The sequence below is a fragment of the Yoonia sp. R2-816 genome (assembly GCF_046762905.1).
In the GTDB taxonomy this organism is placed as follows: Bacteria; Pseudomonadota; Alphaproteobacteria; order Rhodobacterales; family Rhodobacteraceae; genus Yoonia.
Genome location: NZ_JBKQXN010000162.1, coordinates 1 through 56314, shown reverse-complemented (window position 1 = coordinate 56314; position 56314 = coordinate 1). Strand labels below are relative to the sequence as shown.

Annotated in this window: 57 protein-coding genes (1 of these 57 cut by a window edge); 32 read left to right on the top strand and 25 right to left on the bottom strand. The window is 59.2% G+C overall.

Features of this window, described 5'->3' with window-relative positions; all coding sequences use genetic code 11:
* On the top strand, positions 1 to 638 hold the 3' portion of the coding sequence (locus ACFWW2_RS05790) for a DUF1963 domain-containing protein (RefSeq protein ID WP_393926870.1). 346 nt of this gene lie to the left of the window's left edge; only the last 638 of its 984 coding nucleotides appear in the window; the start codon falls outside the window, past its left edge; it ends in the stop codon at positions 636 to 638.
* Positions 639 to 1471: 833 nt separating this feature from the next.
* A complete protein-coding gene (gene rsgA / locus ACFWW2_RS05785) occupies positions 1472 to 2503 on the top strand; it encodes a ribosome small subunit-dependent GTPase A (RefSeq protein ID WP_393926868.1) in 1032 nt (343 codons plus the stop codon).
* Positions 2504 to 2522: 19 nt separating this feature from the next.
* On the opposite strand, the gene ACFWW2_RS05780 is transcribed toward rsgA, so the two are convergent.
* The 3 genes from ACFWW2_RS05780 to ACFWW2_RS05770 form a co-directional block, all read right to left on the bottom strand.
* A complete protein-coding gene (locus ACFWW2_RS05780) occupies positions 2523 to 2837 on the bottom strand; it encodes a DnaJ family domain-containing protein (protein WP_393926866.1) in 315 nt (104 codons plus the stop codon).
* A gap of 143 nt (positions 2838 to 2980) precedes the next feature.
* Entirely contained in the window at positions 2981 to 3103 is a 123-nt protein-coding gene (locus tag ACFWW2_RS05775; protein WP_393926864.1) for a hypothetical protein, read from the bottom strand.
* Positions 3100 to 3813: a DUF6502 family protein gene (locus ACFWW2_RS05770; protein WP_393926862.1), complete on the bottom strand. Its 714-nt coding sequence runs from the start codon at positions 3811 to 3813 to the stop codon at positions 3100 to 3102. Before ACFWW2_RS05770 ends, ACFWW2_RS05775 begins: the two co-directional genes overlap by 4 nt.
* Positions 3814 to 3892: 79 nt before the next feature.
* Here ACFWW2_RS05770 and ACFWW2_RS05765 point away from each other — a divergent pair, with 79 nt between their 5' ends.
* Entirely contained in the window at positions 3893 to 4621 is a 729-nt protein-coding gene (locus tag ACFWW2_RS05765) for a hypothetical protein (RefSeq protein ID WP_393926860.1), read from the top strand.
* Between the two features lie 18 nt (positions 4622 to 4639).
* Here the strand turns inward: ACFWW2_RS05765 and ACFWW2_RS05760 are convergent, their stop codons facing one another.
* Both ACFWW2_RS05760 and ACFWW2_RS05755 read right to left on the bottom strand, forming a co-directional pair.
* On the bottom strand, positions 4640 to 5131 hold the full coding sequence (locus ACFWW2_RS05760) for a protein-tyrosine phosphatase family protein (RefSeq protein WP_393926858.1): 492 nt from the start codon (positions 5129 to 5131) through the stop codon (positions 4640 to 4642).
* On the bottom strand, positions 5118 to 6653 hold the full coding sequence (locus ACFWW2_RS05755; RefSeq protein WP_393926856.1) for an ankyrin repeat domain-containing protein: 1536 nt from the start codon (positions 6651 to 6653) through the stop codon (positions 5118 to 5120). Before ACFWW2_RS05755 ends, ACFWW2_RS05760 begins: the two co-directional genes overlap by 14 nt.
* A 185-nt stretch (positions 6654 to 6838) precedes the next feature.
* On the opposite strand from ACFWW2_RS05755, the gene ACFWW2_RS05750 reads away from it, so the two are divergent.
* Both ACFWW2_RS05750 and ACFWW2_RS05745 read left to right on the top strand, forming a co-directional pair.
* Complete coding sequence (locus ACFWW2_RS05750) at positions 6839 to 7201, top strand: YidH family protein (protein WP_393926880.1); 363 nt, start codon at positions 6839 to 6841, stop codon at positions 7199 to 7201.
* 65 nt (positions 7202 to 7266) lie between these two features.
* Complete coding sequence (locus ACFWW2_RS05745) at positions 7267 to 9012, top strand: DNA polymerase III subunit gamma/tau (RefSeq protein ID WP_393926854.1); 1746 nt, start codon at positions 7267 to 7269, stop codon at positions 9010 to 9012.
* 8 nt (positions 9013 to 9020) lie between these two features.
* Here ACFWW2_RS05745 and ACFWW2_RS05740 read toward each other — a convergent pair whose 3' ends face one another.
* Entirely contained in the window at positions 9021 to 9626 is a 606-nt protein-coding gene (locus ACFWW2_RS05740) for a histidine phosphatase family protein (protein ID WP_393926852.1), read from the bottom strand.
* Between the two features lie 130 nt (positions 9627 to 9756).
* Here ACFWW2_RS05740 and ACFWW2_RS05735 point away from each other — a divergent pair, with 130 nt between their 5' ends.
* The 3 genes from ACFWW2_RS05735 (at position 9757) to ACFWW2_RS05725 (ending at position 11754) form a co-directional block, all read left to right on the top strand.
* Positions 9757 to 10101 carry a YbaB/EbfC family nucleoid-associated protein gene (locus ACFWW2_RS05735; protein WP_393926850.1) on the top strand — a complete coding sequence of 115 codons (345 nt, stop codon included), beginning with the start codon at positions 9757 to 9759 and terminating at the stop codon, positions 10099 to 10101.
* 75 nt (positions 10102 to 10176) lie between these two features.
* Entirely contained in the window at positions 10177 to 10770 is a 594-nt protein-coding gene (gene recR / locus ACFWW2_RS05730) for a recombination mediator RecR (RefSeq protein WP_393926849.1), read from the top strand.
* Between the two features lie 378 nt (positions 10771 to 11148).
* Positions 11149 to 11754 (top strand): HAD-IA family hydrolase, encoded by a 606-nt coding sequence (locus tag ACFWW2_RS05725; protein WP_393926847.1) that lies wholly within the window; start codon positions 11149 to 11151, stop codon positions 11752 to 11754.
* On the opposite strand, the gene ACFWW2_RS05720 is transcribed toward ACFWW2_RS05725, so the two are convergent.
* The gene (locus ACFWW2_RS05720; RefSeq protein WP_393926845.1) at positions 11721 to 12473 is read right to left on the bottom strand and encodes an alpha/beta hydrolase; all 753 of its coding nucleotides are present in this window, start codon (positions 12471 to 12473) and stop codon (positions 11721 to 11723) included. The two genes, ACFWW2_RS05725 and ACFWW2_RS05720, sit on opposite strands and share 34 nt — an antisense overlap.
* Before the next feature lie 63 nt (positions 12474 to 12536).
* On the opposite strand from ACFWW2_RS05720, the gene ACFWW2_RS05715 reads away from it, so the two are divergent.
* The 4 genes from ACFWW2_RS05715 (at position 12537) to ACFWW2_RS05700 (ending at position 17565) form a co-directional block, all read left to right on the top strand.
* Positions 12537 to 14015 carry an NAD-dependent succinate-semialdehyde dehydrogenase gene (locus ACFWW2_RS05715; protein ID WP_393926843.1) on the top strand — a complete coding sequence of 493 codons (1479 nt, stop codon included), beginning with the start codon at positions 12537 to 12539 and terminating at the stop codon, positions 14013 to 14015.
* A gap of 168 nt (positions 14016 to 14183) precedes the next feature.
* Positions 14184 to 14729: a GNAT family N-acetyltransferase gene (locus tag ACFWW2_RS05710; RefSeq protein ID WP_393926841.1), complete on the top strand. Its 546-nt coding sequence runs from the start codon at positions 14184 to 14186 to the stop codon at positions 14727 to 14729.
* Positions 14730 to 14917: 188 nt separating this feature from the next.
* A complete protein-coding gene (locus ACFWW2_RS05705) occupies positions 14918 to 15454 on the top strand; it encodes an RNA polymerase sigma factor (protein ID WP_393926840.1) in 537 nt (178 codons plus the stop codon).
* Entirely contained in the window at positions 15451 to 17565 is a 2115-nt protein-coding gene (locus tag ACFWW2_RS05700) for a vWA domain-containing protein (protein WP_393926838.1), read from the top strand. The genes ACFWW2_RS05705 and ACFWW2_RS05700 overlap by 4 nt, the downstream gene beginning before the upstream one ends.
* Before the next feature lie 238 nt (positions 17566 to 17803).
* Here ACFWW2_RS05700 and ACFWW2_RS05695 read toward each other — a convergent pair whose 3' ends face one another.
* The 4 genes from ACFWW2_RS05695 to ACFWW2_RS05680 are packed head-to-tail and all read right to left on the bottom strand — an operon-like array spanning position 17804 to position 21583.
* Positions 17804 to 18598: a heme ABC transporter ATP-binding protein gene (locus ACFWW2_RS05695; protein WP_393926836.1), complete on the bottom strand. Its 795-nt coding sequence runs from the start codon at positions 18596 to 18598 to the stop codon at positions 17804 to 17806.
* A gap of 3 nt (positions 18599 to 18601) precedes the next feature.
* Positions 18602 to 19675, bottom strand: a complete 1074-nt coding sequence (locus tag ACFWW2_RS05690; RefSeq protein WP_393926834.1) for a FecCD family ABC transporter permease — start codon at positions 19673 to 19675, stop codon at positions 18602 to 18604.
* Positions 19662 to 20528 carry a hemin ABC transporter substrate-binding protein gene (locus tag ACFWW2_RS05685; protein ID WP_393926832.1) on the bottom strand — a complete coding sequence of 289 codons (867 nt, stop codon included), beginning with the start codon at positions 20526 to 20528 and terminating at the stop codon, positions 19662 to 19664. Before ACFWW2_RS05685 ends, ACFWW2_RS05690 begins: the two co-directional genes overlap by 14 nt.
* Positions 20525 to 21583 carry a hemin-degrading factor gene (locus ACFWW2_RS05680; protein ID WP_393926830.1) on the bottom strand — a complete coding sequence of 353 codons (1059 nt, stop codon included), beginning with the start codon at positions 21581 to 21583 and terminating at the stop codon, positions 20525 to 20527. Before ACFWW2_RS05680 ends, ACFWW2_RS05685 begins: the two co-directional genes overlap by 4 nt.
* A gap of 371 nt (positions 21584 to 21954) precedes the next feature.
* Here ACFWW2_RS05680 and ACFWW2_RS05675 point away from each other — a divergent pair, with 371 nt between their 5' ends.
* From ACFWW2_RS05675 to ACFWW2_RS05650, 6 genes are read left to right on the top strand one after another with little or no spacing between them, the layout of a single operon-like run.
* Positions 21955 to 24003, top strand: coding sequence for a TonB-dependent receptor domain-containing protein (locus ACFWW2_RS05675; RefSeq protein WP_393926828.1), 2049 nt, complete (start codon positions 21955 to 21957; stop codon positions 24001 to 24003).
* Positions 24003 to 24422, top strand: a complete 420-nt coding sequence (locus ACFWW2_RS05670) for a hypothetical protein (RefSeq protein WP_393926826.1) — start codon at positions 24003 to 24005, stop codon at positions 24420 to 24422. Before ACFWW2_RS05675 ends, ACFWW2_RS05670 begins: the two co-directional genes overlap by 1 nt.
* 12 nt (positions 24423 to 24434) lie before the next feature.
* The gene (locus ACFWW2_RS05665; RefSeq protein ID WP_393926824.1) at positions 24435 to 25082 is read left to right on the top strand and encodes a MotA/TolQ/ExbB proton channel family protein; all 648 of its coding nucleotides are present in this window, start codon (positions 24435 to 24437) and stop codon (positions 25080 to 25082) included.
* Positions 25072 to 25440 carry a biopolymer transporter ExbD gene (locus tag ACFWW2_RS05660; protein ID WP_393926822.1) on the top strand — a complete coding sequence of 123 codons (369 nt, stop codon included), beginning with the start codon at positions 25072 to 25074 and terminating at the stop codon, positions 25438 to 25440. Before ACFWW2_RS05665 ends, ACFWW2_RS05660 begins: the two co-directional genes overlap by 11 nt.
* A complete protein-coding gene (locus ACFWW2_RS05655; RefSeq protein ID WP_393926820.1) occupies positions 25437 to 25814 on the top strand; it encodes an ExbD/TolR family protein in 378 nt (125 codons plus the stop codon). Before ACFWW2_RS05660 ends, ACFWW2_RS05655 begins: the two co-directional genes overlap by 4 nt.
* Positions 25811 to 26611: an energy transducer TonB gene (locus tag ACFWW2_RS05650; RefSeq protein WP_393926819.1), complete on the top strand. Its 801-nt coding sequence runs from the start codon at positions 25811 to 25813 to the stop codon at positions 26609 to 26611. The genes ACFWW2_RS05655 and ACFWW2_RS05650 overlap by 4 nt, the downstream gene beginning before the upstream one ends.
* Before the next feature lie 565 nt (positions 26612 to 27176).
* On the opposite strand, the gene ACFWW2_RS05645 is transcribed toward ACFWW2_RS05650, so the two are convergent.
* The 4 genes from ACFWW2_RS05645 to ACFWW2_RS05630 all read right to left on the bottom strand — a co-directional run bounded on the left by ACFWW2_RS05645 (position 27177) and on the right by ACFWW2_RS05630 (position 29709).
* Entirely contained in the window at positions 27177 to 28187 is a 1011-nt protein-coding gene (locus ACFWW2_RS05645; RefSeq protein WP_393926817.1) for a serine hydrolase domain-containing protein, read from the bottom strand.
* A gap of 70 nt (positions 28188 to 28257) precedes the next feature.
* Positions 28258 to 28941, bottom strand: a complete 684-nt coding sequence (locus ACFWW2_RS05640) for a helix-turn-helix transcriptional regulator (RefSeq protein ID WP_393926816.1) — start codon at positions 28939 to 28941, stop codon at positions 28258 to 28260.
* On the bottom strand, positions 28942 to 29307 hold the full coding sequence (locus ACFWW2_RS05635; protein WP_393926815.1) for a VOC family protein: 366 nt from the start codon (positions 29305 to 29307) through the stop codon (positions 28942 to 28944). It lies immediately after the preceding gene.
* A 57-nt stretch (positions 29308 to 29364) separates the two neighbouring features.
* Complete coding sequence (locus ACFWW2_RS05630) at positions 29365 to 29709, bottom strand: hypothetical protein (protein ID WP_393926814.1); 345 nt, start codon at positions 29707 to 29709, stop codon at positions 29365 to 29367.
* Positions 29710 to 29781: 72 nt separating this feature from the next.
* Between ACFWW2_RS05630 and ACFWW2_RS05625 the strand changes: the two genes are divergently transcribed.
* The gene (locus tag ACFWW2_RS05625) at positions 29782 to 30090 is read left to right on the top strand and encodes a hypothetical protein (RefSeq protein ID WP_393926812.1); all 309 of its coding nucleotides are present in this window, start codon (positions 29782 to 29784) and stop codon (positions 30088 to 30090) included.
* 11 nt (positions 30091 to 30101) lie between these two features.
* Here the strand turns inward: ACFWW2_RS05625 and ACFWW2_RS05620 are convergent, their stop codons facing one another.
* Complete coding sequence (locus ACFWW2_RS05620) at positions 30102 to 30851, bottom strand: hydroxypyruvate isomerase family protein (protein ID WP_393926811.1); 750 nt, start codon at positions 30849 to 30851, stop codon at positions 30102 to 30104.
* A 147-nt stretch (positions 30852 to 30998) separates the two neighbouring features.
* Here ACFWW2_RS05620 and ACFWW2_RS05615 point away from each other — a divergent pair, with 147 nt between their 5' ends.
* Both ACFWW2_RS05615 and ACFWW2_RS05610 read left to right on the top strand, forming a co-directional pair.
* The gene (locus tag ACFWW2_RS05615) at positions 30999 to 31736 is read left to right on the top strand and encodes a sterol desaturase family protein (protein ID WP_393926809.1); all 738 of its coding nucleotides are present in this window, start codon (positions 30999 to 31001) and stop codon (positions 31734 to 31736) included.
* Positions 31737 to 31832: 96 nt separating this feature from the next.
* Positions 31833 to 32294, top strand: a complete 462-nt coding sequence (locus ACFWW2_RS05610) for a YHS domain-containing (seleno)protein (RefSeq protein WP_393926807.1) — start codon at positions 31833 to 31835, stop codon at positions 32292 to 32294.
* 54 nt (positions 32295 to 32348) lie between these two features.
* Here ACFWW2_RS05610 and ACFWW2_RS05605 read toward each other — a convergent pair whose 3' ends face one another.
* From ACFWW2_RS05605 to ACFWW2_RS05595, 3 genes are all read right to left on the bottom strand, one after another.
* Positions 32349 to 32606, bottom strand: a complete 258-nt coding sequence (locus tag ACFWW2_RS05605; RefSeq protein ID WP_393926805.1) for a hypothetical protein — start codon at positions 32604 to 32606, stop codon at positions 32349 to 32351.
* A 190-nt stretch (positions 32607 to 32796) separates the two neighbouring features.
* Entirely contained in the window at positions 32797 to 33717 is a 921-nt protein-coding gene (locus tag ACFWW2_RS05600; protein WP_393926804.1) for a hypothetical protein, read from the bottom strand.
* A 194-nt stretch (positions 33718 to 33911) separates the two neighbouring features.
* The gene (locus ACFWW2_RS05595; protein ID WP_393926802.1) at positions 33912 to 34487 is read right to left on the bottom strand and encodes a DUF1285 domain-containing protein; all 576 of its coding nucleotides are present in this window, start codon (positions 34485 to 34487) and stop codon (positions 33912 to 33914) included.
* A gap of 70 nt (positions 34488 to 34557) precedes the next feature.
* Between ACFWW2_RS05595 and ACFWW2_RS05590 the strand changes: the two genes are divergently transcribed.
* The 5 genes from ACFWW2_RS05590 to ACFWW2_RS05570 all read left to right on the top strand — a co-directional run bounded on the left by ACFWW2_RS05590 (position 34558) and on the right by ACFWW2_RS05570 (position 42773).
* Positions 34558 to 35562, top strand: coding sequence for an AAA family ATPase (locus ACFWW2_RS05590; RefSeq protein ID WP_393926800.1), 1005 nt, complete (start codon positions 34558 to 34560; stop codon positions 35560 to 35562).
* Positions 35559 to 36431, top strand: coding sequence for a DUF58 domain-containing protein (locus ACFWW2_RS05585; RefSeq protein ID WP_393926798.1), 873 nt, complete (start codon positions 35559 to 35561; stop codon positions 36429 to 36431). Before ACFWW2_RS05590 ends, ACFWW2_RS05585 begins: the two co-directional genes overlap by 4 nt.
* On the top strand, positions 36431 to 39190 hold the full coding sequence (locus tag ACFWW2_RS05580) for a DUF4159 domain-containing protein (protein WP_393926796.1): 2760 nt from the start codon (positions 36431 to 36433) through the stop codon (positions 39188 to 39190). Before ACFWW2_RS05585 ends, ACFWW2_RS05580 begins: the two co-directional genes overlap by 1 nt.
* Entirely contained in the window at positions 39187 to 41253 is a 2067-nt protein-coding gene (locus tag ACFWW2_RS05575) for a hypothetical protein (protein ID WP_393926794.1), read from the top strand. The genes ACFWW2_RS05580 and ACFWW2_RS05575 overlap by 4 nt, the downstream gene beginning before the upstream one ends.
* 293 nt (positions 41254 to 41546) lie before the next feature.
* A complete protein-coding gene (locus ACFWW2_RS05570) occupies positions 41547 to 42773 on the top strand; it encodes a C4-dicarboxylate ABC transporter substrate-binding protein (RefSeq protein WP_393926792.1) in 1227 nt (408 codons plus the stop codon).
* A 729-nt stretch (positions 42774 to 43502) separates the two neighbouring features.
* Here ACFWW2_RS05570 and ACFWW2_RS05565 read toward each other — a convergent pair.
* Complete coding sequence (locus tag ACFWW2_RS05565) at positions 43503 to 44159, bottom strand: GntR family transcriptional regulator (protein WP_393926790.1); 657 nt, start codon at positions 44157 to 44159, stop codon at positions 43503 to 43505.
* 156 nt (positions 44160 to 44315) lie between these two features.
* Between ACFWW2_RS05565 and dctP the strand changes: the two genes are divergently transcribed.
* The 5 genes from dctP to ACFWW2_RS05540 are packed head-to-tail and all read left to right on the top strand — an operon-like array spanning position 44316 to position 50057.
* Complete coding sequence (gene dctP / locus ACFWW2_RS05560; protein WP_393926788.1) at positions 44316 to 45305, top strand: TRAP transporter substrate-binding protein DctP; 990 nt, start codon at positions 44316 to 44318, stop codon at positions 45303 to 45305.
* Positions 45306 to 45363: 58 nt separating this feature from the next.
* Positions 45364 to 45945 carry a TRAP transporter small permease gene (locus ACFWW2_RS05555; protein ID WP_393926786.1) on the top strand — a complete coding sequence of 194 codons (582 nt, stop codon included), beginning with the start codon at positions 45364 to 45366 and terminating at the stop codon, positions 45943 to 45945.
* Positions 45945 to 47261, top strand: a complete 1317-nt coding sequence (locus tag ACFWW2_RS05550; RefSeq protein ID WP_393926784.1) for a TRAP transporter large permease — start codon at positions 45945 to 45947, stop codon at positions 47259 to 47261. The genes ACFWW2_RS05555 and ACFWW2_RS05550 overlap by 1 nt, the downstream gene beginning before the upstream one ends.
* Positions 47258 to 48505 carry a malonyl-CoA decarboxylase gene (locus ACFWW2_RS05545; RefSeq protein ID WP_393926878.1) on the top strand — a complete coding sequence of 416 codons (1248 nt, stop codon included), beginning with the start codon at positions 47258 to 47260 and terminating at the stop codon, positions 48503 to 48505. The genes ACFWW2_RS05550 and ACFWW2_RS05545 overlap by 4 nt, the downstream gene beginning before the upstream one ends.
* 16 nt (positions 48506 to 48521) lie before the next feature.
* The gene (locus tag ACFWW2_RS05540; RefSeq protein WP_393926782.1) at positions 48522 to 50057 is read left to right on the top strand and encodes a malonate--CoA ligase; all 1536 of its coding nucleotides are present in this window, start codon (positions 48522 to 48524) and stop codon (positions 50055 to 50057) included.
* Here the strand turns inward: ACFWW2_RS05540 and ACFWW2_RS05535 are convergent.
* The 4 genes from ACFWW2_RS05535 to ACFWW2_RS05520 are packed head-to-tail and all read right to left on the bottom strand — an operon-like array spanning position 50028 to position 54168.
* Entirely contained in the window at positions 50028 to 51215 is a 1188-nt protein-coding gene (locus tag ACFWW2_RS05535; RefSeq protein ID WP_393926780.1) for a CaiB/BaiF CoA transferase family protein, read from the bottom strand. The two genes, ACFWW2_RS05540 and ACFWW2_RS05535, sit on opposite strands and share 30 nt — an antisense overlap.
* Positions 51212 to 52720: a tripartite tricarboxylate transporter permease gene (locus ACFWW2_RS05530; RefSeq protein WP_393926778.1), complete on the bottom strand. Its 1509-nt coding sequence runs from the start codon at positions 52718 to 52720 to the stop codon at positions 51212 to 51214. Before ACFWW2_RS05530 ends, ACFWW2_RS05535 begins: the two co-directional genes overlap by 4 nt.
* Positions 52721 to 52723: 3 nt before the next feature.
* Complete coding sequence (locus tag ACFWW2_RS05525; protein WP_393926776.1) at positions 52724 to 53161, bottom strand: tripartite tricarboxylate transporter TctB family protein; 438 nt, start codon at positions 53159 to 53161, stop codon at positions 52724 to 52726.
* Positions 53162 to 53202: 41 nt separating this feature from the next.
* On the bottom strand, positions 53203 to 54168 hold the full coding sequence (locus tag ACFWW2_RS05520; RefSeq protein WP_393926774.1) for a tripartite tricarboxylate transporter substrate binding protein: 966 nt from the start codon (positions 54166 to 54168) through the stop codon (positions 53203 to 53205).
* Between the two features lie 120 nt (positions 54169 to 54288).
* Between ACFWW2_RS05520 and ACFWW2_RS05515 the strand changes: the two genes are divergently transcribed.
* Entirely contained in the window at positions 54289 to 55191 is a 903-nt protein-coding gene (locus ACFWW2_RS05515) for a LysR family transcriptional regulator (protein WP_393926772.1), read from the top strand.
* 42 nt (positions 55192 to 55233) lie between these two features.
* On the opposite strand, the gene ACFWW2_RS05510 is transcribed toward ACFWW2_RS05515, so the two are convergent.
* The coding region (locus tag ACFWW2_RS05510; protein WP_393926770.1) for a DctP family TRAP transporter solute-binding subunit at positions 55234 to 56314 on the bottom strand (1081 nt) is incomplete at its 5' end.

Genomic DNA, 56314 nt, shown 5'->3' with positions numbered 1-56314 from the left:
GCCAATGTGCACGCGTCATCTACATCCCCGAGGACGTCAGCCGTTGCCGACCGCGAAAGGCGCCGCCGCTTCCAGATTTGGATGAGGAACACCCGCCAGCAGGGACCATAAGGGAAGCGATTCAGTATGAAGATTATCTTTACATGCGAGAAACGTATGGCGTCACCACCGCGACCGGCTTGCATCGGTGGCCAATGAACTTCGTGGTGGTGGATACCTACCCAGAACATGACATCATCAAGATGCAGAACCCATCGCAGGATGTTACAACTTATGAAAGTAAGGAGTTACGTTACAAAACAGATGCGTTAAACGAAAAAGTACTAGATGAATGTTCCTTTTATCAACTGGATCGAGAAAAAGAAAACGGCGACTTGCGATATCTTAAAGTGCCCCATTGGATGTTCGGATCTCCTAGATCGCATCAGTTTCCATCGAAAGAAGCAATAAAAAATGCAGATGCTGACGGTGAATGCCCTCGGCTGACGGAGCAACATATCGTGCTTTTTCGTCTTCTTTCCGATGACCCCAATATTGGTTACTCATATCGAAATTTGAATAATCTTGTATTCTGGATAAATAAACAAGATCTTGCTTTTGGGAATTTTGACAATATTTTGATTGGAGAAGAGTTCTGACGGCGAATAACTACAATTTTCAGAGCACTTTTAATGAAGCCGCGAAGGATCGCATTGAGCCTAGGTCAAAGTATGACGGTAGTAATGGGCGGTATCATCATCTAATTCCCAAAGAGGCATTCCGTGACGCGAAGATAAAAAAGGCTTTTGACGATGCCTATGGAAAACTACGAACAATCGATTTTGACGTTCATGGCTTCCGGAATGGTGTTTACCTGCCGAATGATGCACAAGTTGCTCAAGGATACGATGTGTCTATGCACAAAAGTACCGGCCGAGGCATGCTTAGTGCATACAACACCGTTGCAATTTCGGCACTTGAGGGCATCACCAATATATTCAGGCTTCAATGGAATAAAACAAAAGCAAGCGTAGGGTGGGTGAATTCACCCGCCACCCCATTTCATAATTGCTTCGAACACCCCTTCAAACCCGCCCCCAATCCTTAACACCGCGTTCACACTCACACCGCTCGCCCCGTTAACCCCGCCAAACCCGCGCAAAGGGTCCGACGCTAGTCCGACGTTTTGCCGACGCATCGCCGACCGCCGATTTGGCCAATAACCCTCACGTTAACGGGCTTTGATCCGATTCGCGTCAACAGGGGTGTTGCGCGCCCCTCTCCACATCACCGAACGTTGCGCACACCCCTTGTTGCACCGCCCTCGCAAAGATGGCATTCTGCGCCCAGCAACTTCGAAAAAGGAGGACAAAAATGATTGTGCGATCCATCCTCCCGGCCCGGGTGCGCTGAAGCTATTTCCGTCCCCTCGTCCGGCCCCCGCTGACGCATCCGCGCCAGCAAACGCATTTCCTTTGACGAGGACACTCCATTGAATACCCTCACACGCGACGCCCTTGGCTGGTCGCCCTTCTACATGTCCCAGTTCGAAATCGAAGAGCTGGAAAGCCTCACACCGGCCCGCATCTCCACGGTCCATCGCGACCGGGTTGTGGCCCTTTCCGAAATCGGCCCGCTGGAACTCACCCTCGATCCCGGCATAACCACCGGCGCGGTCGCGGTCGGCGACTGGGTGCTGTGCAACCCGGCCCAACACCGTCTGACCCGCGTGCTGGATCGCAAGACCGAGCTTAGCCGGGGGACCGAATACCACACCGGTGAAAAGCAACTGATCGCCGCCAATATCGACACACTTTTCATCACCACATCCTGCAACAATGATTTCAATCCGGCCCGGTTGGAACGCTATCTCGCCCTCGCCCATGACGCGCTGATCACGCCAGTGATCCTGATCACCAAGGCCGACCAGACCGATGATCCAGAGGTTTACGTCGATCAGGCCCGCAGGCTTGGCCGGGATCTGGAGGTGCTGGCGATCAACGCCAAATCCGACACTGTCAGGGAAACCCTCGCCCCCTGGTGCGGCAAGGGGCAGACAGTCGCTTTCGCCGGGTCCTCCGGCGTTGGCAAAACCACTATAGCCAACGCGCTGACCGGGGAACAGGCGGCCACGCAGGACATCCGCGAGGATGACGCGCGTGGGCGGCACACCACCACGGGGCGCTCCCTGCATCAGATCCCCACCGGCGGCTGGCTGATCGACACGCCGGGCATGCGCGGGCTGGGCGTGGCCGAGGTCGCATACGGGATCGACGCCACATTTCCCGAAATCTCGGAACTGGCCGAACAGTGCAAATTCCGAGATTGCGAACATGACAGCGAACCGGGCTGCGCGGTGCAGGCCGCCATTGCCGCCGGTGATGTGGATCCGGACCGGCTCAGGCGGTTCCAGAAACTCAAACGGGAAAACCAATACGCGACCGAAACCATCGCCCAGGCGCGGGACCGGTATCGCAAATTCGGGAAAATGGTGAAAAACGCCCAGAACAAGAAAAAGCGGTAGGGTGGGGTTTTACCCCACCTCAACCGAACCGCTTGACCGCCTCAATCTCCAGCGCAAGGCGCGTTTGCAGATCCGCAAGGGTCTTCATTTCCGCCTTGCGTGCCTCCTGATCGGTCAAGCCTCGCAGCCGGGTCTTTGACGCCGCGATCTGTTCCTTCAGAACCACCATCGGGGATTTGACATCGGCCTCTTTCGCCATCCGGTCCAGCAGCGCATCCTTCGGATCGCCAAGATGCTCAAACGGCTTGCCCGCCCCCGGCAGATTGTCGAACTGGCCTTGTTTCTCGGCTTCGGCGATCTTCTGATCAATCAATGAAATAAGCGGATGATCCATAGGACCCTCAATCGGATGACACTGCGTTCGTATAAGATAGTGACCCGTCAATTGGTAGCGCGACCGCTCGACAATCGAATTCAAATCGACGTCACAAAGTGCCTGCTAAGTCATCTGTATCAACAAGACATTTGCCGAATATCCTAAACAGCCATCTCTCGTGTAACGGGCGCCCCTGTTCCACCGATCCCGCCATCCTGTTCGGTGGGTGCGGCGCAGGCTGCAAGGCCCAGCAACAGAACAATCAAAACCAGTCGCCGCATCATGCCTCATCCTCTTTGTAGAAATACCCGCCTGCGCGGAACCGCATATGGCCCGGCTCGGTGGCCTGCAATGCGGCTGCGCGGGCGTTGATCTGCTGCAAGACCAACATCTGGGCCTCCCTGTACTCGGCCTCCAGCACGGCCACGGCGTCTGCGGACAGTTGGTTGTAATGCACGGCACGTTCAAAAAACGGGGCCGGGTCCTGCATCACGTTCGCGGTCGCGGCCGTCAGAAAATCGCCCCCATTGCGCGCCAGATAATCAAGTTGCGCGTCTGTTCCGGGCAGCGGCTGATAGGACCGCGCCAGTAGCTCAACCATATCTTCATCTGTGACCGCGACAGTGCCCGCGTCCCGTAGCTGCGCCAGCATCGTGGCAGGATGCACATCGCGGCGAATCTCCTGCGCGAGCGAATCAAAGGATTTGCGCGTTAATGCATCCCCGCCCTGTGCGACCCATTGCGCAACAAGGCGGGACAGGTGATTGACGGGTGGTTGCGCATCATCCGGCTCTGCCCGCAGCCGCGCGATGTCACGGCGTTGCAAGCCTGTCATGACGCTCAGGCGGCTATCAGTGACCTTGCCGTCAATCTGGCCAATCGCGGCGCGGACAAACTGTGCCTTCAGCCGCTCGGCCGCTTCTGCAAACAGGACGCCACGCGCGACGCAAAGGCGTGCAATCGGGGCAAGCAAGGCATCAAGAACGGTTTTCATATGTGCAAATTGCACATTTTAAGTTGACAGCACAAGCAGATTCAAAATATGTGTAATTTGCACATTTTTGGAGAACCCTATGACCCGCCCCCTCATCGCACTTATCCTTCTGGCGCTTGCCGCCTGCGGCCCCAGCATCCAGACAACATCCGGCGCCGATTTCATCGCTGCCACACCGGCCAGCTTTATCGACGAAGACATCGCCAAGGCCGCCGCTGTCGAACCCAACCTGCGCTTCCCCGCCCGCATCGGGATCGCACGGATCGTTAATGGCAGTCTGACCCTGCCGCCGGCAGAGGAAACGGCGCTCTTCACCGATATCGCCGAACGCAACAGCCGCTATGGTGAATTTGTCCCGGTCAGCCCGCTGATCATGGCGATGACCGGCAGTAATGCGACCGGCATCAACCGGCACCAGTCCGGCACAGCTGCGGCCGCAATCCAGCAGATACGGCTGGCCTCCGCCCGCCAACATCTTGATTATGTAATCATTTACGAGATCGGCGCGCGCAGCCGCACTGGCAACACCCCCTTTGCGCTGGCCGACGTCACGCTGGTGGGCGGGATGTTGTTGCCAACCCGGAATATCAGCGTCGCGGGCATCGGTGCCGCGGCCTTTGTTGATGTGCGCAACGGCTATCCCTATGGCACCACGCAGGTCGCCGCCGATCTGTCAGGCTTTGCACGCACCTTTCAAGCCGATAGGCGCAGCAATGAATTGCGCGCGCAAGCCACCCTGAAAGTGGCCGAAGCGCTGGTGCCGGACATCGAAACGATGCTGTCAGAGCTTGCGGCCCGCGCCCGGTAGGATGGGTCAAGACCCATCTTACGCCGTGGCACCGCCGCGTGCCCATGCCAATTGCGGTGCTGTCTCCACCGCGCATGGGCGCACCCGGCGCAGCCTTGCCAGGGCTGCGTCGGGGTCTTCACCTGCCGCAATCATCAGCCGCAGACACATCATTCCCGACCGCCCGCAACCGCCAAAGCAATGGACCAACACCCGCTTGCCATCTGCCAGCACGCCAAGGGCTTGATCCCGTACGGCAGTCCAGTCCAGATCATCGCCGGGAACGCCGAAATCAGGCACCGGCAGATGCAGCCAGCCGATCCCTGCATTCGCCAGATCGCTGCCCAGACTGCCCGCGCCTTTCCGGTCCAACTCCGCCTGTGCCGTCATGGAAATCACTAGCGACGGCCGCCACTCCATCAGCCGCAGCCAGTCGGTATAGTAATGCCGCGTGCGACCCGGCATGGGGGTGATGGCCAGTTCACCGCCCCCCACCGGCAGGCTGTGGATCACAAACTCAAGCAATCCCATGCTCCACAATCTGGCCCGGATGCGCCTCTGCCCAATCAGCCAGAAACGCGGCCACGTCCGGTTCACCGGCCAGATCAATCGCCCGTTTCGGCAAGGCAACGCCATGCTCCAACGCGAGCGTCAGACAGGCAATGTGATCCCGTTCAGCCCGAGCGGGACAGTTTTCCGATCCATGGATGATGGTGCTAAGCAATGTGCCGCCATACCCGTTAATATGGCCCAGATCAGGACCAAGCCGTAGGAAACAGGCCACCATATCTGGCAGGCCCAGCCAACCGGCCATCTGAACAGGCGTCATGCCCTGCGCATCAGGTGCGTCCCACGGTACGCCGACCGCAACCAGCGCCTCTACATGTCGCAAAGGGTTTGGCAGCGACAATATCTCGGTGATGATATTGGTGAAGGCCGGCGGAACCTGTGCGATATCAATCCAGCGACCTGGCACCACTTTTCCTTGCGCACAATCAGCCAGAATTTGCTCGGTCTGCGTAAGGCGCGGCATATTGCCTCGCTTTTGCAAAAGCTCGCACAGGCTGTCATTGCCAAAAACGCAAGCCGCGGCATAGGCGCTGCTGCCCTGCCAGCTCAGCCCCGGATTGGCACCCGCATCCAGCAACAGTTCGACCATATCCGCCCGCGCATGCCGACGCGCCGCCTGAAAAAGTGCAGGCACAACGAAAGGGGCCTCGCCACCCACCTCATCGGGTGTAAATTCATTGGGATCGGCCCCGGCATCCAGCAACATGCGCACCGCCGCCACATCGTGAAAATCCATCGCCCGAAGCAGCGCATTGGTACCTTTCGGATCAGCCCCATGCTCCAGCAGCAGTTTCAGACCTTCTTGGTGACCCAGTTCCGTCGCGTGATAAAGGCTTTCGCCATCATTCGGATCCGCCCCATGATCCAAAAGCCAGCGGCCCAGCGGCATATTCCCGGCATGGCCAATCGCGCCATAAAGCGCCGAAAGCCTATGATCACTGCCGGGTTCATGCGGAAAGCCGTCATTCACATCCGCCCCATGGGCGACAAGCAATTCAACAATCGCCAACATATCCGCCTCCTTCTCGGGCCAGGCCGTCAGCATCTTTGAAAAAGCCAGATGCAGGATCGGGCGACGCGGCCCGATGGCCCGGGTCGCCGCCCCGGGGTCATCAGCCAGAACGCGGCGCACAGCGGCCAGATCGAAAAGTGCCACCTGCAAGCCAAAGGCACCGTCGGCCAGATCCGGCGTATCCCAGATCATCTGCTGGACAACCTGAACCTGCCCATGAAAAATCGCGATCTTCAGGCGTTGCTGCTTGGCCGCACGGTCCATCCCCTGGGTCTCAACCGCGATCTTCATCTGCGGCCAGCTGGGAAAATTCTGTTCGCGGGCAATCACATGCAGAAAATCGGCGTGTTTCAGATCACCCTTGCGGGGATTGACCATATCAACACGGGCAATGGCGGGTTTATCGCCGGATTCGTAAAGTCTATGAAGGGTTTTCGCCTGCCTGCGCAAGGCATCAAGTGGGTCTGTCATTGGCTTCCTCACCATGTCTCCCGCCGGTTCGCTGATCCGGGAAAATGAGAAAGACCATGATCGGTCATCCAAAGGTCGTCATTGGGTGCATCACGCTGTCCGCGAACCTGGGTGCCGCCCAACACGGCCGGCATTTCGTAAACCAGACCCTCGCCTTATGCAAGTATCCGGCTATTGTCATGATCATGAGTGACAGCAACGAACTTGCCGAAACCCGCACCGATTGGGCCGAAGACCGCACCATTCTGGCCAACGAACGCACATTCGCGGGGTGGATGCGGACAGGCATGGCCTGTCTGGGCGTGGCGCTGGGGCTCAAGGCGGTGTTCTCGGGATTCTCGCCCACATGGGTGCCGAAACTGGTGGCCAATGTGTTCGTTATCGTCGCCATCTTTATCTTCTGGTCGGCGCGTAACAAATCCTGTCAGACGCTCCGGCGGATGCAAGACCACGCAACCACCCCGCAACCAACCACCAACATGACACTGATCGCCGTTGTCATGACCGTCGGCGCCGTCGCAACAGGGGCCATTCTCTGGTGGCTCTGATCCCGGTGGACCTTGGCACGGCACGGCCTTAGGCTGCCCCCGATACGAATCCGCCAAAGGCCGTCATGTCCGACCAACCCCGCTATCAAGTGCTCGCCCGGAAATACCGGCCCGAAACCTTTGCCGATCTGGTGGGGCAGGATGCGATGGTGCGCACGCTGAAAAACGCGTTTGAAGCGGATCGGATCGCGCAAGCCTTTATCATGACGGGCATCCGCGGCACCGGCAAAACCACAACCGCCCGCATCATCGCCAAGGGCATGAACTGCATCGGCCCAGACGGCCAAGGCGGCCCAACGACCGATCCATGCGGGCAATGCGAACATTGCGTGGCGATCATGGAAGGCCGCCATGTGGACGTGATGGAAATGGATGCCGCATCCCGCACCGGCGTCGGCGACATCCGCGAGATTATCGACAGCGTGCATTACCGGGCGGCCTCGGCCCGCTACAAAATCTACATCATCGACGAAGTGCACATGCTGTCGAAAAACGCCTTTAACGCCCTGTTGAAGACGCTGGAAGAGCCGCCCGAGCACGTCAAATTCATCTTTGCCACAACCGAAATACGGCAGGTCCCGGTGACGGTCCTGTCCCGCTGCCAGCGCTTTGATTTGCGCCGGATCGAACCGGAGGCGCAGATCGGCCTGTTACGCAAGATCGCGGATGCGGAAGGCGCAGCCATCACCGATGAAGCGCTCGCACTGATCACCCGCGCCGCCGAAGGGTCCGCCCGTGACGCGCAATCGCTGCTGGATCAGGCGATCAGCCACGGGGCCGGCGAAACGACCGCAGAACAGGTGCGCGCCATGCTCGGGCTGGCCGACCGTGGCCGTGTGCTCGACCTGTTCGATATGATCCTGCGGGGTCAGGCGGCCGACGCGCTCACCGAACTCAGCGCGCAATATGCGGACGGCGCCGATCCGATGGCCGTGCTGCGTGATCTGGCCGAGGTCTGTCATTGGGTCAGTGTCGTGAAAATCACACCAGAGGCAGCCGAGGACCCGACAATCAGCCCCGATGAACGCACACGCGGTCAGGCCATGGCGGGTGAGTTGCCAATGCGGGTGCTGTCACGCATGTGGCAGATGCTGCTGAAAGCGCTGGAAGAGGTCGCGATGGCCCCCAATGCCATGATGGCCGCCGAAATGGCCGTGATCCGCCTGACCCATGTGGCCGACCTGCCCAGCCCGGACGAGTTGGTGCGCAAATTGCAGGACGCGACACCGCCACCAACCGCCCCCGCAGCACCGCGCACGGCCCCGTCCGGCAACGGCACCAGCGCAGTCTCTGCCACCCCTGCCCCGACCCATTCCGCGCCAGCCGGTCCAACCGCATCTGGCGCGCAAACAGCCGTGGCTTTGGCGACCGACGCCCTGCATCATTACGCGCGGTTCGAGGATGTGGTCGAACTGATCCGCGCCCACCGCGACGTCAAACTGCTGGTCGAGGTCGAAACCGGGCTGCGACTTGTCAGTTACCAGCCCGGCCGGATCGAGGTGAACCCGACACCTGACGCCGCCCCCGACCTGATCGGGCGGCTGGGATCACGGCTGCAAGCCTGGACCGGCAATCGCTGGGCGATCAGCGTGGCCGACGGCGGCGCCCCCACAATTGCCGAGGTCCGCGACGCCGCCGAAAACGCCATCCGGTCCGAGGCCGAGCAACATCCGCTGGTCCGGGCAGTGATTGCCGCATTCCCCAAGGCCAAGATCACAGAGATCCGGACTGAGGCGGAAAAGGCGCAGGACGCCCTTGAAGACGCCCTGCCCGAAGTGGATGAAGAATGGGACCCGTTCGACGAGGATTGAGGCGCGATTTACATCGCACCTGCCCAGTCATCCGGTCCGATCCGGCCCATCACTTCGAACCCGCCATCGCCATCGGGCGCAATCACATAGGCCACGCCTTGTGGTTCAGGGTAAATCCCGGTGGTCGCCTCAAACGGATCATCGTGGCCGACAATGACAAGATTACCGGTCTTCGGCACTTGTGATATCAGCGGCGTGACCCCATCGCGCATCATGGCAATGTCCGCATCGGTGTAGTCTTCCGCCGGGGCAAAGTTCAGCTTGTCAGTCATCTCGAACCGGCCAAAGGCCAGATCTGCCGTCTGCCAGGCCCTGCAGTACTCTGACGAAATGACATCACCCACAGGAATATCCAGCGCTTCAATCGCTTCGCCGATGGATTTCGCCTGCGCCCAACCCGCCGCACTCAGCACACGCTGCGTGCCGCAATCACCCAATACCGCCTCGACCTGATCGGCATAGTCCCGTTCGGTCTGGGCGTGACGCAGATAGATGACATGGCCGCCCTCTTGCAGCGCGGCGATGAGGTCCTCCTGCGGCATGTCGGCAGCCACCGACGCAGTTGGCAGGGCGAGCCCAAGAGACACCAGAATAGCGGAAGAGAATCGAGACATAAGAGGTCCTTTCAATACCTGAGTGATTCTGTCAGAAATAATAGCCAAGTCTCGCACGATGGCAATGCGGCGCTTGCGGGCGCGCGGCCAAAGGCCTATCTCTGACGCAACTTCATGTAGGAGAGATGCGATGCTCAAAGGACTTGGCGGGCTTGGCGATATGGCCAAGATGATGAAACAGGCGCAGGAAATGCAGGGCAAGATGGCCCAGATGCAGGAAGACCTGGAAAACGTGATGGTCACGGGCGAAAGCGGTGCCGGGCTGGTCAAGGCGACGGCAACGGCCAAGGGTGAATTGAAGGGTCTGGATATCGACCCGTCGATCTTCAACGGCGATGACAAGGAAGTTGTCGAAGATCTGATCCTGGCCGCGATCAAGGACGCCCAGTCCAAGGCCAATGAACGAGCCCAGGAAGAAATGGCGAAAATGACCGAGGGGCTCGGGTTGCCGCCGGGCGTGAAGTTGCCTTTTTGAGTGCAAATGAATTTTCTCGAAAATTCATGTCACAGAACAAATTTCTAGAAATTAGTTCGCCGCCACCGGACCGACATGAGCAACAGCACCGAAGACCTTGAAAACCTGATCGCGCTGATGGCCAAATTGCCTGGCCTTGGTCCACGCTCGGCCCGCCGCGCGGTTCTGCATCTGATCAAGAAACGCAGCCTGCAACTGATCCCGCTGGCCGAGGCGATGCACCGGGTCGGCACAACCGTGCGCGAATGCCTCAATTGCGGCAATGTCTGCACCAGCGATATCTGTGACATCTGCCAGTCGGAAAAGCGGGCTATCGGACAGATCTGCATTGTCGAAGACGTAGCGGATCTTTGGGCAATGGAACGCAGTGGCGTCTTCAAAGGACGCTATCATGTGCTGGGTGGCACGCTATCCGCGCTCGACGCGGTCGGACCGGACGAATTACGCATTCCGAAGCTGATCGACCGGATAACGACCGAACAGATCACCGAGGTCATCCTTGCCCTCGGCGCCACGATCGACGGTCAGACCACGGCGCATTACATCGCCGATCAGTTGCCTGATGTCACCGTCACCTCACTGGCACAGGGTGTGCCTGTTGGTGGCGAACTGGATTATCTGGATGACGGCACGATTACCGCAGCACTCAACGCCCGCAAGGCGCTGTAGGCGGCGTCTGCACTTACCACGCGCCACCGGCGCGAGACACATCTTGCCGCTGACAAGCTGATTTGACCGCAGCGATGTGGTTCATCGGCAGGGCAAATCCGCGATGGCAGAGGCAGTCAGGGCGTTCAGCAAAACGTCCAGTGGACGTTTTGTAGCCCGCAACGCGCCGCGTCGCGAAGCGATTTCGCCAGAATTGCCCATTTCTACGTCAACAGAGCTTGAATTAACCCGTTAGTCCTGCGCTCTGTTTCCTGGAACTGAGCAGTTTTGCCTGAAACCGGTGGTGCGTGGTAAATGCAGACGCCGCCTAGGGTCCGACGTTTTGCCGACGCAAGTCAGACGCTTGTCCGACCGGGCCAAACCGGGCATAGCGGGGCAATGGTTAACACGCGAAAACCGGTATTGCTGATCGACGTGGACGGCGTTGTCGTCACCACCAAACCGCATTGGTCCGCCGATCTGCAGCGGGATTTCGGTTTCGACAAATCGGCGCTGCGTGAACATTTCTTTGCCCCGTTCTGGGCGAATATCGTCACCGGACGCGATGATCTGCTGCCGCGTCTGGCACAAGCGCTCAAGGCCATGAATTCAAACGTAAATGCATCCGATCTGCGCAATTACTGGTTCAGCAATGACGCCACATTGAACCGGGATATGCTGGACTGGATCGCAAAGCGGCGGCAGGACGGGCACCGGGTCATGTTGGCAACCAATCAGGATCACAGCCGCGCGATGTATCTGATGAACAACGTGGGGCTGGAAGCACATTGCAACGGGATCTATCATTCTGCAGCGCTCGGCGTCGCCAAGCCTAACCCGTTGTTCTTCAAACATATATTAGAGCACGAAAACCGCGAAGCCAGCGATTTGATCCTGATCAACGATACATTGCAAAACGTCACCGCCGCGCGCGTCGCAGGCTGGCAAGCGCATCACTTCACCGGTGTCGCTCAGCTGACAACCGTCATGGTCAACGGTGACTGAGGGTCAGCCAACCCCTCCACCACATTGAAATGATGCAACCCCGGCTCAACCACATGCGCCGCATCCCAACGCTTTGCCAATGCTTCTGCCTGTTCTAGAAACACCGGCCGTTCTTCTGCCCCAACCCAGACTGTTGCTGGCAGCTTAGGAACCGGCAAATGCATCGGGCTTTCAGCCCGCGCCTCAGCCTTATCAATCCGTAAATCCTTGTTCATACTGGTTTTCATCAGCGGCGCGATGTCCGCCACGGGCGAGATGGGCACGACATTTTCCACCCTGTCCAGATGCGCCAACCGCGCCACCAACTGCCCGCCCGCCGAATGCCCGGTCAGGCGCACAGGCCCCGGCACACGCGCCGCAATCACATCAATCGCGCGGGCGATCTGCTGGCCGATATCGGTAATCCGCACATTCGGGCACAGATCATATGACGGCATTGCAACGGCCCAGCCATGGGCCAGCGGCCCGGCGGCCAGATGCGACCAATAGGATTTGTCAAAGCGCAGCCAATAGCCCCCATGCACAAAGATCACGACACCCTTGGCCAGCCTGCGCGGGTGAAACAGATCAAACCGTTCGCGTTCGCGCTCACCATAAGGCAGATCAATCTCGCAAGTTGTGCGTTCGCGAAACGTGGCCGCCAGCCCGGCCCATTTGTCAGGATAGGCCTCGGCTCCGTCAATATAGGCCGCGTTGGCATATGCGTCGTCTAATTCCATGATCCCCCCTTTACGTTCCCCCGCCCGATAGGTCAGATAGCGCCAAACCTAGGGGAGGCTACCATGCTTGACGACACCACCAACCTCAAATCCATGCTTTCGCGTCCCGACCTGGTGTGCGAGGCCGCGTTTGTCGCGGGCGACTGGGTGCAGGCAGCCAGCGGCAAGACATTCGATGTCACCAACCCAGCCCGCGGCGACGTGATCGCAAAAATCCCTGATCTGAGCCGCGAGGAAGTGGCCAACGCCATCGACGCCGCCGAAAAGGCGCAAAAACCATGGGCCGCGCTTGCGGCCAAGGAACGGGCCAAAGTACTGCGCAAATGGTACGATCTGATGATGGAAAATCAGGAAGACCTCGCCATCATCATGACCGCCGAACAAGGCAAACCCCTGACTGAATCACGGGGAGAGGTCGCCTATGGCGCCGGTTTCATCGAATGGTTCGGGGAAGAGGCCAAGCGTGTCTACGGCGAAACCATCCCCGGCCACATGGCCGATAAACGGATCACCGTAATCCGCCAGCCCATCGGGGTCGCAGCCGGGATCACGCCTTGGAATTTTCCCAACGCCATGATCGCCCGCAAGGTGGCGCCGGCGCTGGCCGTCGGCTGCGCCTTTGTCATCCGCCCGGCATCGCTGACCCCGCTGTCAGCGCTGGCCATGGCGAAACTCGCCGAGGAAGCGGGGGTGCCCAAGGGGCTGTTCTCCGTCGTTACCTCCACCTCATCGTCGGAAGTGGGTAAGGAATTCTGCGAAAACCCCATCGTGCGCAAATTGACCTTCACCGGCTCGACCGAGGTCGGGCGCATCCTGCTGAAACAGGCCGCCGATCAGGTTATGAAATGCTCGATGGAACTGGGCGGCAACGCCCCTTTCATCGTCTTTGACGACGCTGATCTAGATGCGGCCGTCGAAGGGGCCATCGCCTGCAAATTCCGCAATAACGGGCAGACCTGCGTGTGTGCGAACCGGATCTATGTGCAGGCCGGGGTGTATGATGATTTCGCGGCCCGGCTGAAAAAGGCGGTTGAGGATCTCAAGGTCGGCGATGGTTTGGAAGAGGGCACAAATCTGGGCCCGCTGATCGAACCCGCTGCGGTGGACAAAGTACAGGAACATCTGGACGACGCCATGTCCAAAGGTGGGCAAGTGCTGACTGGTGGCAAGCTGCACGATCTGGGTGGGCAGTTCTTTGAGCCCACGATCGTGACAAACGCAACGCAGGACATGCTGGTCAGCACCGATGAAACCTTCGGGCCCTTCGCCCCGCTCTTCAAATTTGAGGACGAGGACGACGTGATCGCCAAGGCCAACGACACGATCTTCGGCCTCGCCTCCTATTTCTACGCCAAGGATCTGAGCCGGGTGACCAAAGTCGCCGAGGCACTGGAATACGGGATCGTCGGCGTGAACACCGGCATCATCTCAACCGAAGTTGCACCTTTCGGCGGTGTCAAACAGTCGGGTCTGGGCCGCGAAGGATCCAGCCACGGGATCGACGACTATATGGAGATGAAATACATCTGCACCAGCGTTTGAGCCGAAAAGCAGCTCCCTTTCCCAGTGTTTTTGGTGGGTGCCCACAATTGCAAGGCCGCCACCGTCGGTTTTGCGAACAAATCGGACTTTCGCTTCAGTTTGCACCGACGTCCAGTCCCAACACTCCCTGCCCTTGCGGGGGGTGCACAGCCTGATATCGTATCGGCGATGATTGTGGCCTACATCCCACCGAACGAGTTTTTGACGTCGCGCCTGAAGCTTCGGCCGTCTGCAACGTCAGATGCCGAGGCGATTTTCGAGGCCTACGCGACGGATCCCCAGGTGACCCGTTACCTGAGTTGGCACCCACACACTGTACTGCAAGATACACTCGAGTTCCTTGCGTGGTGCGACCGTGCGCGCGCTGTCGGCACTGACTTCGCCTATGTGATCGAGGATCGCGAAGAAGGTTCAATTCTCGGGATGACTGAGGTGCGAGTACAGGAACATGCAGTTGAATACGCGTACGTGCTGCGGAAAGATAGGTGGGGCCAGGGCATCATGACCGAGGCGCTGTCCGCGCTCGCGACCAACGCTCTTGCGCACCCGGCGATTTGGCGCGTCTACGCGCTGTGTGATACCGAGAACCCGGCTTCCGCAAGGGTTATGGTGAAGATTGGCATGGTTCATGAGGGCGTCCGGCGGCGGCATGCCGTCTATCCAAATCTTTCGTCCGAACCGCGCGACGGTCTGGTCTACGCCAAGGTACGATAGGTTTTTCGTTCGTTGTCGGAACGGAAAAAGCGTTTGGCATTGAGAATATCCTACTGGCGGTACCTTTGCCGACATTGGTTACGCCGCGGCATCGGTCAGGATGGACTGCTTGCAGTCATTCACGTCAAAAAAATTCTCGTCTCACCAAGGATTGACCATCCACCCCCGTCCAACCAATTGTGACGCGCATGATGACAAGCGACGAGGACCTGGCAGAGGCGGCCGCCCATGGTGATGGGCAGGCCTTCGCGAGCTTGCTTGATCGCCATTATGACCGGCTCTTTGCCTTCTGCTTCCGGCTGACCGGCGCGCGGGCCGAGGCGGAGGATCTGACGCAGGATATCTGTGCGGCCCTGCCCGCCAAGCTTGCCAGCTATCAGCGGCGGGCCAAGGTCACCACATGGCTCTACCGCGTCGCTGTCAACGCCGCCCATGACCGGCGGCGCAAACGCGCGACATACACGAAAGCAACGACGGGCTGGGGCGACTGGGAAACCAACCGCACCGCCGCGAACCGGGACACGAACGAACAAATCGACTGGCTGACCGCCGCCATGAACCAACTGAACACAGACCTGCGCGACACCCTCGCCCTTGTGCTGGATGACATGACCCACGCCCAGGCCGCCGAGATCCTGGGCGTCAGCGAAGGCACAATCAGCTGGCGGATATCGGAAGCCAAAAAGGCCCTGCGGGCGATCAAGGAAAAGGAGGACGTGGCATGACTGATGACCTAAGCGACCTCAAGGCAATGATGGATAGCGCCACACCCCGGCCCGACGCCACACGGCGGGCGGAAAATCTGGGGCTGGCCCAGAAAAATTTCGAAGACCTCCAAGGATCGCGAACTGCCCCGCGTCCCACTCCTGCAAACGGGCCAAAAGGCCTCTGGACAGGAGTAAAGACCATGCTGAACACATTCACATCCAAAGCGGCACTGACGACGACAACCGCACTCGTCGCCTGCGGCTTTCTGTTTCTGACACCGCAAGGGCAGGATTTTCTGCGCCCCGAAGGCGCTACGCAAAACCTCACCGGCGAGGTCGAGCGCAATGTAACGGAAACCGCGATTCCGACCGACAACGAAACGCGGCGCGATCAATCCTTCACCGATGACAGCACGCGCCAAACACAGGAGTCGCCAGCGCTGGTGCGCGTTGCGCCGCCGCCACCTGCGGTCGCCTTGGAAGATGAAGCTGGCAAAACCGAAAGACTGCGCACAAGCGAGGCGGATATCGCCTTGCAAAGCGTGCCAATGGAAGAAGTTGTTGATGCCTTGGAAGGTGCTGCATTGTCGGAAGAGGCCGCCCCCCAACCCCGCGCGCCCAGCATTGCGGCCGCACCCACGGCGTCCCCTTCGGCGAACCAAAACGCAGGTCCCGCGCGCACAATTGTGGCGCCACCGATCAGCTCCGATGTGGATCTGGTCCAACGCCCTGAACCCAACACCGAAGCCTTCCCAACCGAGGCCCCCAACGACCTCAAAATCACATCCGACGACCCCGTCTCCACCTTCTCCATTGACGTGGACACGGCTGCCTATTCCGTCATCCGCTCCTCCCTTTCGCGCGGTCAACTACCCCCGGCACAGGCCGTCCGGATCGAGGAAATGATCAACTACTTCCCCTACGACTACCCTGCCCCCGACGCGGGCGAGGCACCGTTCCGGCCCACAATCAGCAGCTTCCAGACCCCCTGGAACGCCGACACCCAACTGGTCCACATCGCTCTGCAGGGCGAAATGCCAGCACTCGATGACCGGCCACCGCTGAACCTCGTCTTCCTGATCGACACGTCAGGGTCGATGAACGACCCGGCCAAACTGCCGCTCCTGAAACAGTCCTTCCGGCTGATGCTCGATCAACTCCGCCCCGAAGATGAAGTCGCCATCGTCGAATATGCAGGCAGCGCCGGTCAGGTCCTCGCCCCCACGGCAGCATCCAAGCGCACAACGATCCTACAGGCGATCCAATCACTCGGCGCGGGCGGGTCCACCAATGGGCAAGGCGGGCTGCAACAGGCCTATGCGGTGGCCGATACCATGAAAGAGGACGGTCAGGTCAGCCGCATCATCCTCGCCACCGATGGCGACTTCAACGTCGGCATCAGCAATCCGGACGCGCTGAAAGACTTCATCGCCGACAAACGCGAGACGGGCACATACCTCAGCGTGCTCGGCTTCGGACGCGGCAATCTGGACGACGCAACGATGCAGGCCTTGGCCCAGAACGGCAACGGCACAGCGGCCTATATCGACACCCTGTCAGAGGCGCAGAAGGTGCTGGTGGACCAGTTGACCGGCGCACTCTTTCCCATCGCGGGCGACGTGAAGGTGCAGGTCGAATTCAACCCGGCCCAGGTCGCCGAATACAGGTTGATCGGTTACGAAACACGGGCACTGGCGCGCGAGGACTTCAACAATGACAAGGTCGATGCGGGCGAACTTGGCGCAGGCCATTCGGTGACCGCGATCTACGAAATCACCCCCGTTGGCAGCCCCGCGCAACTCAGCGACCCGCTGCGCTACGCGCCCAACACAGTGGCGGCATCCTCAGACGAGTTGGGCTATGTCAAACTGCGCTACAAGGAACCGGGCGAGGATACCAGCCAACTGATCGAAACGCCGATCATCGGCGAAAGCATCCCGGGGACCGAAGCCAACTTCGCCGCAGCCATCGCCGGTTTCGGGCAACTGCTGCGTGATGACAGCTACCTTGGCGACTGGGGCTATGACGACGCCATCGCACTGGCAAACGCCAACCGGGGCGAAGACGCGTTCGGCTACCGGACCGAAGCCGTGCAACTGATGCGACTGGCACAAAGCCTGTCGCGGTAAACACACGCGCCCACCCTGCAGGACGCAGGGTGGGTGCAAGCTACGATGGGCAAAGAGCGGCATCATCAGCCGAGGTCTGGCATCTGATACCAAATTTGCAGATGTCGAGTGCGAGCCCATACTGTAAGTGCTCCAACCTCGCCGCACGCACTCGCAGCAAGAGAAATTAGTCAACGCTCCGCCTTTCTTGTTGTTATGCTATTGGAGGTTCGACAATTCACAAATTCCGCAAGATATATCAGACTGCGGAGCAACTCAGCCTCGCTACTTGCGGCAGAATAAATGCCTTGGGATGCGTAGGGACAGTATTGGTTCTCAGATCGCATTTATATGCAGCAGAAAGTGTCTGATCGTTAAAGACATCCGCAACCGGCCCACGCGCGATGGCCTGTCCATCCGCAATGATCGTCACCACGTCCGCAACCATTGCTGTCAGGTTCAGGTCGTGCATGACAGCCACAACACCCCCGCCCCGCTGAGCAAAGACAGCCAGGCAATTCATGATCAGCAGTTGATGACCGATATCAAGGCTGGCCACCGGTTCATCAAGTAACAACCATCGCGGGCTGCCGTTTTGCACTGGCTCCCACACCTGGCAAAGGACGCGCGCCAGATGGGCCCGCTGCTGCTCGCCGCCGGACAGCTCCTGGAAAAAACGCTTTTCGTAGCCGTTCAGCCCTACCATGTCCAACGCTCGTTGGGCGATGGTATCATTGTGGCCATGGATGCCAGACATCAGCCCCATGCGCACCACCTCAATCACCGTGAACGGAAATGCAAGCGTTGCTGCCTGGGGCAACACGCCGCGCACCGCGGCCAGTTCCCATGGTTTGTAGGCGCTGGTATCTCGCCCGTTGATTTGTACCTGTCCCGCCCAGGGCACCTCGTCGGTTAGCGCGCGCAGAAGCGTGGTTTTGCCGGAGCCGTTTGGACCGACAATCGCAGTGACGTGACCGGGTTTGGCGGTAAAGTTGACACCTTGCAGGATTGTCTTCTGGGCGATCCGAACCTGAATATCGCTGGCAGTGATCATGGCTCAAAGATCCACCAGACCGCGCCGACGCAACAGGATCCACAGGAATACCGGGGCACCCAAAACGGCGGTTACAATGCCAATCGGCAGTTCAGCCGGGGCGATGATCAGACGGCTGATGATATCGGCCCCCAAAAGCAACGTTGCCCCCAAAAGCGCCGCATTCAGCAACAGCGTTTCATGATCCGGCCCAGTTGCAAGGCGCAACAGGTGCGGCACCACAATGCCGATAAAACCAATGCCACCCGATACGGCCACTGCGGCCCCCGTCGCGACAGCAACGATCAGGATGGATACGGATTTCAGCCGCTGCACGGGGATACCCAGGTGCACGGCTGTCGCTTCTCCCAAGGCCAGCGCATTCAACCCACGCCCCAGAAATAACGATGCGATCACGGCCAGGCCGATCAATGGGCCAGCCACCAGCACCTTGGACCATGTGGCCCCAGCCAGTGATCCCAACCCCCAGAAGGTCAGATCACGCAATTGCTGGTCATCGGCCATGTAAACCAATATCCCTGACACGGCGCCCGCCAATGCCCCAAGGGCGATCCCGGCCAGCAACATCGTTGCCACAGATGTTCGCCCCTGCCGGGTCGAGACGCGGTAAAGGATGATGGTTGATAGCCATCCCCCCATAAAGGCGGCAATCGGCACCAGCGCATTGCCCGCAACATCCTGCGCCCAAAGCGGTAGCAACGCGCCCAGCACAATCGCAAGGATCGCCCCCAGCCCGGCACCGGCCCCCACCCCCACAAGGCCAGGATCAGCCAGCGGATTGCGAAACAATCCTTGCATCATGGCACCCGATACTGCCAATGCCGCGCCCACGGTGATCCCCAGGATCAGCCGTGGCATACGAATATCCCATAGAACGACCCGTTCCATCGCCGTCAGCGGCTCGCCTGCCAACAATTTCGCGATGGCTCCCCAAAGTGAGGTGCCCGTGGGCCCAGTAGCAAGGCTGATGACCGATACGGCCACTAGAAATAGCGCCAACCAGACATGCGCCTGCCGCGCACGGCTGCGCCGGTCCGTTGGTGCCGCGATACCGGGTATACTGTCAGATATTGTCATCCCGGCTTTCGTAAAGTGCTGCTGTCAGATCAAGCACGGCATCGGCGGTCCGTGGCCCGAACCCCAGCAGATAAAGCCCGTTCATGCGCACCACCGATTGTGTTCGGGCTGCCGGTGTCGTGGCGATAGCGGGCATCGCAAAAAGCTCTGCATCGTCAGAGTTATGATCGCCGCTGCGGTCCATCATCAGGATCACATCGGGGGCGGCAGCACTGACGGCTTCGTCACTCAGCGGTTTATACCCTTCGAATTCGGTGATCGCGTTTACGCCGCCAGCCATTTGAATGATACCGTTCGCGGCGGTGTTCCGACCGGATGCCATGATGCGCCCGCCTTGGGTGCTGAGGATGAACAGCACCCGTTTGGGAGCGTCACCAGCCCGTGCCAATGCGGCGGCTTCGGCCATTTGCAGGCGAGCGCGAATATCGTCCGCCAGCGTGGCTGCGGCATCCTCGACATCCAATGCCTCGCCCACTGCGAGGATCTTGGCGACAATCCCTTCGGTGGAATAGGTATCCGGGACCGTCACAAACGGGATATCAGCCGCCTCAAGCACCGCAATGGTTTCGGGCGGGCCTGCCCCATCTTCGGAAATGATCAGGCCGGGCGCAACGGCCAGCACCCCCTCGGGTGACAGCGCGCGCATATAGCCGACATCGGGCAGTGCCTCGACCTCGGCCGGGTAGCTTGATGTTGTATCGCGCGCGATCACGCGGTCGCCTTCGCCAAGCGCATAGATGATTTCGGTGACGGAGCCGCCGATGGACAGCACGTTCCTGTCATTCTCTGCCGTGGCGATTGCAGGTAACAGGGTAAGTGCTGCACAACTGGCGGCTTTGATCCAGATGTTCATCCGACCACTTCCTTTTGCGCAAGGCTGGGCAGCGCGTTGACGACATCCGCCCAGGCCGCGCGATGATCGCGCCCTTCCTTGCCCACCCCGAAGATTTGGAAAATCAGCGCGCCCTGACCATCGAACGCCTCAAGCGACACGGCCATGCCGCGTTTGGTGGGCTTTTCTACCGCCCATATCTCGGCCACGTGATCAGCGCGCAGATGCAGGTTAAAGCGGGAGTCCATCACGTTTTGCCATGGGCCCATGGGCCGTAGTGTCTCAATCGGACCGCTGTGGATCTGGATGCAACCGCGATTGCCGGTGAAAATCATCACCTCAATCCCCTGTCGTGCCACTGCTGTCAGCGCGTCGTTGACAGCATCGGTTGCCAGCGGACGCACGAATGGCGCACCGGCGATGCGGTAGGCGCCAAGGCGGTTCATTTTCAGCTTGCTTGTCAGGCGCATGAACTGATGCGTGTCGGTCATCCGTGCCCATTCCTTGCGCAGGATATCTACATTCGCGGCATCGGCCTTGGGGGTTTCGGGGCGGACCCGCAGGGTTGTCGTAATGGTCTGGCTTTGATCATCCAGCGCGCCGATTTCGCGGTAGTTTTCCCAGACGGCATGGCCTTCCGGGGTGCGAATGAAAATCTTGTGCAGCGTGTCACCTGCCGCATCAAACACCTGCACACTGCGGCGCATTTGTTCATCAGTATGCTTTTCAACCAGAAACGCATGTTTCCAATGCGTCGGAAAGATCCGCAGGTCTATATCGTCAGTCAATACCATGGCGGCATGGCCACCGGGGTGGTAATTGTCATAAACCCCCACCTTTTCATGGACGCAGCTTTCGTTGCGGGTCAGCGCCATAACCTCGCCCAGTTTCGTGGCCAGTCCCATGACGTGATCGGGATGCGGATCAATCCGGGTCGCCAGATCGCCGCAATGGGCGGCAACCAGTGCGGCTTCGCTGATGCCCAGCTTTGCCGCCAGATCGCGTTCGCGGGTTTTGGGGTTTTCAAGGTGTTGAGCGCGGATATCCGCAGGAGAGATCGTGTTACGCTGTGCCATTGTCTGCCTTGCTGTGATGCGACGATAAGGAAGAGAAACGGCTGGGCCGGGAATGCGATTCCGCCTGGCTGCGAGGGGGGTGATGGATAACCTCCACCCTATTCCTGATAGAATTACTAGGAATTGTAGTTCAGATGCAAGGGGGCTGTGCGCATTGTCGACGTCGGCATCCCAAACTCCGCTTTTTTCACGGGTTTTGCACAGAACTGCGTCGCAACAACGCAAGTCCGTCAAGGTACTTGACTCTTTTTGTCAGCATTAATAAGCGGAAAGGCAACGCCAGCTTCCCAGCCAGCATAACCGCTGAAAAGATTGGGAAGTCTATGCGTATCGGAAAATCAAAACGACATATTTTGCTGACATCTGTGGCCGTGATTGGCACCGTCGCGGCACCTGCCATGGCGCAGGAAGATGCCGAAACCTTCACACCGCTTGGGCGTATCGTGCTGGGGGCTGGTGCGGAAAAAGTCGCGATTGACGCACCGCAATCCATTTCGGTCCTTGATGAGGACGATATCGCAACGGTGCAGCCGGGCACCATTGGCGATGTGCTGGAACGCAGCCCCGGTATCTCGACCGTCGGGTCAGAGTCGCGATTTGGCGAAAGCTTGAATATCCGTGGAATCGGTGGTGGGACATCCGCCGATGAACCACGGATTGTGACTTTGATTGATGGGGTCAAAAAATACTACGAATCCTATCGGCAGGGGTCGCTGTTTACCGACCCAGCGTTCTTCAAAACAGTCGAAATCCTGCGTGGGCCTGCATCATCCACCCTTTACGGCGCTGGTGCGCTGGCAGGTGTCGTGTCGCTGGAAACAAAAGACGCCTCGGACTTTCTTGAACCGGGCGACCCCTTTGGTATTGATCAAAAGCTGGAATATCGCAGCAATGGTGACGGCAGGGAATCCGCGACCTTCCTTGCCTTTGCACCTGACGATCAGTTCGATGGCCTGATCGGATTTATCTATGATGACAGTGATTTCATGGAAAGCGGTGACGGCGACCGCATTTTTGGCACGCGCATTACCGAAACAAACGTATTGGTCAAAGGCACGCTTCGCTTTGGCGACGCGGATGAGCATGCAGTTGAAACCGGCTATATCCGCTATCAGGGCGAAGCGGATGATCAGCTATTGGATGTGATCGACAATGTCAGTTTCTTCGGCACCGTTGATCGCGAAGTGATCGACACAACTGCCTTCGTGAACTACCAATACAACCCTTTGGACAATGACCTGATCGATCTTGAGGTTCAGTTGTCCCACGGCAAATCCGAAAACAACGTCACCGATTTTCAGGGCAGTCCCGGCATCGCCGACAGTTTTGACACCGATTACGCCTATGAAGGGCGGGGGCTGCGCATTGAAAACACCGCGCGATTTCAGGGGGCTGCTGTTGAAAACTATCTGACCTTCGGCGTTGATATTAGCCAGCAAGATCGGATCAGCACCCGCGCCTCTGCCGCTAATGCGGCATTTCAGCCAGAAGGCACAACAGACACCATCGGCATTTTTGCCCAAAACGAATTCATCTGGGATCAGCAGCTGACCGTGCTGACCGGCGCCCGCATTGATTTTCAGGAAACGACACCGGGCGATCAGGTCCCCACAGATCAAACGGTTAACGACGAAGGCCAAGCCGCCACGCTTGCACTGCATTACCAGCTGACGGATCAATGGGCGGTTTTCAGTTCTGCCTCTTACACCGAACGTCTGCCAGTCGTGGACGAGCTTTATGACAGCCGCGCGACGGCCGGCGGTGCAGATCAGGTATCGGCAGGAACACTGGAAAACGAGGAAAGCCGCAATATCGAACTGGGCCTTTCCTACAGCCGAAACGATGTGATTGGTACAGGTGATCAACTGTCATTCAAAACGATCGCTTTCCGCAATGACCTTGATAACCTGATCGCCCGCAACAATGCAGGGGCCGCAGGCGAACCGGTCTTTGTCAATATAGACGAGGCATCTATTCAGGGCGTGGAACTCGAAGCCGCCTATGAATCTGAACGGTTCTTTGGTGCGCTTGCCTACACCAATCTGGATGGCGAAAATGAAAATGATCCGGCATCCCTGAACCCCAATCTGGAAGACCGCATTCCCGCCAACACGCTAGTGCTGTCGCTGGGCACACGCATCCCCGCCGTCAATCTGGAATTGGGTTGGACCGGAACCCATTACGAAAGCAAAAGCCGGTCAAGCGCGGGTATGACGGGTGTCACGACAATCGACACCCCTGATGAGGTGATCCACGATATCTATGCGGCATGGACGCCCGACGAAGGTGTGTTCGAGGATCTTACCATACGGCTTGGCGTGACCAATGTTGCCGATACAGATTACCGGACACATCTGCAAAGCGCCGATGTGCGCCGCACGGGTCGCAGCATCAACCTGTCAGTGTCCCGGACGTTTTGATGTTGCCGAGAACAGCCATCATCCTGACGTTGCTTGTCGCGTCTGCGGCGGTACCTGCCGCAGCAGAGGACAGCGCGGTGCGTGTCGAACTCAACACCGCGGAGACAACAGGTACAGCCTGTCGCCTTTCGTTTCTGGTCGAAAATACACATGCCACCGATATCGCGCAGGTGGTATACGAAACCGTCCTGTTCGACGCCGATGGGGCGGTCAATCAACTTACCCTCTTCGACTTTGGCACGCTGCCCGCCAACCGCCCGCGCGTGCGGCAATTCGAGGTGCCGGGTCTGGCCTGTGACGGGCTGTCGCGCATCCTGATCAATGGGGCCAGCACCTGCGACGCAGGTGCGCTTGGCGCAGATATCTGCAGCACAACGCTGAGATTGATCAACCGCACCGCAATCGCCCTGCTTGGCTAAAGGAACAGATCCATGTTTGCACCGCTTCACAGCATCATCGAAGTGGGTGGACCTGTCGTTGCCATCCTGCTGGCAGTCTCGATTCTGGCGCTGACCGTGACACTTTACAAAATCATCCAGTTTCGCGCTGCAGGCGTGGGGCGGCATCACGAGTTGCAGCGTGCCTTAACCCTGTGGGACAGCGGGAAACGCACCTTCGCGGTTGCAGAGCTAGGGCGCAGCAAAACCTATCTTACGCCGGTTATGCAGACCGGTTTCACCGCATCCGACACCGTACCAACCACCCTCGCCGCCAGGCTTGAGGCCGAGACCGAGGCGCAGTTCATGCAACTTGAACGCGGTTTCAGGTTTCTTGACAATGTCGCCCAGATTGCGCCGTTGCTGGGCCTCTTCGGCACTGTCCTTGGTATGATTTCGGCCTTTCAAGCATTGCAAGACGTGGGCAATCAGGTGGACCCATCGCTTCTTGCCGGGGGGATTTGGGTGGCGCTGCTGACGACGGCGGTCGGCCTTGCCGTTGCAATGCCCACCTCGCTGGTCCTGTCATGGTTTGAACAGCGCATGGATGCAGAACGAGTATTTGCCGGGCAAGCGATCCAAAACATTGTTGCCCCGCTGATCTCCGAAATGTCTGAACAGGCCGCAGCGGATGCGGCGTAGAACCGCCAGACGTCGTTTATCGATGACATCACTGATTGATATCATCTTTCTTTTGCTGTTGTTTTTCATGCTGTCGTCGACATTTTCCAAATTCGGGCTTGTACCCCTGCCTCTTGGGACAAGCGGCGCCGTTGCGCCCACAGCCGCGCCGGTTTTTGTCAAAGTGGAGGCGGATACCGTAACGCTCAACGGCGATCCGGTTGCGTTAAAGGATTTGGCAACGGCGCTAACCCAAACCGATCCGGTGACTGCAATTCTGTCACTTGGCCCTGATGTGACCGCACAGCGACTGACCGATGTGCTGACGGCGGTGCGCGTTGTCGCAAATCTTTCGCTGAACGTCTTGGTGCCTGCATGACGCTGGCACGACGCAAATCCAAGCCTGAACCGACGATTACCTTGATCAACATCGTCTTCCTGATGCTGATCTTTTTCTTGATCGCCGGCACATTGGCGCCCCCATTGAAAGATGACCTGCAATTGGTCGAAACACGCGATCTGGATCCAACCCAGCCGCCTAAGGGGTTGGTCATCCATGCAGACGGGCGCATGCAATCGGATGGGGCGGATGTGGTGCAAGTGAGGCAGTTTCTGGCCGCATATGGCGACGGTCCGGTGCATATCATTCCCGACCGGGCGTTGCCTGCAAGGACGTTGTTGCAAATCAGCGCGGACCTGCGTGATGCAGGTGCGGAAACGATCCTGATCGCCACGGAAATGGCGCTGGAATGATCCTGCGATCGCCTATCCTGATGGGGCTTTGTCTGGTTGTAGCCAGCGGCGTGCATCTGTTGGCGCTTGGCAATTGGCAGGCTCGGGAAAGAACAGAAATCGCCGGGGGGGGGCCCGCGACCGAAGCGAAAGTCGGATCATCCTTTGCCGATCTTGCAACGGGGGTGTTGCAGTATGCGCGGCCCATGGCGACACCTGCCATCCAACCGTCGCAGACCACCAATATGGCCGTGCGACCCAACGTAGCTGACCTCGCAGCTGTCATACCGCTGCAGCCGACCGTGGCATCCAACGCGATCAAGCAAATTCCCATCACGCCCACCACAGTAATCACCGCCCGGCCAGAGACCGCGCTGACCCATTCGGTCCGCCCCGTCGCGCGACCACCCGATCTGGCGCAAACCACCCCCGCGCCCCGCACAGGAAACGCGCAACAGGATGCAACCGCTGGAGCAAACATCAGACCGAGCGAAGCCACTGCACCGCAATCGGGATCAAACGCCGCATCCGCAACGCAAGCAGCGACGGGCGCAAATGCGGCGGCCACAAATTACAACGGCATTGTGCTGAACCAGATTGCTCGCGTGCGGCGCCCCCGCTCCAGCGAGCGCGGCATTGCCAGTGTCACATTCACCATTGCGGCCAATGGTAGTCTTGCCAGCATCAGCATCGCCCGCAGCTCTGGCAGCCGCGAAGTTGACCGGCTTGCCCAACAGGTGATCCGTAAGGCCGCGCCATTTCCACCGCCACCATCAGGCGCGAGGACAGGTTGGCAGATCGAAATTGAGGGCGGTTAAGTTTGGTCATCATGAAACGGGATGCAATCGCCTTACAGTAAAAGGACCAATGAAGCTTCGGATATGCGCGTTGAATCGCGGAGCCACCCTTTCGCGATAGTGAACGCTTTCTACGCCGTGAAAGACTTTGACTATACAAATCTGGCTCATCCCGAACTGAAAGCATGTGGTAGACCCGAGCAAAAGCTGGTTCAGGATCAGCCCATTTAAACGAATGTTTTGGCGAATGTGCCGCAATGCCACTGCGGCGATCTGCGCATATGAGTTCTTATCCTTGCAAGCACTAGCCGCACCTGCACAAGTCGGCGCTTCGTCCGCACGACAGACCACCCCAAACCCTTAACAGCGCGTTTACACTTTGACCGCACGGACCGTTAGACCCGTCTCTGCGCCTAACGGGGTCCGACGCAAGTCCGACGTTTTGCCGACGCGATGCCGACGGCCGAAATCGGCCAAAGGCCCAGCATTAACGAATGATTCGCCAGAATACGGCGCGGACCGTGCGGTGCCCCCTCATGCAACACCACCGACCGTTGCGTAGGGTGGGGTTTCACCTCACCGCACGTCAGCCCATCTGTGCCCGCGCCGTCGGGATAATCGCCCCTTCGATCAGCCGCATGATATCACCGAAATACCCGCCACTGCGTGCCGGGCGCAGCGGGTCGGATGTCAGCGCGATTGTCATCTCCAGCCCCGGCACGAGGCAGATGATCTGCCCGCCATAGCCACGCGCCAGCGCGTAAGCCTCGCCCCCGGACTGCCCCAGAAACCAGCCATAGCCATAGCTCAGCCCTGAAAACGGCGAGCGTGTCCGCATCTGCAATGACCGCGCCACCCAATCCCGGCTCAGCACCTGCGCGCCGCCGAAAACGCCGCCCTGCCGGTACATCTCACCAAAGCGGATCATGCCCTCATGGGTCAGCGACATCTCGTTCCCGCCTAAATACCGGCCTTGCGGATCGCGGGTCCAGGCGGGGATGTCGATACCCAGCGGATCGCCCAGACGGCGGCGCGCCAGTGTCAGCAGGCTTTGCCCCGATACGTCTGCAAGAACCGCGCCCAGCACATGAAACGAGCCTGTGGAATACAGCATCCGGCTGCCCGGCGCGGCCACAAAAGGACGGGCTAAGGCATTGGAAACCCAGTTGGAACTGCTCACCCAGCCACCGTAATTGGCCCCCGATGTCCGCTCCAGCCCGGCCTGCATCGTCACCAGATGCGCCATGGTAATGTCCGCCACACGGGCATCGGCCGCGGCAGGGATCAGGCGTGGGGCCACCTGTCCGATACTGGCATCAAGTGACGGGATTTCCCCACGATCCAGCGCCGCCCCTGTCAATGCCGCCACAATGGTTTTGGACACTGATTTGACGGGCACAGCCCGGCCAAATGCGGGGCCGCGAAACACCGTGCGCAGCACATCGCGCCCGGCCTGCCGGATCATCAGCGCATGGCATTGCTCCAGCGCCCGGGCCTGATCGGCGACCGCGGCCCATGGATCGGTCTGCGCCAGCAGCGGCGTTGCACAAATGGCCCCTGCCCCGGCCAGAAACCCACGTCGGTGAAATGAAACCATCAGGCCCTCACATGCTTTGTTGGCCAATGTAGGTGACCTGATCCCATACGCCAGCCACAATTGCGTGGGGTCAGCGGCAATAGGCTTCGGTGTCGATGAAATCCTGCAGGGTTTGGCCTTTCACGGGCCGATACCGGTCCCGCTCGGCCAATTCGACCACCCGGTCCAACCGGAACATCCTGAAATCATTGCGCAATTCGCACCAGCATACGGCCGTCCAGACCTTGCCCCAGAACCAGACCCCCAAAGGTCGCACCGCCCGCTCTGACCGGTTGCCCGCCTCGTCCTCGTAGGTGATCTGTAGACGGATCAGGTTCTCAGACGCGGCCTCGAACTGGTCCACAAACGCGCGCCAACTGCCTCCGTGCCACGGGGTTTCCATCGCATGCACATTGATATGGCCCGCGCGCACGCGTTCGGCCTCCGGCAGAACCGCGTCGATCTTGACCAGCGCCTCTTGCGCGGCTGCAGCCATCTTGGAGCCGCCCCATGTCTGCAAAATCCGGGCACCGGCCACCAGCGCTACCATTTCGTCATGGGTGAACATCAGGGGCGGCAGGTCGTAGCCGTCGCGCATCAGATAGCCCACGCCCGCCTCACCCTCGATGGGCACACCTGATCCGATCAGATGTGCCACATCGCGGTAGATCGTGCGCGGCGTCACCTCCAGCTTTTCGGCCAGTTGTGCCGCCGTGGTCAGCCGACCGCCGCGCAGATATTGCAATATCTGAAACAGGCGGTCGGCACGACGCATCTAGGCGTTCGCCTCGAACAGGCCAATGGAATTGCCGTCCAGATCCTTGACATAGGCAAACCGGCCCGATGGGATCGCGATCGGATCGCTCACCACCTCACCACCGGCTTCCTTGCACCGCTCCATCCCGGCCTCAAGACTGTCGGTCAGGCCCAGATGGATGGTGTTGCCGCCATCCTTCGCAGGTTTGCCGGGGTACAGATGGCCGCCCGCGTCATCCATCGATCCGCCAAGAATAGCCATCGGATTGGGGCCGGAATTGTCGATGGTCATATCGTAGCCAAAGACCTTGTTATAAAACGCCACCGACTTTTCCATGTCGGTCACCGGAATTTCGCCCCAGACGATAATGCTGCGCTTGCTCATCTTTCCATCTCCTTGCTTGGTTGATGGACATCTTTAACCATACCCCTGCTGACAGCGTTATGTCAGCATGTTTTCAGGAGCATTCAGAATATCGGCGGTGACCGTGTCGGCGGGGAAATAAAGCTCGATCCGCAGATCATCGAGCATCAGGTCTTCGGGTGTACCGAATTGCGCAATCGTGGCGATCAGCGACAGGCGCAAAGGCCCCGCGCGATAGATCGTTGGCACAACCGGGCCGGTCGGCTGCTGCGGCGCACCCGGCACAGCCGCCAGATGATCCGCAACCCGGTCAAGTGCTGCGACACCCCCCTGAGCGGCACTTTCGGTGCGTAAGCGCATCGCAGCATAGTGCGCGACGGCTGGCCAGTTTTCGATGACCTCTGGCAGATGGTACGTCAGCATCAAGTCCAGCAGGCTGCCGCCTTAGGCGAGTCCCAATTAAGCAAAGAGACGCTTGACCTGCTCAGTTGGCCTTTGGACGGCGCCCAAGCCTATACGGACCCGACCTTACATTTCCTGTCGGCTCTGTCGGGTGGCTTCCTGTTGGGTTGGGGCGTGCTGATCTGGTGTTTATCCGGGTCGGCGTATGACGCCGCACCAGAGGCGGTGCGTAAGGCAGTGCTGACCAGCATTCTGTCGTGGTTTCTGCTGGACTCGACAGGGTCGATCACATCAGGCAACCCGTCCAACGTGGCGTTCAATATGTTGATCCTGCCGGCCGCTATCGGGCCGCTTTGGTGGCCTGAACAAGAACGCAAAACGGAGGCGCACGGACCGGGATGATTACCGGTCAATCAGCTCATCCAGCTCAGCCCTGCCTTCGTGTCTTCAGCCGGTTTGTATTCGCCGCTGACCCACCCATTATAACCTTCCGCATCAAGTTGGGCGAAGAAGGCAGGATAATCGATCACACCACTGTCGGGCTCTGACCGGTCTGGCATCTGCGCCACCTGCACATGGACCACCAGATCGGCCATCGCCGCCCATGTGCCCATCACATCACCGGTGATCTTGGCCGCATGAAATGCATCAAACTGCAGCCGCAGATTGGGCGCATCAACGGCCTTGATCACATCACGAGCCAGATCGAAATCATTCATGAAATACCCCGGCATGGTCTCGTTATTGATCGGCTCGATGGTCAGGCTCTGGTCCGGTGCCTCTGCCGCGGCCCAGCGCAGATTGTCGATGAAACAGGCCCTGGCCGCATCGCCGGCAGCCTCCCCCGCCATGATATGCAGATGCCGGGCGCCCAGCGTTTTGGCATAGCGCAGCGCCCGTTTGAAATCGCGACGAAACCGGTCCTTTTGTTCAGGCACAGCGGCCCAGCCCGGATCACCCCCGGTATAGTTGGGTGGTGGGCAATTGATCAGCGCCATCTTCAACTCATACCGGCCGAGTTCATTCACGATATCCTGCGCGTTCACGTCATAGGGAAACAGCACTTCAACCGCGTCAAACCCGGCCTCCTTGGCGGCTTCGAACCTTTCGAAAAATGGCAGTTCGGTAAATAGCCACGTCAGATTGGCACAGAATTTCGGCACCCCGATCCCCCTTGTTTTAGGGTAGCCATACCGCGATGGTTGTGCGCTGCCAAGCGGATGTTGCCGGGATAGTTGACGTAGCGTCGCCCTTGCCTGACGCAAACGTCATTTGCATCATTGCATCGGCAGACTCGATGGAGCCTTATCATGATCCCCACCTTGCGCGTCCTGATGCATATGGGCAGCCTGCAAAGGCTTTTCCCGCTTTGGCTCGCGGCCATGGGATGCCTGTTTGCCTTCTTCACACCTTGGCTGCTGCTGGCGATCCTTTACGGCGTCATCATGCAGTTCTTTGTGGAATACGCGATACACCGGTTCCTGTTGCACCGGGAACCACCGACGGAACAGGGCATCTTCAACCAGTTGTACCGCAGCCATATCGGCCATCATGAATTCCCATCGGATGCAGAGTTCTTTACCGGCGATGATCATTGGTATCCGGTGCGGTTCGGCCTGATCTCTGTCGCGATCCACACGCTGATCCTGTGGCCCTTTGTAGGGCTTGCGGCCGCCGCGCTATGGTCGTTTGTGGCGCTCTTTGCCGGCTCGGTCAGCGCCTTTGCGTTCTATGAGTACTGCCACACACTGGCCCATCTGAACATCAAGAAAGGCTGGTTCGGCCAGCGCATCACCCGGTCGCATCTGGCGCATCATTTTCAGGATCATCACGCCACTTTCCATGTCAGCTTTGGCATGGGCTGGATCGACCGGCTGCTCGGCACGCCACACGACCCTGAAACCGCCCGCGCACGCTATGACCGCGACACGATCCTGTCCATGGGCATGGACCCCGAGGATCTGCGCCTGGTCACCGCGCGCAAGGCCTACGGTGTTAAAAAGATGCCACGGAACGTCAAAAGCGCACGCAGGCCCGCGCGTACCTGATGACACATTTATAAACTGTCGGTGACCCGTCTCGCGTTTTGATCCGCCCTGTCTATGTTGGCGTCAAAGCAAAGACGCCAATGACGGAGCCACATCATGCAACTGAACCGCCGCCAAATCCTCACCCTTACGGCCACATTGCCGCTGGTCGCCTTTTCCAGCACCTTTGTGCGGGCCGACAGCACGCCCGCCATCTATGCCGAAGACGGGGTCGCCATCGACGGCACCGATCCGGTCGCCTATTTCACCGAAAACCAGCCGGTCGCCGGCGACCCTGCGATCACGCATGACTGGATGGGCGCGACATGGCGGTTTTCCAGCGAAGAAAACCGCGCGGCCTTTGCCGCCGATCCGGAAAAATACGCCCCACAATATGGCGGCTATTGCGCATGGGCCGTCAGCGAAGGCTACACCGCCTCCACCACGCCAGAGGCGTGGAGGATTGTCGATGACAAGCTTTACCTGAACTATTCGCGCCGCATCCAGCGGCGTTGGGAAGGCGACATTCCCGGGCGCATTGCTTCAGCCGATGCCAACTGGCCCAAGGTTCTGGAATAACGCTCACAAGCGGATCGGGGCGGTTCTACCCCCCGGTTCCGCCCGGTCAGCGCGCTACCCGCTGACCCTGTCTGCGTCAGTCAGGATGTTCAGGCAGTCAGCGCCCTCGCAACTGACATGGATCGCTGGAATATGCAGTTCGCCGGAACTTGTGCGAATGATATAGGCTGCATCCTTGAAGCCCACGAAGTCGCCGCTGATTGTGATGTCGCTGCTGGTCAGCGTCAGCGCGATCTCTCCCGCGTTGGCCGATCCAGCAACTACGATAGCCGACGCAAGCACCGCCACCGTCCGATGAAAACCATTTAACATATTACCACCTTAACATGGTCACCGCGACCATTCTTTACGCGCGTAAAGTATCTGATTGACCCGACGTCGTCAATGATATTTTTTGGCTGTTTTTTCATTCCTCTGACAGAGACCCACGGTCAGTGGAGACCCACAAAAAAGAAAAAGCCCACGCAAATGCGCGGGCTTCTTTGGTCACATTTAGCAGGGATCAGAACGAAAAACCAAGGCCGGCGCCAACCTGCAGGTCGTCGATTGCATCCTGCTCAAGACGGCGGTCAATCCGCTTGCGATCACCAAGCTCATAGGTCAGCGATGCCTGAATGCGGTCAATGTCGCCCGATACTTCGTCGCTGTCGACAATGCCGTAATTCGCATCAACCCACAGGCCATCGACGATCTGGTAACCGCCGCCAATCGCAAAGACCGACCCGTCAGGCAGGTCGTCGCCCAGATTGGTGGCATAGCTGGCTGAAGCACGCAGTTGCGGGGTGAACTCATAATGGCCACGCACGCCAAAGACACCTTCATCATCCTCGGTCGAGTCATTGTAGAAGGCCCGCACCGCAATGGCGCCATCCTCATAATCCGCGCTCAGGTTGAAATCGGACCCATCAAACTCTGACTCGGTGATGACAAATCCGGCAAGGGTAACACCGGGTGTCGCAACGAACTCGCCATATAGCGACGTTGTCACGTTGTCTTCGTCAGCATCGAACTTGGCGACATTCAGACCGACACCAAATTCTGCGGTCTGATATTGGCCGAAAAGCTCGAAACCTTCGGTGTCTTCCGCATCGCCCTCTTCGTCAGCGATCAGAACACCAGCACCTGCCAAAACCTCGGGTGTGAACATGTAACCGGCGGCAATGGCATAGGCTGATGATGATGTATCTGAATCGCCAACACCCCCGGCATCAACATCCGCTGTGATGTTCAAAGCGTCGCCAGTAAACAGAAACTGGCCAGTCTGGTATTCAATCCCGCCCTGCAACAGGCCGAGCTCAGTCTCAACGCTGTCGGCATCAAACTTGGTAAAATCGTAACTCAAACGGGCATAATTGACGCCATCGGCAAATGCCGGGCCAGCGCACAGTGCTGCAATAGCAGTCATAGTAAGTGATCGTCGCATAACATCTCCTTTTTTAATGTATGCGTCCGATATGGTGACCCAAGGGCAGTCCACAATAACTGCTTCGCCGATATTCTTTGGTGATGCGACAATACATCAGTTTCAGGCGGATTGTGCATACCCGCTATGCGTGAAAATCAACGCTTCGATAGCCTGCACCCAGGCAGGATTGCGCCCGTTTACCAGGGTGGCATTCACTCCAATTCACCGGACGGAATAATCGGAAAAAAGACATCCCGCGACCGCAGCCCGAACCATTGCGTCCCGTTATGTTCGGCATGTTCCCCGATCTCGACCAGCCGGTAAAACGACTTGCGGTCGATCAGCGCTTCAAGATTGGCACGCACCAACACGTAGGGTGACGGCTCACCAGTTTCGGGATCGCGTTCGACCCTGATCGGGTGGTCAGGCCCCGCAACCATCCGGTCACCCACGTTCGTTTCAAATTCGAGCCCATCCCCCACCGGGTTGAAATCCACGGCAACAAAGGGGGCGTCATCCACGGTGATCCCCACCTTTTCGACCGGCGTGACAAGGAAATACTTGTCCCCGTCTTTGCGCAGAATCGTTGAAAACAGTTTGACCAGTTCGACCCGGCCAATCGGTGTGCCCAGATAAAACCACGTGCCATCACGGGCGATGCGCATATCCAGATCCCCGCAAAACGGCGGATTCCATAGATGCACCGGCGGCAATCCGCCCTTTTTCGCGGCACGGGCCGATGCAGCGAGGCTTTCTGCCGACGGGGTCACAATCTTTTGTGTGCTCATAACTTTTGCCATTGGGGTTCGCGGGATTATCTGTTGGTATACGACGATATAGTCCAACCGGAGGAATGTCATGGCCAACGACGCCGATCTTGTCGCTTCGATCGAGGCACTGGGCACTAAACTGGGCCAGGCCCGCGAAAGTATTTCGGCACGTTTCATCGGCCAGCAGCGGGTCGTCGATCTGACGCTCAGCGCGCTGATCTGCGGCGGCCATGCGGTACTGATCGGCCTGCCGGGCCTTGGCAAAACCCGCCTTGTCGACACCCTGTCGACCGTGATGGGTCTTGATGGCAGCCGCATCCAGTTCACGCCCGATCTGATGCCTGCCGATATCCTGGGTTCCGAAGTGTTGGAAACCACCAATGATGGTTCCCGCTCTTTCCGGTTCATTGAAGGCCCGATCTTTTGCCAGCTTTTGATGGCGGACGAGATTAACCGCGCGTCCCCCCGGACCCAATCCGCCCTGCTGCAGGCCATGCAGGAAAAGGAAGTCACCATCGCGGGTCAGCATCACCCGCTGGGCGTGCCGTTCCACGTGCTCGCCACGCAAAACCCGATCGAGCAGGAAGGCACCTACCCCCTGCCAGAGGCGCAGTTGGACCGTTTCCTCGTCCAGATCGATGTACCCTACCCTGACAGGGACACCGAAAAGGACATCCTGATCGCCACAACAGGGATCGAGGATGCCCAGTCCACGGCCGTCTTCACCGCCCAAGAACTGTTGGACGCACAAACTCTGCTGCGCCGGATGCCGGTCGGCGAAAACATTGTTGAGATGATCCTTGATCTTGTCCGCGCTTGCCGCCCGGATGACAACGCTCCCGACATCATCCGCCAAAGCGTCAGCTGGGGCCCCGGCCCGCGCGCCGCACAGGCGTTGATGCTGACTGTGCGTGCGCAGGCGCTGCTCGAAGGGCGGCTCGCCCCCTCTGCCGAAGACGTGCGTGCCATGGCTGTGCCGGTCCTTGAACATCGCATGGCGCTGTCTTTCGCGGCCCGCGCCCGTGGCGAAAGCATCCATAACGTCATTAACACCGTCGCCGCCCAGATCACCCATGTTGAGGCGGCTGCGTGACAGAACCCCTCGCCCTCCGTTCCGAGGCCGAAACGCTAGCATCGCCGCTCCCGGCGCTGCTGGCGGAGGCTGAGCATCTGGCGACCGCGGTCCTGCTGGGTGAACATGGCCGCCGCCGGGCCGGTGTGGGCGATACGTTCTGGCAATACCGCCCGGCGCAACCCTATGACGAGGCGCGCAGTATCGACTGGCGCCGGTCGGCCCGGTCGGATTCGAACTTTGTGCAGGACAAGGAATGGCAGATCGCGCAGTCGATCATCCTCTGGGTTGATCAGGCCGCGTCAATGTCGTTTCACTCCGATGACAACCTGCCCACCAAGGGGCAACGCGCCCGCACGCTGGGGATGGCAACGGCGATCCTGCTCATTCGTGGCGGTGAACGTGTTGGCCTGACCGGCCTGCGCCTGCCGCCGCGGAGTGGTGAAGCGCAGCTGATGCAGATGGCGCAGCTTCTCTCGACGCAGGACGACGCCGACTATGGCGCGCCAGAGGCGCAAGGCATGCTGCCCCATTCCCGCGCGCTGTTCATCAGTGATTTCATGGGCGATATGGCCCCGGTCGAGGCCGCATTGCTACGCGCCGCAGACCGTGGCGTGCGCGGCGCGCTCTTGCAGGTGCTCGATCCGCAGGAAGAGGCATTTCCATTCGACGGGCGCACGATCTTCGAAAGCATGTCAGGCACGCTCAGCCACGAAACGCTGAAGGCGGGCGACCTCAAGACCCGCTATCTTGACCGGCTGGCCGAACGTAAAGACAGGCTTGCCCATCTGGCCCGTACCACCGGCTGGCAGTTCAGCACACATCACACCGGCGAAAGCGCTGCAGCCGCCCTGCTCTGGCTCTACGGCGCGTTGGAGCGGCGCGTCTGATGTGGACACTTGGCCCCATCGGTTTCAGTGCCCCATGGTTGCTGCTTGGCCTGATCGCGCTGCCGATCCTGTGGATCCTGCTGCGCGCGGTGCCACCGGCCCCGATCCGGCGACGCTTTCCCGGCGTAGCACTGCTGCTTGGCCTGACCGACGACGAAAACCAGACCGACCGGACCCCCTGGTGGCTTCTTCTGTTGCGGATGCTGGCCGTTGCCGCCGTGATCATCGGATTTGCAGGCCCTGTGCTGAACCCGCAAAACGCCCGCACCGGCACTGGCAATCTGGTCATTGTGATGGATGGCACATGGGCCGGGGCACATAGCTGGCAGGCCAAGATCGACAGGGTCGATACACTATTGACCGAGGCCGCACTGGCCGATCGGCGTGTTGCGGTGGTCAGCCTGACCGACTTGCCTGTCGGCGATCTGCCCTTTGCCGCACCGAATGATTGGCAAAACCGGCTGCCCAACCTGCAGCCCCAGCCTTGGCAGCCTGCCGACCCGGCCGCATGGTTCGCAGACAAATCCGACAGTTTTGAGAGTTACTGGATTTCCGACGGGCTTGATTACGAAGGGCGCGACGATCTGCTGACCACGCTGGAAACCGCTGGTCCCGTCACCGTGTTCCAGACCCCACGCCAGACTATCGGTCTGCGCCCCGCGCGGTTCGAGGATGGGCAAGTCCTCGTCTCGGCCACCCGCACACCCGTCGGCAACTTGATCGAAACGACCGTCACCGCGGTGGGCCTCGACCCCGCTGGCGTCGAACGGCAATTGGCCACGGTCCCCCTGACATTCGAAGGGGGCGAAGCTGTCGCCGAAACCGCGATGGTGTTGCCACCCGAATTGCGCAACCGGATCACCCGGTTCGAGATCAGCGGCACACGCTCTGCCGGGGCGGTCAGCCTGACCGATGATGCGCTCAAACGGCGCGAGGTCGCCCTGATCGCCGGGCGCGAAGACCGCGAGGGGCTGGAGCTGCTGTCACCGCTCTACTACCTGCAAGAAGCACTCGAACCGACCGCCGATATCATCGACGGCGCGCTCGAGGATATCCTGCTCGCCAACCCGGATGTGATTATTCTGGCCGATGTGGCGATCCTGACCGATATTGAAGCGCGAGGCGTTGAAGAGTGGGTCGAAAAAGGCGGGATGCTTCTGCGCTTTGCCGGACCACGGCTTGCCGCCTCCGATCTGGGCCGCAACAGCGAAGACCCGCTGCTGCCTGTCCGCCTGCGATCCGGCGGGCGCAGCGTGGGCGGCGCGATGAGCTGGGGGGAACCGAAATCACTGGCCACGTTTAGCGACGACAGCCCGTTCTTTGGCCTTGCCATACCCGATGATGTCACCGTGACTAGCCAAGTCATGGCGCAGCCGGACCCGACCCTGGCCGACCGGGTCATCGCCCAATTGGCCGACGGCACCCCGCTGGTGACCCGCAAGATCAGCGGCGAAGGACAAATCGTTCTGGTCCATGTGACGGCCAATGCGGAATGGTCTACGCTACCGCTCTCGGGCCTCTTCGTGCAAATGCTGGAACGGCTGGCGGTGTCGACACGGCCCTCCACACCCGACGCGGCAGAGCTGGAAGGGACCACATGGCAACCCAACAAGGTGCTCGACGCCTATGGACGGCTGGATGATGGCAGCACCCTGCCCGGTGTGGCGGGCGAACGGCTTGCCACCGCAACGCCGGGACCCGAACTGCCACCGGGTCTCTATGCCGGTGGCGACCGGCAACTGGCCATCAACGTGATCGGAAAGGATACCATGCTCAACACCGCCCAATGGCCCGCCCGGATCGTTGTCGAAGGTATGGCCGTGACCCGTGAAACCGCGCTGAAAGGCTGGCTATTGGGTGGGGCGGTTCTGCTCCTGCTAATGGATGTGATTGCCTCGCTCGCTGTGGGTGGGCGTTTGCGCGGCCCCCGCGCCGATGTGGCCGCCGCACTGGCGCTGGTTCTGTTCATGACGCCTGATGCGCAGGCGCAAGAGTTGACGGGCGATGATTTCGCGATCCGCGCCACGTCAGAGGTTGTTCTGGGCCATGTGCTAACTGGCGACGGCGAAACCGACGATATCACCGCCGCAGGCCTCTTGGGCATCTCGCAAACCCTGTTCCGGCGCACCTCCATCGAACCTGCGGCCCCTCTTGGCGTGAACCTCGAAACAGACGAACTGGCATTCTTCCCCTTCCTCTATTGGCCCATCACCGCAGATCAGCCCCTGCCCAGCCGCGAGGCCTATGGCAAGCTCAACCGCTATCTGCGCTCCGGCGGAATGATCCTGTTCGACACCCGTGATGCGGACACCGCCCGCTTTGGTTCGGGCTCGCCCGAGGGGCGCAAGCTGCAGGCCATCGCCCGGTCGCTCGATATCCCGCCGCTGGAACCAATCCCGTCAGACCACGTCCTGACGCGAACCTTCTATCTGCTGCAGGATTTCCCCGGCCGTTACGCCAGCCGTGATGTCTGGGTCGAGGCGGCACCACCCGACGCCGAACTGATCGAAGGCATGCCCTTCCGCAATCTCAATGACGGCGTGACCCCGGTGATCATCGGCGGCAATGACTGGGCGCGTGCCTGGGCGGTCACCCCCAGCGGGGCGCGCATGTTCCCCGTCGGGCGCGGTATGGCGGGTGAACGCCAGCGCGAGATTGCCCTGCGGTTCGGGGTGAACGTGATCATGCATGTGCTGACCGGCAACTACAAATCCGATCAGGTCCATGTGCCTGATCTGCTTGACAGGCTGGGTCAATGACCGGCTCGCTGATCCTTGATCCGCTTCTGCCCATGGTCCTGTTCTACGGGGTCGTCGGGCTCGCCGCACTGGCCCTCGGGCTGGCGATCTGGCGGCGGCTGCCCGGCTGGTGGCTGCGCGGCCTCGCCGGTCTGGCGTTGCTCGCAGCCCTCGCCAATCCCGCGATCCAGCAGGAAGACCGCGAGCCGCTGACCGATATCGTCATGCTGGTGGTCGACCAAAGCGCCAGCCAGCGGATCGGCGACCGGCCCACCCAGAACGCCGCCGCCATTGCGAATATTGAAGCTGAACTCGCCCGCCAGCCCAACACGGAGCTGCGCACCGTCACCCTTGGCGACGGTGAAGGCGACGCCGGCACCACCCTGATGACCGCCCTGTCAGAGGCACTGGCCGAAGAACCACAAGGGCGCATCGCCGGGATCATCCTTGTGACCGACGGGCGGCTGCACGACATTGAACGCGCGCCCCGCCTGCCCGCGCCGACGCACACATTGCTGACCGGTCAACCCGACGACTGGGACCGACGGCTTGTGGTCTCTAACGCGCCCGCCTTTGCAATCCTTGGCGAACAGGTCAGCCTGACCTTGCGCGTCGAAGATCAGGGGCAGGCCCCCGCGACCGACTCCGTCCTTCTGTCCATCTCGATCGACGGGGACGAACCGCTGACCTTGCCGGTGCCCATCGGCCAAGACATCGAACTGCCGATCGAACTGCCCCATGGCGGCATGAACGTTCTGCAATTCACCATCCCCGAGGCTGACGGCGAGTTGACCAACCGCAACAACAGCGCTGTCGTCCAGATCAACGGGGTGCGCGACCGGTTGCGGGTGCTGCTCGTCTCCGGCGAACCGCATCCGGGTGAGCGGACATGGCGGAACCTGCTGAAATCGGATTCTGCGGTCGATCTGGTCCATTTCACCATCCTGCGCCCGCCGGAAAAGCAGGACGGTGTACCGGTCAATGAACTCTCGCTTATCGCCTTTCCCACGCGCGAGTTGTTCCTTGAGAAAATCAACGATTTTGACCTGATCATCTTCGACCGCTATCGGCGGCGGGGGATCCTGCCCAGCGAATATCTCGACAATATCCGGCAATATGTCGAACAGGGCGGCGCGGTTCTGATCTCCTCCGGGCCAGAATACGGGGCGGCGGAAAGCATCTATCGCTCACCCCTTGGCACTATCCTGCCCGGCGCGCCCACCGCGCGGGTATTCGAAGAAGGATTCACGCCCCAGATCACCGATATCGGCCAGCGCCACCCGGTGACCGAAGGGCTGGACGCGCTATCACCCAACCCTGATGGTGACGGGCCCGGCTGGGGCCGCTGGTTCCGCCTGATCGACGTGCTGGTCCCCGAGGAAGCGACCACCGTCATGTCCGGCATCGACAACCGCCCACTCCTGATCCTCAACCGGATCGGTGAAGGCCGGGTGTCGCTGATGACCTCCGATCAAAGCTGGCTTTGGGATCGCGGCTATGAAGGCGGCGGGCCGCAACTGGAACTGCTACGGCGGCTGGCGCACTGGATGATGAAAGAACCCGAGCTTGAGGAAGAATCGCTTTGGGTCGAACCCGCAGGCCAGACCATGCGGATCATCCGGCGCACACTTGATCTGGACACGGGCGATGTGACCGTCACCCATCCCGACGGAACCGAAACAGTGCTGTCACTGGAAGAGGTGTCGCCCGGGCGGTTCGAAACCCTGTGGGAGGCCCCGGAAATCGGGCTTTACCGACTGGATGATGGCGAAGAGACCAGCGTCATCGCACTGGGGCCGTCAGCGCCCCGCGAATTCGAACAAACCATCGCCTCAGCGACCCTGCTGGAACCGCTGGTCGAAAGCACCGGCGCAGGGGTCAAGGCGATCTCTGACGGGGATGTCAGCATCCGAACCGTGCGCGAAGGACGGCCCGCATCCGGGCGCGGTTGGATCGGGATCACGCCACGCGGGGCCTACCAGACAGCCGATATCAGCATCACACCACTCCTGCCAGCCTGGGCCTGGCTGCTGCTGGCCTCAATCCTGATCGTGGGTGCGTGGCTGCGCGAAGGGCGGCGGTAAACTCGAACCGCTACTGTGCAATGCATGGTTGCCCAACTTGCGAACACATTAACCATTTTTGGGATACCTCCGAAAAACGCGCCGCACGGTTGGGTTGAACGGGGTCGGACCCACATCGCGCGCATACCGTCAGCCTAAAATCGGCTCCTTCTGGTCTGAATTCCGACTAAGTTACGCCTAATTCCCAACTATAAGCTGTTATTGTTTAGAATTCATGGACGATCCGACGGACCAAGCTCACCTGCACTCGCAGACAGAATGTTCAGCGGTATAAATAGGTAAAGGGAATACCAATGATTTTGAAGCATGGGCATAACACAAGCTCCGCAATCTTCGCACTTTTGGCCAGTGCAGCACTATTGGTGCCGCTGCAGGCAAGCGCCGACGAGGTCACGCTGAAGTCCACCGATGGTGGATCGATGGTCCTGACCGGAGAGCTTATCGCATTCGACAATAACGTATATACGATCAACACAGACCTCGGCGGGATCAACGTCAAAGCCGACTTTGTCGAATGTTTCGGTGATGCCTGCCCTCAGATCATCGATGCGTCAGTAACTGCCGTGCAGGACGGCCCCATTGTGTGGGATGTCTCGCTTTGGGGCAAACGGCGCGCCTTCACCGAGCATGTGGAAAAACTGGCAGAGGAAGTGGCCGAAAAGACGGACGGTCAGTTCACCCTCAACATTTCCTATGGCGGGCTGGCGCCAAGCCGGGAAAACCTTGATGGCATTGCGGCCGGCACATTCGAAATGGCACAATTCTGCGCCGGCTATCATCCGGACAAGAACCCGTCCATCACCGTTCTCGAACTCCCATTCCTCGGCGTGTCGTCGATGGATCTGGAACGCGCCGTCTCCCAAGCGATCTATGATCACCCGGCCGTCAAAGAGGACCTCGCACGGTGGAATGCGACCCTCTTGATGCCAACACCTCAGCCACAATACAACATCGCGGGGGTCGGCACGCCACCCACGAGCCTTGCTGCGTTTCGGGGGATGACAGTCCGCGCCACCGGCGGCACCGGTGCGGCGATCAATGCTCTCGGGGCATCAACCGTGAACTTGCCCGCCCCGCAGGTCAAAGATGCATTGTCAGCTGGCGAAATCAACGCGGTGGCCTTCGCACCCCATGCGCATATGTCGTTCGAAACGATCAACAACGCGCTTTGGTGGACAACCAATCTCAACCCTGGCACGGCCAATTGTCCTGTTGTGGTCAACACGGGCGCGCTCAATGCGCTGCCAACCGACAGCCGCGTGGCACTCCTATCTTCGGTGGATGATGCGCTGGATCACTTCATTTCCAATTACGAGGACTCCACGTTGTCCGCCTGGGAAACCGCGCTTGAAGAGCGCCAGATCATCCAGCTGACAATCGACGACAGCATCCTGAATGCGATCAACGCCGAAGTCGCCGCACCAACGGCAAACGCTTGGATCGCGCAAAACCAAGCCTTGGGCCTTCCCGCACAAGAGCTTTACGATTTGGCCACCAGCACGATCAATGGCGGCCGATAAGCGACGTCAATAAGATGCAAAGCGGGGGCAGGCTGCAACACGCAGCCTGCCCCCGCAACGCGTCATAGCGGCGGGGTATTTATAGCGAAATCCTGATAAACGTGGCGCCGACAGAGAATCTGCCTTCCAGATTTCACGACCGCCGCTCCAAGATGACGTTGAAACAGCCGAGATAACCTCAAACAACGCCGGGCCCAGCAGGCATCCACGGATCATTCAATGGCTCCTGTGCTGCGAGCCACCGGTCCAAAGGACCGCCTAACAGAAAATCAGACCACCGAAGAACGAAAGATGCCACAGCGCATCCGAAGTCGGGAAGAGCCCATTTGAACCGATGTTGCGCGGTCTACAAATGGCCACTTGGCCGCTAGATTGCTTCTGACCTGGCAATATGATTTTCGGTGAGAACCTTTACTGCGCGTTTGATCATTTGCGCACAACTTGCCTCCACAATCCGTCCTACGATTTGCTCGCGCGACGCGTCTTTTGACTCCGTGCCTCACAAGATCGTTCCACGCCTACGGATGGGTCAGTCTAGTTCGGAGATCATGCGCTCATCAGAACGGCGCGAAACACTCCAGATGCGCCTTTGTGTGACTGCCTGCGGCGCAGCGCCAGCCTTTACAAGCGATCGTGCCTGGACCGGCCGCGTTCAGTCGATTGCCTTTCAAAATCCGTAGATCTCGCAGCCGTGACACATCCAGCCTGCTTTCCGTATTTTCGCACGCGTTATTCAGCAGCAATCTTGAGGGTTGCGATCAGGTGATGAAATTTCTCGCCCTGCACGGCAACATGCTGGCGAGTGACTTTTGCCGCCATTTCCGGATCACCATTGGCAAGTGCTTCGAGAATGCTTTCGTGTTCGGACATGGATTGCCGCAGCCGCCCCCGCAACCGCAGTTGTAGCCGCCGAAAGGGTTTCAGCCGCCGATGCAGTCGTTTTGCTTCGGCCTCAAGAAAACTGTTGCCGGACTGCGCGTAGATGATGTGATGAAAGCGTTCATTCTCGCGGTAGTAGCTGTCGGCGTCCTGATCCTGCATCGCCTTCATGCATTTTTCGTTGGCATCGTTCAGGTCGCCCAGTGCTGCATCGGTCATGCGCATTGCGGCAAAACGGGCGCTTGCGGCTTCGAGTTCCGCCATGACTTCGAACATTTCGATCAGTTCGATGGCGCCGGGCTGGCGCACAAAGGCCCCGCGTCGCGGGATCTGTTCGACAAGCCCCGCCTGTGTGAGCCGTTGCAGCGCCTCGCGGATCGGTGTGCGCGAGACCGAAAACCGCTGCGCCAGTTGCACCTCATCAAGACGGTCGTTGTTGGCGAATCTGCCATCCAGAATCATATCTTCCAGTTCGTCGGCGATGGTGTCTGCATGCCGGTTTGCCATTGTCCGTGCTCCCTCGCGGCCATGACGGTTTGCTGTTTGACTCTATAAATAATACAGGTTTTAACATCTTGTATACAAAAAACTTGACTATGCATTACGTCGGGTGAATTAATATCCCATCGGTGCTTGATGAGTGCCACCAAGGGAGGAACTACCATGAAGACCGCTTTTAAAGCGACAATTGCGGCTGTCGCCATGATGGCCGTGTCCGAAACATCATTGCAGGCACAGGAATTGCGCCTGTCCCATCAATGGTCTGATAACGACGTGCGCCACAAGGTCGCCCAGATCGTCGCAGACGAGGTTGCGACGGCCGACGTCGGGCTTGAAATCCGCATTTTCCCGACGCAATCCCTGTTCAAAGCACGCGAGCAGTACACGCCGCTGTCGCGCGGTCAGCTTGATATGACGGTGCTGCCATTGTCCTATGCGGGCGGTCTGCAGCCTGCTTATAACCTGACGCTAATGCCTGGTCTGGTGAAGAACCACGACCACGCCGCACGCCTGAACGAAAGCCCGTTCATGGAAGCCATCGAGGAAAAGATGGCCGAAGATGATGTGATGGTGCTTGTCCATGGCTATCTTGCCGGGGGCTTTGCTGGCAAAGAGACCTGCATCACCTCGCCTGACGATATGGCGGGCCTGCAGACCCGTGCCGCCGGGCGCGCGTTTGAGCAGATGCTTGCCGGGGCGGGTGCATCCATCGCGTCCATGGCATCGTCCGAGATCTACAACGCCATGCAGACCGGCGTTCTGGATGCGGCGAATACCTCATCCTCGTCTTTCGTCAGCTACCGGATTTATGAGCAGGTGTCCTGCTATACGCCAGCGGGCGATTACGCGCTGTGGTTTATGTATCAGCCCCTGTTGATCAACAAATCAACGTTTGACGGTCTGACCGAAGAACAGCAACAGGCGCTGTTGGACGGAGCTGCCAAGGCTGAAGAGTTCTATCTTGAAGAGGCCAAGAAGGAAGATGCGGCCAGCCGCGAGGTATTTGCGCAAGCGGGTGTTGAGATCGCTGAGATGTCTGAAGAAGACTTCAACGCCTGGCGCGCATTGGCGCAAGAGACATCCTACAAGGCGTTCATTGAGGACACACCGGGTGGTCAGGAATTGCTTGATCTGGCCCTTTCGGTCGAGTGATCCAACCAAGGGCGGCGATTGTGCCGCCCTGTTTTCTACATAAAATCAGGAGGCTGCGGTGGCAGGCAACCCAGGCATCACTGTGGCGCAGACTGGTGGGAACCCTTTCCTGCGGTTTGTGGCGGCGATATCGACCTTGGCGGGATGGACATCCGCGGCGATGATCGTCGCCGCTGTCGCCATCACCTGCCAGATGATTTTCATCCGCTTTGTCTTGAACGGATCGACCATCTGGCAGACCGAAGCGGTGATCTACCTTGTCATCGCGGCTACGCTTTTGGGGCTACCTTACGTGCAGCGTCTGCGCGGGCATGTGAATGTCGATCTTGTCCCAATTTGGCTGGCGCCGAAGGCGCGGTTTGGTCTGTTCATCATCACGATGTCCATGTCGATCATGATCGTCGGCGTGATGCTCTATTACGGCTATGAATACTGGCACTTTGCGTGGGAACGAAACTGGCGCTCCGACACAGTATGGGGCGTGCGCCTGTGGATACCCTACATGTCATTGCCGGTAGGCTTTGCCCTTTTGATGCTCCAGCTGATTGCCGATCTGGTTGCGGTGGTGCTGCGTATTGAAGATCCATTCGGGCTTGCCGAAATTGACGGGCTGGAAGCCCGCGCTTCGGGAGACCTCTGATGGATCCGCTGCTATTAGGCGCACTGGTTGCGGTATTTACAATTCTTGTTCTGTTTTCAGGCATCTCGGTAGCGCTCGGGCTGCTTGTCGTGTCAGCCGGTTTTCTGATCGTTTTCGACGGCATGCGGTCGCTGGAACTGATGCCCGAAATCCTGTTTGGCAAGCTGAACAACTTTGCCCTGCTTTCGATCCCGATGTTCATCATTATGGGGGCGTCGATCGCATCGACGCGCGCAGGCGCGGATCTTTACGAGGCGTTGGAACGATGGCTAACCCGCGTGCCGGGAGGGCTTGTGATTTCCAACCTTGGCGCCTGCGCGCTTTTCTCGGCCATGTCGGGGTCAAGCCCTGCAACCTGTGCCGCCATCGGCAAGATGGGTATCCCCGAAATGCGCAAGCGCGGCTATCCGGATGGTGTCGCCGCAGGCTCTATCGCGGCGGGTGGCACGTTGGGTATTCTGATCCCGCCATCGGTCACCATGATCGTCTACGGCATTGCGACTGAAACCTCGATCGGGCGGTTGTTTCTTGCCGGTGTCTTTCCTGGCCTGATGCTGGTCGGTCTGTTCATGGCGTGGTCGCTTTATTCGACATGGCGGTCAGGCAACATGCAGGTGCTGTCGTCGATCAGCTATTCCTGGCGCGAGAAGTTCGAGATCCTGCCGCGTGTTCTGCCATTCCTGGCCATCATTATCGGGGTGCTTTACGCGATGTATGGCGGTATCGCGACACCGTCCGAGACCGCGGCGGTCGGTGCCCTGCTTTGCCTTGTCATCGCGATGGTGATCTACAAGCTGTGGAACCCGGCTGACCTGTGGGTGGTCTTGCGCGACAGTACCAAGGAATCGGTGATGATCCTGTTCATCATCGCAGCAGCTGGCGTTTTCAGTTACATGCTGTCGTCCCTTTTCATCACGCAATCCATCGCCGCATGGATCGGCACGCTGGATGTGAACCCCTGGGTGCTGATGGGGGCGGTGAACATCTTTTTGCTGATCGCCGGGTTCTTTCTGCCGCCGGTGGCGGTGATCCTGATGGCGGCACCGATCCTGCTGCCGATTATCACCACCGCAGGGTTTGACCCGATCTGGTTTGCCGTGATCCTCACGATCAACATGGAAATCGGGCTGATCTCGCCCCCTGTTGGGCTGAACCTGTATGTCATCAACGGCATCGCACCCGACATCAAGCTGAAGACCATCCTGATGGGGTCGCTGCCCTATGTCGCCTGCATGGTTGTGGCGATCATCCTGCTGTGCATCTTTCCCGGTATCGCCACATGGCTTCCGAACGCGGTGATGGGGACAGCCGTATGACACTGCTGGCTGATCTTCTTTCGACCGTTTTTGAACGGCGCCAGCGGCTGGGCCGGGCCGGGCATCGCGATGATCGACCGATCGAGGTGTTGACAGCCGACCTGATCGGCGCGGCGGGCGAGGTTTCCGGAACGACCGTCGCGCAAAATCTTCTGAACCGTTATGCCGAAATGGATGATGCCGCTAAGCTGGCGTTTTTTCACCACCTTGCGCGGGATATGAACATCGATGCGGCGCGGGTCCGTCAGGCGTTGGATGCCTATGAAACGGCGCAGACCAAACCCACCTATCGCACCTTCATGCAGGCCGCAGAGCCGCCGCGACAAGAGTTGATCCGCCGGCTCAATCAGGTGCCGGGGGCCACCGGCGCGCTGGTGTCGATGCGCGCCGATCTTTTGCGCCTTGGCCGCGACATCGACACGCTGCAGGCGCTCGACATCGACTTTCGCCATCTTTTCGCAAGCTGGTTCAACCGTGGCTTTCTGGTGCTGCGGCGCATCAACTGGGAAAGCCCGGCACAGATCCTGGACAAGATCATCGCCTATGAAGCGGTCCATCAGATCGACAGTTGGGACGATCTGCGCAGGCGCGTCGAACCATCCGACCGACGCTGCTTTGCCTTTTTCCACCCAGCCATGCCGGACGAGCCGCTGATCTTTGTCGAGGTTGCGCTGACCCCAGGCGTGCCGGGGTCAGTGCAGGCTGTGCTGGCCGAAAACCGTGAGATGATCGCGGCCGAGACCGCAGATACGGCCGTGTTCTATTCGATCTCGAACTGTCAGGCGGGGTTGGCGAGCATTTCGTTCGGCAACTCGCTGATCAAACAGGTCGCTGCCGACCTTGCCTTGGAAATGCCGGGGCTGAAGACATTCGTGACATTATCGCCCATTCCGGGCCTGGCTGATTGGCTGGCTGAAACCGATGATGCGGTCACGCCGGAGGAGGACGACCGCATTCGCAGCCTTGCCGCGCATTATCTGCTGGATGTCAAACGACGCGATGGTCTGCCGCGCGACCCGGTGGCCCGCTTCCACCTAGGAAACGGCGCGCTGATCCATCAGGTCAGCGCAAATGCCGATCTGTCGGAAAAGGGGCTCGCCCAATCGCGTGGCGCCATGGTCAATTACCTTTACGACCTCGCAAAGGTGTCGCAGAACCACGAACGCTTTGCGGTCGATCACCAGATCGCCGCCTCGGCAGAGGTGCGTGCGCTGGCGGCCACGGCACGCAAGGCCGCAGCCTGATGAAACGACACGCGATATGACAAATCCACTCTACGACGCACTTTTCGGCGTCCATGCAGGCAAGGCGACGCCGTTTCTTCATTTGGCGGATGGCCAGATTGTCACTCATGATGGATTTCTGAGGCTGGCGGCGCGGATCGCGCATGTCCTGACCAAGGCAGGCCTGCAACCCGGTGACCGCCTTGCCGCACAGGTCGCGAAATCGCCAGATGCGCTGGCGCTTTACGCCGCCTGCGCGCAGGCCGGGATTGTGTTCCTGCCGCTCAATACCGCCTACACCGTCGATGAACTGACCTATTTCATCGAAAACAGCGCCGCGCGTACGGTCATCTGTGACAGCGCAGGGGCGGATGAGCTTCGACCCGTCGCCGACAGACTTGGTGCGCAGCTGCTGACACTGAACGGCGATGGCACTGGCAGCCTGATGGATGGGGCCAAAGGGCAGTCTGAGACATACCCGACCGTGGCGCGCGCTGCGGATGATCTGGCCGCGTTTCTTTACACATCCGGGACAACCGGCCGATCAAAAGGCGCGATGCTGACCCAAGCCAACCTACTCTCGAACGCGCGCACCCTGGCAGAGCACTGGCGTTTCGACGCTGACGACATTTTGCTGCATGCACTGCCGATCTTTCACACCCATGGGCTTTTCGTGGCGACGAACGTGACCCTGATCGCGGGCGGCGCGATGATCTTTCTGCCAAACTTCGATATCGACCTGATGATCGAAAAGCTACCACTGGCGACGGTGATGATGGGCGTGCCGACCTTTTATACCCGCCTTCTGGATGACGACCGGTTCACCGGTAATCTTGTGCGCGACATGCGGTTGTTCATTTCCGGCTCTGCCCCGCTTTTGGCCGAAACGCATATCCAGTTCGAGGCGCGCACAGGCCACCGTATTCTTGAACGGTATGGCATGACCGAAACCAATATGAACACGTCCAACCCCTATGATGGCGAACGCCGGGCGGGCACAGTCGGTTTTCCGCTGCCGGGTGTAGACCTGAAAGTGTGTGATCCCAAGACCGGCGCCGAGTTGCCGCAAGGCGAGGTTGGTGTGATCGAGGTGCGCGGGCCGAACGTGTTCAAAGGCTACTGGCAGATGCCGGAAAAGACCGCGGAAGAGCTGCGACCAAATGGTTTTTTCATCACGGGCGACCTGGGGCAGATCGATGGAGATGGCTATGTCCATATTGTGGGACGTGACAAGGACCTGATCATCTCGGGTGGCTACAACATCTACCCCAAGGAAATCGAACTGGTGCTTGATGCGCAGCCAGGCGTGTTAGAAAGCGCCGTGATCGGTGTCCCTCATGCGGATTTCGGCGAAACGGTTCTGGGTCTTCTGGTGCCGGAACCGGGTGCAACCCCTGATACAGATGCTATCGCTGACGCCGTGCGCGACACGCTCGCCCGCTTCAAGCATCCGCGCAAACTGTTGGTGATTGATGAACTGCCCCGCAACACGATGGGAAAGGTCCAGAAGAACGCGCTGCGCAACCGCTATTGCGATCTGTTCTCAGACAACCGTTCCAGCGTCACGCAGTGATTTCACCTCGTCTTCGCAATATCCCAAGGCACGCAGCACCTTTGTCGTATCACCCGCCAATGTTGGCGGTGCGTTGGCGGCGTCAGGCGATGCATCCCCTTCCATCGTGAATGGCAGACCGACATGTCCGGCTGTACCACGGGATGCAAATGCGCGAGCGGTTTCAGGCGCGAGGTCCAACGCTTCTGGCAGCGTGCGCAGCCGCGCTGCTGGTACGTCCGCAGCAATGAAGATCCTTTCCCATTCTTCTGCTGTGCGATGTGCAAGCACATCCGCCAAGGCATCTACGAGTGTGCCCCGATTTCTGTCCCGCGCCACGGGGTTTGCAAAATCAGGATTGTCGAGCCAATCCCCGCGTCCAACCGCATTGGCCAGCCGTCTAAACTGCGAGTCCTCGTTTACACCCAAACTGATATGCCCGGACAGGCAGGCAAAGATGCCGGAAGAAGGCGAGCGGCTATTTGCGGTGTTTCCACGGGGTTCGGGCGGTCGGCCCGTCATTCTGTAGTCAGTGATCGTCGAACTCATCAGGCTGAATGCCGTTTCGAGCATTGAGACATCGACAAACCCGCCTTCACCGGTCGCCTGTCTATTCATCAAAGCAGAGGTCACACCAAGCGCACCGGCAAGTCCAGTTGCGTAGTCGATAATCGGCGCGCCGGTCCGAACCGGCCCTGTTTCAGCTGTTCCTGTCAACGCCATCAACCCGCTGATCGCTTGAATATTCACGTCATAAGCCGGTACGTCCGCCATCGCGTTGCCACGGCCATATCCGGTCATTGCGCAATGGATCAGCCGCGGATTGATGGCCCGTATATGGGCTTCTGTCAGGTCAAGTCGGGCCAGCGTGGAGGGTCTGTGGTTTTCAACCAGCACATCCGCTGATGTCAGCAACCGGTGAAAGACTTCACGCCCTTCATTGACCTCCAGATCAAGCGCAATGGATTGCTTGCCCGCGCCTTGCGTCTGATATGCTGTACTCATCCCCTCAGCAGCCAGCGCCGCGTCGGTCCCGCCCCGGTGGCGCATCGCGTCACCCTTCAGGCTTTCGACCTTGATCACCTCGGCCCCCAGAAGGCCCAGATAATATGAACAGGCCGGCCCGGCCAATACATGCGTCCAGTCAATCACCCGGATGCCGTCCAAAGGTGCCGTCATCTCGCTTCCTCCAACGTGACGGCGCGCGACTGGCGGTTCAGGCTCCGGACCCGGACCGCCAGTGCCGTCAGCCCGACCAAGAGGAAGAGCAGCGCGATTGGTCGTGTAATGAATATCATCATACCGTTGTCCGACAACAGGAGGGCTTGCCGAAATGCCTCCTCTGCGCCGCCTGCCAAAACGAATGAAATGACGAATGCCGCCGGGTTGAAGTCGAGTTTGCGCATAAGCCACCCCAAAAACCCGGCAGCCACCATGACATAGACATCAAACAGGTTCCCGCGCGAGGTGTAGGCCGCGACAAAGGATGTCAGAAAGATTACCGGATACAGCACCTTCGTTGGAATCCGCGTGATGAACCGCCCCACGAATGCTGCACCATAAAAGCCAATCAGCCCATACATCGCAATGCCGATCAGCCCACAGGCAAAAAGCGCATAGACTAGTTCGCGGGATGTCAGAAACAGGGTTGGACCAATCTGGATGCCATGGATCAGGAATACCCCAATCAGGATCGCGCCAATGGTGGACCCGGGAATTCCCAGCGTCAGAAGCGGCGCCATGGACGGGCCGCTGACAGCATTGTTGGCCGCCTCTGGTGCGGCCACACCTTCCAACGCACCCTTTCCCCAATCGTCCGGGTTCTTGGCGCGACGCTTGCCTTCACCATAGGCCACAAAGGCCGCAATGGCCGACCCAAGGCCGGGCAGCATCCCGATAAAGGACCCGATAAAGGATGACCGGATCACATGCGGCAGGCAGGGTCTGTACTCCGCCCAGGTCAGCCGGTTTCGCACCGCATCGTTGCCATCAGGGACCATCTCGGTTGTCTTGCCGCGTTCCTCGATCTGGGCAAAAACCTCGCCCAATACAAAGATTCCGATCATCAGGGGGACCAGACTGATCCCGTTGGTCAGATCAAAGCTGCCGAAGGTGAAACGCTCGGTCGAACTGATCGGATCAAGGCCGATCATGGCGACCAGCACACCTAAAGCTGCTGACGCCAGCCCGCGGGTGACGGATTTCCCAATCACGGATCCAATGACGATAAAGGCCGCGAAATAGACGGCAAACAGCTCTGGTGGTCCGAGTTTCAGCGCGATTGCTGCGATCCATGCGACCCCGACGATAAGCAGTATCTCACCAATGAAGTCGCCAATCACCGATGATATCGTCGCCACTTTCATAGCCTTTCCTGCCTTGCCTTGGCGGGCGAGCGGATAGCCATCCAACTGCGTGGCTGCCGATGCCGCCGTGCCAGGAGTATTGAACAGGATCGCGGCAATCGAACCGCCATAACGCCCGGATTTGCCGATGACATAAAGGAACGCCAACGCAGGAAGCGGTTCCATATAAAACGTCAGGGGCAAAAGCATCGCAATCGCGGCCGAAGCCGTCAGCCCCGGAATAGCGCCGACAATCATGCCAACGATGGCTGCCAGAAACACCCACCCCAGCAATACCGGATCGCTCAGAACACTGGCGAGAGCGGGAAAGATTTCCATCGTTTAATACCAACCAAATACATCAAGCAGGTCAAACCAGCGACCAAAGGGTGGAAAGACCCCCAACAATTCAAAAAAGATCAGGTGATAGGCTGCGGGGCATAACACGGCTGCAGCCAGCAGGCCGATCACATTGCGCACGCCGAAGACCCATAGTGCCAGTGGTGCCGCCAACGCAGTGCTGATCAGATAGCCAAACTGGGCCATGACCCAGACATAGGCGACCGCCAAAGCCAACAGTGCAAAAATGGCTGGCAGATGCTGTCGATCCAGCGCAAGTGCTGGTCTACCGCGTGCACCCCACAGTTCTGCAAGGCCAAGTGCCACCAGCGACAACGATCCCGCCAATGGAAAAATGCGCGCACCCCAGCGCCCGTATTGGTCCAAGGCGATGTTCATACTCGTGAATGTGGCGCCAACCCCCAGAAGGATCAGCGCCACGGCCACGGTCCGCGAGGCGGGAGTAGGCCCTGCGGACAAGTCTAGCCCTGCTCTTTCAACGCATCGATCACCGGTTGGGTGTCGACCTGCATTTGCCGCAACCGGGCTTCTGTTTCCGCGCCGCTCAGGAACGCAGGCACATTGCCGCGTTCCAGCATCATATCGGCAAATTGCTGAGTTTCCGTGATCTCTTTCAACGCGGCTTCCATGCCGGAGATCATCTCTGGATCCGTGCCGTTCGGTGCAAAAAACACGATGGGTGAGGATACGGCGACATAGTCAAAGCCAAGCTCTGGCAATGTAGGGACATCGTCGCGGACCGGGTCACGCTCTGGCGCAGCAAGAGCGAGAACGCGGAGTTCGTTTTCAAAACCTGCCGCCTGCTGAATGCCGACAAAGGCAAAATCCACCTGTTCGCCGATAACAGCGGCACGGGTTGGGCCACCCCCTTTGAACGGAACATCCTGTGCTTGCAGGCCGTTGCGGTTCAGAAAGCTTTGCCCGGCCACATGGTGGAAACCACCACGTCCATTATGTGCCCATCGCAGGCTGCCGGGGTTGGCATTTGCTGCATCCACCAAGTCCTGAACAGACTGGAACGGGCTATTGGCGGGTACGATGACAGCCGGGGTCAGATTACCGATCTGGGCGATAATCTCAAAGCTGTCAAACGGGTCCACATCGGTGTCACGCAGCATCGAGGTCAGCAGGAATGACCCGGCAGACGTGACCATCACTGTGTTCCCGTCCGGCCGTGCGGCGGCAGCTTCGGTCGCGCCGGTGATGCCGGACGATCCGGGCTTGTTCACGATGACCAGCGGGACCGGCAGGATACCATCGGCAGATGCGGCAGCCGCGCGCGCCAGCGCATCGGTGCCACCGCCGGCAGAATACGGCAAGATCGCATTGATCGGGCGGCGCGGGGCCCATTCCGCCAAGGCTGGCGCGGCGATAGCGCCCACCGCTGCGGCAGAGACACCTGTTTTGATGAATTCGCGACGTTTCATGTTTTCCTCCCAGTAACACCGGGTGCATCTGAGCGCACCTTTGAAATATCACTGGACCTTAAACGGGACCATAGAATAGAAAAAACGCAATTATCAGATTTATAAATCGGATTTTTCGAAGTGAACCTCAAAAGCCTGAAGGTCTTCGCCCTTGTCATGGAGGAAGGCACGCTTGCCCGTGCGGCGGACCGGATGCACCTGAGCCAGTCTGCTGCCAGCCGGTTACTGCAGATCCTTGAAGACGAATTTGGCGTCAGCCTGTTCCGACGTGACAAAAAACGATTGGTGCCAACACCAACCGGCGAACGGTTCTACCCCGAAGCACTGCGCATTCTGGCACAGGTCGACCAGATACCCGATTTCTTTGCACAAATTCAAAGCGATGCGCCGGAACCATTGCGCCTGATCTGCCATACACGGATTGTGAACGGATTGGTTCTGCCTGCCATTGCACGTTTTGCCGAACTGGAACCGGACACGGCGATAAAGCTGGAAATATATCCCAGGCGTGATCTGGGCCGCCGCATCATGAATGATCGCTATGATTTGGGAATTTCGGCGCTCCCGCTCCCGGTTGAGGGGATCAAACCCAATCTTTTGGGCACAACCGACCTATGCGTGGCACTTTCACGGGATCACCCGCTCGCCGATCGCGATGAGCTGCACCCCATTGATCTTGCGGATGTCCCCTACATCGCGCTGGACGATTCAACCGTGATCCGGCGCATTGTGGATCAGGCGATGGATCGGGCCGGTGTGAAGCTGGTGATCAAGCATGAGGTTTCGGTGGGGTCGGCGGCCTATCGGTTGGTGCAAAGCAAACTTGGGTTCACCTTTGCCGATCCGATAGCCCTTGACCCCGAGCTTGCATCCGCCATCGCATTGGTCCCGTGGCGATATAAAATGGCCGTGCCATTTGGCTACTTCCTGCCACCACAGCGCGACAGGCATCCCAGTGCCGATGCTTTTGGGCGCGTTCTGCAACAGGTGTTCGATACAAAACTCATGGGTCGGCCTGTATAGGAGATGCGCGGCGCGCAATAGGACACGCGGCGCATCAGTGCCTTAGTTGAAAGGATCGACCGTCGCGTTGATTTCGACCGCTGCGTCGATCAGGTCGCCCCCGATGGAGGACCGAAACTGATCCCAAACCGGCTTCATCTCCGCCCTCCAGATCGCCAGTTCCTCAGAGGTCAGCGTGATAATCACACCGTCATCATCCAGAATATCCTGGCGTCGGGCCTGATTGATCTCATAGGCAAATCGGTTTCGTTCATGCGTGGTCAATTTCATGATATCAATCACCGTTTGGCGCGTATCCGGATCAAGGCTGTCAAGAAAGGCCTGTGACGTTACAACCAGATAACCGATGTAGTTATGGTTCGTTTCCGTTACGGCAGCCTGTTCGAGATAAAATTCCTCTTTCTGGATATTGGCCCATGTATTCTCCTGTCCTTGCACCTCGCCCGAGGCCAGTGCGTCATAAACTTTGCTGAAGGACAGCTTGACCGGGGTGATGTTCATCCGGCGCAGCACCTCTGCGGTTACAGGTGAGCTGGACGACACCCGGAAACTCAGACCGCTGGCATCACTTGGCAACCGCATTGGAACTGTCGCCGAATACTGCCGCATCCCGTTGGCCCAATAGCCCAGCCCGACAAAGCCGTCATCACTGATCCCGTCGGTCATGCTTTGCGCCATTTCTGTTTCGAGGAACGCCATGACCTGCAAAGGTCCGTCGAAAAGGAAGGGCAGATTGAAAAGCTCGAACTGATCGGAATACGCCCCGAATTTCGTGACACCAGGGGCGGCAAATTGAACGTCGTCGTTTAACAGGGCCTCAAAGACGTCGTCATCATTATAGAGCTCGCTGCGGCCGTAAACCTCGACACATAATGTACCATCAAGCTGCGTGTTGACCTGCTCGGCAAAGGCCAGTGCAGCTTCGCCCTTGGGGTGACCCTGCAGTGCCGTGATCAGGCTGAAACGGGCAACCCTTTCCCCCTGATCGCATTGCGCGATGAGTTGGGCCGGAAACGCTGCAAGCGCGGCGAGTGTGAGTGTTTGTAGAAATTTCATTGTTCTGTCCTCGTTTGGAGGGATGCTGGACGGAGATCGCGACATGAGTTTGTCAGATCCGTGTTGA

Bases quoted from the DNA above. Each gene is read 5' to 3' on its own strand.
- ACFWW2_RS05740 (WP_393926852.1), bottom strand. From the start codon at position 9,626: ATGTCTCGATTCTCTTCCGCTATTCTGGTGTCTCTTGGGCTCGCCCTG.
- ACFWW2_RS05580 (WP_393926796.1), top strand. From the start codon at position 36,431: ATGTGGACACTTGGCCCCATCGGTTTCAGTGCCCCATGGTTGCTGCTT.
- ACFWW2_RS05605 (WP_393926805.1), bottom strand. From the start codon at position 32,606: ATGTTAAATGGTTTTCATCGGACGGTGGCGGTGCTTGCGTCGGCTATC.
- ACFWW2_RS05705 (WP_393926840.1), top strand. From the start codon at position 14,918: ATGATGACAAGCGACGAGGACCTGGCAGAGGCGGCCGCCCATGGTGAT.
- ACFWW2_RS05670 (WP_393926826.1), top strand. From the start codon at position 24,003: ATGTTGCCGAGAACAGCCATCATCCTGACGTTGCTTGTCGCGTCTGCG.
- ACFWW2_RS05750 (WP_393926880.1), top strand. From the start codon at position 6,839: ATGAGTGACAGCAACGAACTTGCCGAAACCCGCACCGATTGGGCCGAA.
- ACFWW2_RS05600 (WP_393926804.1), bottom strand. From the start codon at position 33,717: ATGCGACGATCACTTACTATGACTGCTATTGCAGCACTGTGCGCTGGC.
- ACFWW2_RS05615 (WP_393926809.1), top strand. From the start codon at position 30,999: ATGATCCCCACCTTGCGCGTCCTGATGCATATGGGCAGCCTGCAAAGG.
- ACFWW2_RS05690 (WP_393926834.1), bottom strand. From the start codon at position 19,675: ATGACAATATCTGACAGTATACCCGGTATCGCGGCACCAACGGACCGG.
- ACFWW2_RS05530 (WP_393926778.1), bottom strand. From the start codon at position 52,720: ATGGAAATCTTTCCCGCTCTCGCCAGTGTTCTGAGCGATCCGGTATTG.
- ACFWW2_RS05640 (WP_393926816.1), bottom strand. From the start codon at position 28,941: ATGCGTCGTGCCGACCGCCTGTTTCAGATATTGCAATATCTGCGCGGC.
- ACFWW2_RS05520 (WP_393926774.1), bottom strand. From the start codon at position 54,168: ATGAAACGTCGCGAATTCATCAAAACAGGTGTCTCTGCCGCAGCGGTG.
- ACFWW2_RS05700 (WP_393926838.1), top strand. From the start codon at position 15,451: ATGACTGATGACCTAAGCGACCTCAAGGCAATGATGGATAGCGCCACA.
- ACFWW2_RS05545 (WP_393926878.1), top strand. From the start codon at position 47,258: ATGACACTGCTGGCTGATCTTCTTTCGACCGTTTTTGAACGGCGCCAG.
- ACFWW2_RS05660 (WP_393926822.1), top strand. From the start codon at position 25,072: ATGCGGCGTAGAACCGCCAGACGTCGTTTATCGATGACATCACTGATT.
- ACFWW2_RS05540 (WP_393926782.1), top strand. From the start codon at position 48,522: ATGACAAATCCACTCTACGACGCACTTTTCGGCGTCCATGCAGGCAAG.
- ACFWW2_RS05695 (WP_393926836.1), bottom strand. From the start codon at position 18,598: ATGATCACTGCCAGCGATATTCAGGTTCGGATCGCCCAGAAGACAATC.
- ACFWW2_RS05760 (WP_393926858.1), bottom strand. From the start codon at position 5,131: ATGGGATTGCTTGAGTTTGTGATCCACAGCCTGCCGGTGGGGGGCGGT.
- ACFWW2_RS05775 (WP_393926864.1), bottom strand. From the start codon at position 3,103: ATGATGCGGCGACTGGTTTTGATTGTTCTGTTGCTGGGCCTTGCAGCC.
- ACFWW2_RS05570 (WP_393926792.1), top strand. From the start codon at position 41,547: ATGATTTTGAAGCATGGGCATAACACAAGCTCCGCAATCTTCGCACTT.
- ACFWW2_RS05735 (WP_393926850.1), top strand. From the start codon at position 9,757: ATGCTCAAAGGACTTGGCGGGCTTGGCGATATGGCCAAGATGATGAAA.
- ACFWW2_RS05595 (WP_393926802.1), bottom strand. From the start codon at position 34,487: ATGAGCACACAAAAGATTGTGACCCCGTCGGCAGAAAGCCTCGCTGCA.
- ACFWW2_RS05710 (WP_393926841.1), top strand. From the start codon at position 14,184: ATGATTGTGGCCTACATCCCACCGAACGAGTTTTTGACGTCGCGCCTG.
- ACFWW2_RS05655 (WP_393926820.1), top strand. From the start codon at position 25,437: ATGACGCTGGCACGACGCAAATCCAAGCCTGAACCGACGATTACCTTG.
- ACFWW2_RS05645 (WP_393926817.1), bottom strand. From the start codon at position 28,187: ATGGTTTCATTTCACCGACGTGGGTTTCTGGCCGGGGCAGGGGCCATT.
- ACFWW2_RS05680 (WP_393926830.1), bottom strand. From the start codon at position 21,583: ATGGCACAGCGTAACACGATCTCTCCTGCGGATATCCGCGCTCAACAC.
- ACFWW2_RS05665 (WP_393926824.1), top strand. From the start codon at position 24,435: ATGTTTGCACCGCTTCACAGCATCATCGAAGTGGGTGGACCTGTCGTT.
- ACFWW2_RS05715 (WP_393926843.1), top strand. From the start codon at position 12,537: ATGCTTGACGACACCACCAACCTCAAATCCATGCTTTCGCGTCCCGAC.
- ACFWW2_RS05535 (WP_393926780.1), bottom strand. From the start codon at position 51,215: ATGACGGCACCTTTGGACGGCATCCGGGTGATTGACTGGACGCATGTA.
- ACFWW2_RS05635 (WP_393926815.1), bottom strand. From the start codon at position 29,307: ATGAGCAAGCGCAGCATTATCGTCTGGGGCGAAATTCCGGTGACCGAC.
- ACFWW2_RS05745 (WP_393926854.1), top strand. From the start codon at position 7,267: ATGTCCGACCAACCCCGCTATCAAGTGCTCGCCCGGAAATACCGGCCC.
- ACFWW2_RS05575 (WP_393926794.1), top strand. From the start codon at position 39,187: ATGACCGGCTCGCTGATCCTTGATCCGCTTCTGCCCATGGTCCTGTTC.
- ACFWW2_RS05590 (WP_393926800.1), top strand. From the start codon at position 34,558: ATGGCCAACGACGCCGATCTTGTCGCTTCGATCGAGGCACTGGGCACT.
- ACFWW2_RS05755 (WP_393926856.1), bottom strand. From the start codon at position 6,653: ATGACAGACCCACTTGATGCCTTGCGCAGGCAGGCGAAAACCCTTCAT.
- ACFWW2_RS05685 (WP_393926832.1), bottom strand. From the start codon at position 20,528: ATGAACATCTGGATCAAAGCCGCCAGTTGTGCAGCACTTACCCTGTTA.
- ACFWW2_RS05765 (WP_393926860.1), top strand. From the start codon at position 3,893: ATGACCCGCCCCCTCATCGCACTTATCCTTCTGGCGCTTGCCGCCTGC.
- ACFWW2_RS05610 (WP_393926807.1), top strand. From the start codon at position 31,833: ATGCAACTGAACCGCCGCCAAATCCTCACCCTTACGGCCACATTGCCG.
- ACFWW2_RS05725 (WP_393926847.1), top strand. From the start codon at position 11,149: ATGGTTAACACGCGAAAACCGGTATTGCTGATCGACGTGGACGGCGTT.
- dctP (WP_393926788.1), top strand. From the start codon at position 44,316: ATGAAGACCGCTTTTAAAGCGACAATTGCGGCTGTCGCCATGATGGCC.
- ACFWW2_RS05630 (WP_393926814.1), bottom strand. From the start codon at position 29,709: ATGCTGACGTACCATCTGCCAGAGGTCATCGAAAACTGGCCAGCCGTC.
- ACFWW2_RS05720 (WP_393926845.1), bottom strand. From the start codon at position 12,473: ATGGAATTAGACGACGCATATGCCAACGCGGCCTATATTGACGGAGCC.
- ACFWW2_RS05650 (WP_393926819.1), top strand. From the start codon at position 25,811: ATGATCCTGCGATCGCCTATCCTGATGGGGCTTTGTCTGGTTGTAGCC.
- ACFWW2_RS05550 (WP_393926784.1), top strand. From the start codon at position 45,945: ATGGATCCGCTGCTATTAGGCGCACTGGTTGCGGTATTTACAATTCTT.
- recR (WP_393926849.1), top strand. From the start codon at position 10,177: ATGAGCAACAGCACCGAAGACCTTGAAAACCTGATCGCGCTGATGGCC.
- ACFWW2_RS05780 (WP_393926866.1), bottom strand. From the start codon at position 2,837: ATGGATCATCCGCTTATTTCATTGATTGATCAGAAGATCGCCGAAGCC.
- ACFWW2_RS05565 (WP_393926790.1), bottom strand. From the start codon at position 44,159: ATGGCAAACCGGCATGCAGACACCATCGCCGACGAACTGGAAGATATG.
- ACFWW2_RS05770 (WP_393926862.1), bottom strand. From the start codon at position 3,813: ATGAAAACCGTTCTTGATGCCTTGCTTGCCCCGATTGCACGCCTTTGC.